Raw genomic sequence first — 57671 nt, forward strand, 5'->3', positions numbered from 1 at the left:
AACCGACGCGAAAGCGAAGTCCCGTCCCACCGACCCGGCGCGCACGGCAGCGGTCAAGGGACTCGACAAGGCGGTGTGGCCCCGGCAGGGCGGCACCGAGGTGAAACTGGGGGCCACCGGGAAGGCGGGCGGCCTCCCGGTCGAGGTGCTCGCACCGAAGACCGGTGCCGCGGCCCGCGCCACCTCCGACTCCGGGTCCAGGGCCACGACCGGGACGGCGAAGGCGCCCGGCAAGGTCCGCGTCGACGTCCTCGACCCGGCGCGTGCCGCGAAGCTCGGCGCCGGCGTACTGCTCGGCGTCCAGCGCGCGGACGGGGAGGAGAAGGCCGCCAAGGTCCGCCTGACCGTGGACTACTCCGACTTCGCCGAGGGCTTCGGCGGCTCCTACGCCTCCCGTCTCCGGCTGGTCCAGCTCCCGGCCTGCGCCGCCGTCGCCGTACCCGGCAGCAAGGTCTGCCCCGGGCAGCCCAAGGCCCTGCCCACGGTCAACGACGTGAAGACGGGCACCGTGTCCGCCGACGTGACCGCCGCCCCCGCGCCCGCCGAGGGCGTCTCCGGCATGGCGGCCACCGCGACCTCCCTCGTGGCCGTGGCCGCGGGCCCGTCGAGCGCGCAGGGCACGTACAAGGCGACCGCACTGTCCCCGTCGGCCAGCTGGAGCGTCGCCACCTCCTCCGGCGGCTTCAACTGGAACTACCCGCTGCGCACGGTGCCGACTCCGGGCGGCCTGATCCCCACGGTGGGGCTCGGCTACTCCTCCCAGTCGGCGGACGGCCGCACCTCGGCCACCAACAACCAGGGTTCCTGGATCGGCGAGGGCTTCTCCTACGACCCCGGTTACATCGAGCGCCGCTACAAGCCGTGCGCCGACGACGGCCACACCGGCTCCGCCGAGCAGTGCTGGGCCTTCGACAACGCCACGATCATGCTCAACGGATCCTCCGGTGAGCTGGTCAAGGACGACACCACCGGCGAGTGGCACATGTCGGCCGACGACGGCACCAAGGTCGAGAAGCTGACCGGTGCCACCAACGGCGACGAGGGCAGTTCGGGCGACAAGGGCGAGCACTGGAAGGTCACCACACCCGAGGGCACGGAGTACTACTTCGGTCTGAACCGGCTGCCGGGCTGGGCCGCCGGCAACGAGGAGACCAACTCCGTCTGGACCGCGCCGGTCTTCGGCGACGACTCCGGTGAGCCGTGCTACAACGCCACCTTCACCAGCGCCTACTGCCAGCAGGCCTGGCGGTGGAGCCTCGACTACGTCAAGGACACCCACGGCAACGTGATGTCCTACTTCTACGAGCGCGAGACCAACTACTACGCGCTCAACGGCAAGACGGACGTCAACGGCACCGCGTACCACCGCGGCGGCTACCTCGAACGCATCGACTACGGCCAGCAGGACGGCAAGGTCTACGCGGCGAAGGCCCCGGCGCGGGTCGTGTTCAACACCGCCGAACGCTGCCTGCCCGACGCGGACTTCGACTGCGCGGAGAGCAAGCGGACCAAGGCGAACGCCGCGCACTGGCCGGACGTCCCGGTCGACCAGGAGTGCAAGTCCGCCACCAAGTGCACCTCGCCCTTCGCGACCTTCTTCACCACCAAGCGGCTGATGTCGGTCGTCACGCAGATGCGCAAGGACACCACGAACTACCAGGACGTGGACGCCTGGGCGTTCACGCACCTGTTCACCGACAACGGCGACGACTCCAAGACGCTGTGGCTGTCGAGGATCGAGAACGAGGGCCGGGTCGGCACGGCGGTCAAACTGCCGACCGTCGATCTCTTCGGCGAGCAGCTCGCCAACCGCGTCGACGCGATCGGCGACAACATCGCGCCGTTCTACCGCTTCCGTCTGTCGATGGTACTCAGCGAGACCGGCGCCCAGCTGGACGTCAACTACGCCCCCACCGACTGCGCCAAGGCCACACTGCCCAAGCCGGGTGAGTCGACCAAGCGCTGCTACCCGGTGAAGTGGGCCCCGCCGGGCTACACCGACCCGATCACGGACTGGTTCCACAAGTACGTGGTGTCGGCGATCATCGAGACCGACCGCACCGGCGGCAGCGACGCGATGGTCACCCGCTACGACTACCAGGGCGACGCGGCCTGGCGTAAGGCCAAGCCGGACGGCATCACCGACGACAAGTACCTGACCTGGGGCGGCTGGCAGGGCTACGGCAAGGTCAGGGTCACCAGCGGCACCGCCGACAAGCAGACCACCCGTGTCGACTACACGTTCCTGCAGGGCATGGACGGCGACAAGGACTCGGCGGGCAACACCCGCTCGGTCGCGGTCAAGGACTCCACGGGCACCTCGTACACCGACGAGGAGGAGTTCACCGGCCAGCAGCTGGAGGTCGCCACCTACGACGGCGACAAGCTGGTCGGCAAGACGATCAACACGCCGTGGAAGCACTACACCGCCACCCAGACCCGCAGCTGGGGCACCACCCGCGCGGCGATCGTGCGCACCCAGACCGGCCGCGGCTTCAGCCTGAAGTCCGACGGCACCTGGAGCGAGACGAAGTCCACGACGACGTACGACACCTCCAACGGCACCGGCCGGGTGCTGAACGTCGACGACCAGGGCGACGTCTCCACCGCCGAGGACGACACCTGCACCCGCACCACGTACGCGGACAACACGGCGAAGAACATCCTGTCGCTCCCCGCGCGCAGCGAGGTCGTCTCGGTCAAGTGCGCCACCACGCCCGACCGCAGGACGCAGATCCTGGCGGACGAGCGCACCTCGTACGACAGCGGCGCGTTCGGCGCGGCGCCCACCAAGGGCGACGCGACCAAGACCGAGCGGCTGACCGCGCACGACGGCACCACCGCGACCTACCAGGTCACGGGCGCCACGACCTACGACACCTACGGCCGCCCGCTGACCCAGAAGGACGCCAAGCAGTACGGGACCTCGGACCAGACGAAGACCGTCTACACCGAGACCAACGGCCTGCTGACGAAGACGACCGTCACCAACGCCCTCGGCCATGTCACCATCACCGACTACGTCCCGGCCTGGGGCATGTCGGCGGGGCAGACGGACCCCAACGGGAAGCGGACCGACCTCGCCTACGACGCGCTGGGCCGGCTGACCTCCGTATGGCTGGCGGACCGGGCCTCGACGCAGACGCCGAGCATCAAGTACTCGTACAACGTCCGCAAGGACAAGGTCACCTCGATCAAGACCGAGAAGATCGAGAACGACGGCTCCTACGGCGCCGAGTACCAGCTCTACGACAGCATGCTGCGCCCCCGCCAGATCCAGACCGAGGGTCCCGGCGGCACCCACATGGCCGCCGACACCTGGTACGACGGCACGGGCAACGTCAGGAAGACCAACGCCACCTACAACGCGACCGGCGCCGCCTCGGACGAGCTGCAGCTCGTGAGCAACGGCCAGGTCGGCCAGCAGAGCCTGTTCGAGTACGACGGCCTGGGCCGCCCCACCGCCCAGGTCTTCGCGGTCAGCGGCGCCGAGCAGTGGCGCACCACGACGGCCTACGACGGCGAGATCACCCGCGTCGACCCGCCCGTCGGCGGCGTGCCCACCACGACGATCACCGACAACCAGGGCAACGTCTCCGAGATCCGCCACCACCGCGGCGCCTCGCCGAACGCGGGCGTGCCCTACGACTCGACGAAGTACACGTACAACACGGCCGGCCTGCTGGAGACGGTCACCGACGCCAAGAACAACGTGTGGCGCTACGAGTACGACCAGCTGGGCCGCAGGACGAAGTCGGTGGATCCGGACGCGGGGACCTCGCGCACGGAGTACGACGAGCTGGACCGGCCGGTCGTCACGTACGACGGACGCGACAAGAAGACCTCGACGGTCTACGACAAGCTCGGCCGCGTCACCACGACCTGGCTGGGTGACGCCAACACCGGCACCAAGCTGACGGAGACGAGGTACGACAAGGCGGGCTGGCTGGGGCAGGCGTACGGAACACTCAGCTACATCTCGCCGACGGAGTACTTCGCCACGGCCGTCCAGTCCATGGACGAGTTCTACCGTCCGTTGAAGACGGGATACCAGGTACCTGCCTCGCAGGGGGCCCTCGCCGGTACCTACGTCTACACCTCCACCTACAACCGGGACGGCACACTCCAGAGTTCGGGACTGCCCGCCCTCGGCGATCTGCCGGCGGAGGCACTGACCTATACCTACGACGCCCTTCAGCGTCCGATGACGATGACGGGCAGCACCCCGTACGTCACCGACACCGTCTACTCCAAGAACAGCCGGCTCCAGCAGCTGGAGCTGTCCACGGGCAGCGGCAAGAAGGTCTGGCAGACCTTCGGCTACGAGACGGGCACCGACCGGCTGACCCGCTCGGTGGTGGACGTCTACGGCGCGACCGCCCCGGCCAAGGAGTCGAACTACTCCTACGACCAGGCCGGCAACGTCCTGTCCATCGCGGACACCGCCAACCCGGCCGCGCCGGACGTGCAGTGCTTCGCCTACGACGGCCGGCAGCGACTCCAGGACGCCTGGACCCCCGCGGCCACCGCGACGGCCGCGGCCGGCTCCGGCACCCGCGGGTCCACCGTGCCGGTGGACGGCTCCGGCCCCACGGCCTGTGACTCCGCGGCCGGTTCGAGCGCGCTCGGCGGTCCGGCCCCGTACTGGAAGTCGTACGAGACGGACGCCATCGGCAACCGCCTCTCGGAGATCAACCACGACACGGGGCTGGACGCGGCGAAGAACATCACCCGCAGCTACGAGTACGGCGGCGCGGGCGCCCTCGGCGACGGACCGCACCAGGTCACCAAGGTCACCGAGAAGACCCCGACCGGGGACCGGCAGTCGACGTACGAGTACGACGACGCGGGCGACACCACCAAGCGCACCCTCGGCGGCAACGCCCAGGTCCTGGCCTGGGACGACTCCGGTGCCTTGACCAAGGTCACCGAGGCGGGTGGTTCGCAGACGAGCTATCTGTACGACGCGACCGGCAACCGGGTACAGCGCAAGGACCCCTCCGGCACCACCGTCTACCTGCCCGGCACCGAACTGAAGCTGTCGGCCGACGGCACCAAGACGGAGGCCACCCGGTACTACGAGTACGCCGGACAGACGGTCGCGGTCCGTACGGCTTCGAAGGTCTCCTTCATCGCCTCGGACCATCACGGCACGGGCGAGCTGGCGATCGACTCCACGACCGGGGCGGTCTCCCAGCGGCGCTACGACCCCTTCGGCGTCGAGCGCGGCGAGAAGACCGGCACCTGGCCGGGGGAGAAGGGCTATGTCGGCGGCACGATCGACGCCTCGACCGGCCTGACCCACCTGGGCGCGCGGGAGTACGACGCGGCCATCGGCAAGTTCATCTCGGTCGACCCGGTCATCGACTACACCCAGCCGCAGCAGATCAACGGCTACGCCTACGCCAACAACTCCCCGGTCACCCACGCCGACCCCAGCGGCATGATCGTCCCGGAGTGCCGGGAGGGCCTGATCGAGTGCCGCGGTGGCATTCCGGTCACCAACACCGATCCGGAGGTCTCGAAGGCGCAGTCGGACGTCAGCAAGGCGTCAGGCGACGTGGCGGCGGCCCAGCAGCAGCAGGCGTCCGCCAAGCAGCGCATCAAGTCGGCGGGCAAGGCACTGGTCAAGATCGCCCGGGACATCCTCGGTGTGGACGCGGCCCTGGACTGCATCTCCACCGGTGACGTCGGCTCCTGCGGCGAGACGCTGCTCAACATCGCCGGCAGCTTCGCGGGCGGCCTGGCGGGCAAGATCCTCGCCAAGTACGGCGCGCCGTGGAAGTGGGCCAAGGGCATCAAGCTCGCCAAGCGGGTGACCGGCCTGGTCGGCGACCTGATCGGCGGCGTCAAGGGCCTGTGGAAGGCCAACAAGGCGGTCGGCAAGGCGAGAGCCGGGCTGACCAAGGCCGCCGAGAAACTGGCTGACGCCAGGAAGAAGGCGGCGGCGGCCGCCAAGAAGGCCAAGAAGTCCGAGCCTGAATGCCACAGCTTCCTGCCCGGCGCGAAGGTGCTGCTAGCGGGTGGCAAGACCAAGCCGATCGAGCGGGTCTCGCTCGGCGACAAGGTCGTCACCACCGATGCGCAGACCGGCAGCACGACGGTCCGCGACGTCGTGGGCACGATCGTCACGGAGGACGACAAGTCGTTCGCCGACCTGACGGTCAAGGGCAAGTCCGGCAAGCCGCAGGCTCTGGTCGCCACGATGACCCACCCGTTCTGGGTCGGGTCGAAGGGCGAGTGGGTCAAGGCGGGCGACCTTAAGCCCGGTATGGAACTGAGGACGCCGTCCGGTGACCAAGTCGAGCTGACGGCAGTCCGGCATTTCGAGAAGCGCCAGCGCACGCATGACCTCACGATCAACGGGATCCACGCGTACTACGTCCTGGCGGGCGCGACTCCGCTGCTCGTCCACAACTGTGACGAGAGTCTGGACTTCGCGCACGGTACGACGGTCGAGCACGCCGACAACATCGAGGCCGGCGGGCTCAGTTCCGACGCCGCGAAGGAGGCGTCGAGCGGCGGCCAAGTGGCACAGCCCGGAAATCTCTTCACCTACGAGCTCACGCGGGGAGGCGGATCCAACATCAACGTCGCCGCGCAGTGGGGGGTGACGAGGAATAGCGGTTCCCGAAGCGGCGCCGCGGTATCCATCTTCCGAATGTGCAAATGCACATATGATCGGCTTGTTCAGGAGGGTCATATCACCACCAGAGTGACAGGCGACGGGATGCCCGAAGAGGTCATCTTCGGGCCAGGCGCCATGGAGCACCTGCGCTTGGTACAGACCATCAAGTTGTAGTCGGACTAACGGGAGCCAGGACGCGATGACGGGTTTGAGCGGCACCGATTACTCCAACATTCGAATCCCCATCGTTTCCTGGCCGCCCGGCCGGCCGCTGCACGGAGAAATGGAGCGTGCCGAGTGGGCGCTTCGAACGCTCGACGTCATTCCCGACAGTGGAATGCGGGCGCTTTCGAACCTCGGCCTCGATGAACTTTCTCGTGAGATGGAATTCGAGCTCGAGGTTTTGGGACCGCGACTGATCGCCATGAAGTGCACCTACCGCAGGACGCTCCCCGAGCCGTTGCGGCTGGGAGCGGCCTCGCTCGCGTGGCGTCGCATTGACGAGGAAGTCGCCCGCCTCTGGACAATCGGCCGGGAGCCGAGGTTTCGGTATCCGGAATTCATGCGGCAGCGGCGGCGCATGGTCGAGCGTCTGGATGCCCCGGCGAGACAGGTGTGGACATGGGTGTGCCTCTACAGGGCCGCACCGGTTCTGGGTGCGCTGCTCGGCTCCGTGGTGCCAGACCCGGGCGCGACCGAGGCGGAAGAGTTCGAGATGTCCCGAACGCTTGCGGCCCTGACCGCGCGGCTCGCGGTCGAACCGTCCGAACACGCCTCTCAGGACCTCGAACTCCGGGACGTCGGCCGCCTGTGGGTGCAGGCCTGGGAAGCGGCGCTCGGGGGGAGCCGGTCAGGATCTGCCGACACCCTGGCGTATGCGACCGAGCGGGTGGCGGACGTCTTCACCGTTCTGGACAACGCCTTCGAGGGGACATCCCTGGAGGGGCTCGCGCACGCGGAGGACATCGCCTGGTTCCTGGACGCTCGGGAACTCGCGGACCGGGGTGACGGCGCCCGTACACAGGTCCTGGACCGGTGCCGAGTCGGCGTCCACCGGAGCGCGGAGTTCTGCGCTCGTCCGGGCGTCCGGGCGGCGTTGCGGGCGGTCAGCGGGACGAGTGGATGACCGTCTCCCCGGCGGCGGCATATCACGGAGCGCAACAGAGTCGGATCCGGTTGTGGCGGACGGGCGGTCGGATCGGCGGCGTCGGGCCGGTTTGACCCGCAGGTGCACGCCCCGTAACCTTGACCGTCGGCGTGTCCACTGACCCGCCACATCCCCGTAAACCTCTTCCTTCCGGGCACGGGCCGTGACCGGAAGAGGCCGTCCGTTCTGTCGGGCGGCTGGACTGCGGGGGTGCCGTTCCCGAGCGAGAGAGTGAGATCCGCGTGTACGCCATCGTGCGCAGCGGTGGTCGCCAGCACAAGGTTGCTGTCGGCGACATCGTTGAGGTTGACAAGATTTCCACTGCCAAGGTTGGCGACGCGGTCGAGCTCTCGACCCTGCTCGTTGTCGACGGCGACGCTGTGACCAGCGACCCGTGGGTGCTGGCCGGCATCAAGGTCCAGGCCGAGGTCGTGGACCACCACAAGGGCCAGAAGATCGACATTCTGCGCTACAAGAACAAGACCGGCTACCGCCGTCGCCAGGGCCACCGCCAGCAGTACACGGCGATCAAGGTCACTGAGATCCCCACGGCTGCGAAGTAAGGGACTGAGGAGAAATGGCACACAAGAAGGGCGCATCGTCCACCCGGAACGGTCGCGACTCCAATGCCCAGCGGCTCGGCGTGAAGCGCTTCGGCGGTCAGGTCGTCAACGCGGGTGAGATCCTGGTCCGCCAGCGCGGCACCCACTTCCACCCGGGCTCCGGCGTCGGCCGTGGCAGCGACGACACGCTGTTCGCGCTGCAGGCCGGTGCGGTGGAGTTCGGTACCCACCGTGGCCGCAAGGTCGTGAACATCGTCTCGGTCGCCTGAATCATCTGATTCACGGCTTTTCGACCGAACTTTTCGCGAGGCGGACCTCACTTCCCGATCGGGAAGGCGGGTCCGCCTTTCGCGTGTTGACCCAAGACATATCCGAATTTTCTGGAGGCACTGCACCATGACCACCTTCGTGGACCGCGTCGAACTCCACGTCGCCGCGGGTAACGGAGGCCACGGCTGCGCCTCCGTGCACCGCGAGAAGTTCAAGCCGCTGGGCGGCCCCGACGGCGGCAACGGCGGTCGCGGCGGCGACGTGATCCTCACCGTCGACCAGTCGGTCACCACACTTCTCGACTACCACCACTCACCGCACCGCAAGGCCACCAACGGCAAGCCCGGCGAGGGCGGCTTCCGCGCCGGCAAGGAGGGCCAGGACCTGGTCCTGCCGGTGCCGGACGGCACGGTCGTGCTCGACAAGGCGGGCAACGTGCTCGCCGACCTGGTCGGGCACGGGACGTCGTACATCGCCGCCCAGGGCGGCCGCGGCGGCCTCGGCAACGCGGCGCTGGCCTCGGCCCGCCGCAAGGCGCCCGGCTTCGCGCTGCTCGGCGAGCCCGGCGACCTGCAGGACGTCGTCCTCGAGCTGAAGACGGTCGCCGACGTGGCCCTCGTCGGCTACCCGAGCGCCGGCAAGTCCTCGCTGATCTCCGTGCTCTCCGCGGCCAAGCCGAAGATCGCCGACTATCCGTTCACCACCCTCGTCCCGAACCTGGGCGTGGTCACCGCGGGCTCGACCGTGTACACCGTCGCCGACGTGCCGGGACTGATCCCGGGCGCCAGCCAGGGCAAGGGCCTCGGCCTCGAGTTCCTGCGGCACGTCGAGCGGTGCAGCGTGCTGGTGCACGTACTGGACACGGCCACCCTGGAGTCCGACCGCGACCCCGTCTCCGACCTCGACGTCATCGAGGAGGAGCTGAAGCAGTACGGCGGCCTCGGCAACCGTCCGCGGATCGTCGTCCTGAACAAGATCGACGTACCGGACGGCAAGGACCTGGCCGATATGGTGCGGCCCGACCTGGAGGCGCGCGGCTACCGCGTCTTCGAGGTGTCGGCGGTCGCCCACCTCGGGCTGAAGGAGCTGTCGTACGCCCTCGGTGACCTGGTCGGGAGGGCGCGGGCCGCCAAGCCGAAGGAGGAGGCGACCCGGATCGTCATCCGGCCGAAGGCCGTCGACGAGGCGGGCTTCACGGTGACGCGCGAGGACGACGGTCTGTTCCGCGTGCGTGGCGAGAAGCCCGAGCGCTGGGTGCGCCAGACCGACTTCAACAACGACGAGGCGGTCGGCTACCTCGCCGACCGGCTCAACCGCCTCGGTGTCGAGGACAAGCTGATGAAGGCGGGCGCGAGGTCCGGCGACGGCGTCGCCATCGGACCCGAGGACAACGCGGTCGTCTTCGACTGGGAGCCCTCGGTGACGGCGGGCGCCGAGATGCTCGGCCGGCGCGGCGAGGACCACCGGCTCGAGGCGCTGCGTCCCGCTGCCCAGCGACGCCGGGAGCACCAGGCCGAACGGGACGAAGCCCAGCAGGACTTCGACGACTTCGAGCCGTTCTGAGCGATCCACCGCGATGTCGTAGCGATGCCGTAGCGACGTTGCAGGGCCCGACGCCCGGGGACGGGACGACCGTCCCCGGGCGTCGGGCCGTGGACGGCCGCGCGCCCGCGCACGGGGCCCATCGGCCTCCGTCGGTCCTCCGCGCATCCGGTCATGCATTTGTCATGCCCGCGCCCCACTCCGTTCAGTGGCCGTGCTGCCACGGTGTGTGATCATCGCCATGTCGAAGAGACTCGCGATGCAAGGGAGTTCGGGGATGGAACGGGCAGTCTCCAGCGATCGACGCCGCTTTCTCACCACGGGTGCCGCGGTGCTCGGAGCCACGGCCGCCGCCCAGCTGGGGCTGCCGCAGGTGGCGCGGGCCATCGAACCGCCCCTGCCCGACCATGTGTTCAGACTCGGCGTGGCCTCCGGCGACCCGCTCCCGGACGGCATCGTGCTGTGGACCCGGCTCGCCCCCGATCCGCTGCACGGCGGCGGCATGCCCGACCGCCCGGTGACCGTGGAGTGGGAGGTCGCCGAGGACGAGCGGTTCCGGCGGACGACGCGGCGCGGTGCCACCCGGGCGCTGCCGGCGCTCGGCCACAGCGTCCACGTCGACGTGCGCGGGCTGCGCCCGGGCCGCGCCTACTGGTACCGCTTCCGGACCCGCGGCCAGATCTCGCCCGTCGGGCGCACCCGTACGGCTCCCGATCCGCGGGGCTCGGGAGGGCGTCTGCGTATCGCGCTGGCCTCCTGCCAGAACTGGCAGCAGGGCTACTTCACCCCGTACGCGGACATGCGCGCCCAGGACCCGGACGTCGTGCTGTTCGTCGGCGACTACATCTACGAGTCCCTGCCCGCCGCCGGCGCCGTGCGCCGGCACGAGGGCAGCGACGAGCCGTACACACTTGTCCAGTACCGCAACCGCTACGCCCAGTACCGCACCGATCCGCAGCTGGCCGCGATGCACGCCGCCGCGCCCTGGGTGGTGACCTTCGACGACCACGAGGTCGACAACGACTACGCGGGACAGGTCCCGCAGGACCCCGCCAAGCAGTCCCACGCCGCGTTCGCGGCCCGGCTGACCGCCGCCTACCAGGCGTACTACGAGCACATGCCGGTACGCGCGAGCGCGATCCCCAAAGGCCCGCACATCCGGATGTACCGGCGGCTGGAGTTCGGGCGGCTGGCCCGGCTGAACGTGCTGGACACCCGGCAGTTCCGCAGCGACCAGGCGACAAGCCGGTCAGGCGCCGAGAGCGCCTCGGCGACCATGCTCGGCGCCCGGCAGAAGCAGTGGCTGCTGGACGGACTGCACCGCTCACCGGCCCGCTGGAACCTGATCGCCTCGCAGATCATGATGGCCGAGACCGACCTCCAGGTGGGTCCGGGCAAGCTCTGGTACTACGACGCCTGGGACGGCTATCAGACCGAACGCAACGCCTTCATGAAGGAGTTCACGAAGGTCCGCAACCCGGTCGTGCTCTCCGGCGACCGCCATCTGACGATGGTGAGCGACCTCAAGCGGGACTTCGCCGACCCGCGCTCGGCCGTGGTCGGCGCCGAGTTCGTCGGCACCTCCGTCTCCAGCGGCGGCGACCAGGACCTGGCGGCCTTCCACCGCGACTGGGACCCGCGCAAGGCCGACAACCCGCACTGGAAGCTGATCGACGCCCATCGCGGCTACCACCTCTTCGACATCCGCTCCGACGGCATCGACGCCCAGGTCAGGGTCGCGGAGACGGTGCTGCGCCCGGAGGCCGCCTCCAGGACCCTCGCCCGGCTGCGGGTCGATGAGGGCAGGCCGGGCGTGCGGTTGGTGTGAGGCGCGGGGGCATGAAGTGCCGCGGCCCGGTGGCTCACGTCCCGGGTATGCGGTTGGTGTGAGGCGCGGGGGCGTGGAGTGGCACGGCCCGGTGGCTCACGTCTCGGGTATGCGGTTGGTGTGAGGCGCGGGTTCGTGGAGTGGCACCGCCCGGTGGCTCACGTCCCGGGTATGCGGTTGGTGTGAGGCGCGGGTTCGTGGCGCGCGGCCGGGGGGCCGCGGCGCGTTCCGCTGTCATGGGCTGCCGGACGAGCTGTATTCCGGCCTCGTGCGCGACGGCGCCGTCCTGCGGGATGAGGAGCACCTGCACACCGGGGCCGGGCGACCACCGGATCCCCACACCACGGTGGCGCCGGAGGAGGCCGCCGCCGTGGGCCGGCGCGCGGATCGGGGCCCTCGGGGTGCGGGTCGTCGGCGCCCTGTCGCTGCCGGCCGAGGCTCCGTCCGGCACGGACGGGCCGCCCGGGCCGCCCGGGCCGCCCGGACCGAGGATCGCGCCCGAAGTGGCGGCGCAGGCCCTGTACGGCGTACCGGTGCCCGCGACCGCCGCGCTCCCGGGCACCGGTACGGTGCGGTCCGTGCACCGGACCCCGTCCCACGAGCCGGCCAGGGCGCTCGGCCACCGAGTGCTACGGCGAATGCGCCGACGGTGAGCGCGTCGCACGCCCGGCCTTCGTGGCTGGAAGGCGGCGCAGGGGATAGTGCAACGAAAACGCGTGAGAAACGTGTGGAGTTACTCACAGCAAATCTGGACAATCCGGGCGGGCACTTCGGAGATCGACGAGGGTGGAAGGTGAATAGCAGGTTGCGCTTACATATGCAGCAGAGGGCGCTCACCTTGCACTTCGCTGACTGAAAGTGGGACCATCCGAAGGTTCCCTGAAGCCCGAGGTAGGTCACTTGTGTCTGAGCGCATAGCCAAGCCCCGCACCACCGCAGTGATCCTGGCTGGTGGCACCGGTCAGCGCGTGGGTCTGTCGATTCCGAAGCAGCTGCTGAAGATCGCCGGCAAGGCGGTGATCGAGCACACGCTGACCACCTTCGAGAAGGCCGACTCCATCGACGACATCATCGTGCTGATGGCGCCGGGCTATGTGCCGGATATCGAGAAGATCGTCGCCAAGGCGGGCTTCACCAAGGTGACGCGGATCATCGAGGGCGGCTCCACACGGAACGAGACCACCGAGCGTGCCATCGCCGCGCTCGGTGAGGGGCTGGCCGAGGGCGAGGACCGCAACGTCCTGTTCCACGACGCCGTCCGCCCCCTGCTGTCGCGGCGTGTGATCGACGACTGCGTCGCGGCCCTGGAGCGCTACCAGGCCGTCGACGTCGCCATCCCGTCGGCGGACACCATCATCGTGACCCGCACGCACGGCGAGGACGGCGAATTCATCACGGAGATCCCGGACCGCTCCCGGCTGCGCCGAGGCCAGACCCCGCAGGCGTTCAAGCTGTCCACGATCCGCCGCGCCTACGAGGTCGCCGCGGGCGACCCCAACTTCCAGGCCACCGACGACTGCACCGTCGTGCTCAGGTATCTGCCGGACGTGCCGATCCACGTCGTCGCGGGCGACGAGTACAACATGAAGGTCACGCAGCCGGTCGACGTGTTCATCGCCGACAAGCTGTTCCAGCTCGCCTCCACCGCCGCGCCGGAGCAGAACGGCGAGGAGGCCTACCGGGAACTCCTCAGCGGCAAGACCGTCGTCGTCTTCGGCGGTTCCTACGGCATCGGCAAGGACATCGCCGCGCTGGCCGAGTCCTACGGCGCCACGGTGTACGCGCTCGGCCGCTCCACCACCGGAACGCACGTGGAGAACCCGGAGGAGGTCGACGACGCGCTGTCCAAGGCCTACGCGGAGACCGGGCGCATCGACTACGTCGTCAACACGGCCGGCGTGCTGCGCATCGGCAAGCTCGCCGAGACCGACAACGCGACCATCGAGGAAGCGCTGAAGGTCAACTACCTGGCCCCGGTGCAGATCGCCCGGTCGTCCTACAAGTACCTCGCCGAGACCCAGGGGCAGTTGCTGCTGTACACCTCCAGCAGCTACACCCGCGGCCGTGCCGAGTACAGCCTGTACTCCTCGACCAAGGCGGCCATGGTGAACCTCACCCAGGCGCTGTCCGACGAATGGGCGGGCGACGGCGTCCGCGTCAACTGCATCAACCCGGAGCGCACCGCCACCCCGATGCGCACCAAGGCCTTCGGCCGGGAGCCCGACGGCTCGTTGCTGTCCTCCGAGGCGGTGGCGCGGACCTCGCTCGACGTCCTCGTCTCCGAACTGACCGGCCATGTCATCGATGTGCGCCAGCAGGATCCGACGGCGGACGCGGGCAGGGCATCCGGTTTCGAGGCGGCTCTGGCCGGCGTCCTGGACCGCCAGGACGGCGTGGCATAATCAAAATTTCCTTGGTTTCCGGAATTCAGGCCTCTGTGATTGCGCGACGAATGCGCGGACGCAGGGGCCTGAATCCATAAAATCCAGATCGTCTACAGGAACTTTCCGATTCCTTTTCGAAGATCTACCGAAGTTTTTCTCCGTACCACCACCGGCACTCCCCCTCCAAGAGCAGGTTCCCCCGTGATTTCCACCGCTATACGCGTTGCCCGGGTGGGCAGTGCGGCCGAGCTGGCCGCGGCGGCCCTCATGATGCTGGGCTTCCCCGTGCTGATGCTGGCCGCACTCCTCCCGAGCGTCGGTGCCTTCGCGGCCGCGGCCGCAGTGACATACCTCGCGGACCACTTTCTGCATCGGCGCGGCAGCTATCTGATCAACCGCCTCGGCAAGGTGCGGGCCGGTCTGTCCATACGGTTCCTGATCAGACAGCTGCTGCTGGTCCTGCTCATGGCCCGGCTCTCGCTCTCCGGCGACGTGGTCTTCTACGCGGCCGTCGGCTGCTTCCTCGCCTTCTACGGCTTCCAGGCCCCGCACGGCGCCCTGGTCACCCTGATCCGCAACCGCCGCAGGATGCCGATCGCCACCCGCAACGTCGACCTCGTCTCGCGGATCCGCATCCCGGACGCCCCGCCGCGTCTGCTGCTCGACCGCGCCGCCGAGAAGATGCTCCACCTCGACCTCGCCGCCGTCGTCGGCCTGCTGGTCACCGCCGCCACCGACCGGGCCGTCTACGGCCTCACGGGCGTGGCCGTCACCCTGGTGCTGGCCTTCCTCTACGTCGCCGCGCTCGCCCCGTACATCCGCGGCCGGAGGATCCCGCCGAAGGCGGACACGGTACTCAAGGCGGTCAGCGGCTGGCTGCGCGAGTACCGCCCGGAGACGGTGCTGTACTTCTCGGGCTCCAAGGACTCGGCCTACCAGGTCAACATGTGGCTGGACACGATGGAGCGGCTTCAGACCCGCCCGCTGATCATCCTCCGCGAGCGCGTCATCCTGGAGAGCCTCCAGCCCACCACGGTCCCCGTCATCTGCGTGCCCGGAGGGGTGCACCTGATGAACCTCGACCTGTCCACGGTGCGCGTCACGCTGTACGCGGCGAACGTCGGCAAGAACATCCACATGCTGCGCGTTCCGACCATGAAGCACGTCTTCATCGGCCACGGCGACAGCGACAAGCTGGCCAGCGTCAACCCGTTCAGCAAGGTCTACGACGAGGTGTGGACGGCCGGCCGTGCGGGCCGTGACCGCTACGCCCTGGCCGATGTCGGCGTCCGCGACGACGACATCGTCGAGGTCGGCCGCCCGCAGCTCGCGCCCATCCAGCCCTGGCGGGGCGTGCCCGAGGGGCGTGTCCCGACCGTCCTGTACGCGCCCACCTGGGAGGGCTGGGACGACAACCCGGGCAACACCTCGCTCCTGCTGGCCGGCGAGAACATCGTGAAGAAGCTGCTCGCCGCCGACCGGCCGGTCCGTGTCCTCTACAAGCCCCACCCCTTCACCGGCACCCGCAGCGCCAAGGCGGGCGCCGCGCACCGGCGGATCACCGCCCTGGTCGAGAAGGCCGCCACCGAGCGCGCCGCCGACCCGCGCTTCACGGCGGACGCCGCGACCCAGACCCGGGCCAAGGCAGAGCTGGTCCGCATCACGGCCCGGCTCGCCGAGCTGAGCGGACCGGCCGACGACAGCCGCGACGAAGCCGAGGCGACCCGCGACGGTCTGGTCGACGTGGCCAAGCACGAGGAGATCGCCCGGCTGCGGGCCGAGTGGAACGACGCCTACTGGCGCTCCTTCGGCTCCTGGCAGCACCGCGTCATCTCGGGCTCCGAGCCGCGTCTGTACGACTGCTTCAACGTCTCCGACGCGATGGTCTCCGACATCTCCAGCGTGGTCTCCGACTTCATCGCGAGCGGCAAGCCGTACGCCGTCACCGACTCCGCGGAGCTGGGCGTCGAGGAGTTCAAGCGGCAGAACACGGCGGTACGCGCCGCCGTGATCCTGTCGAACTCCGCGCGCGAACTGGACGAGCTGCTGGAGGCCGTACGGGATCCCGCGGCGGACCCGCTGACCGCCGAACGCCAGGAACTCAGGCGCTATCTGCTGGGTCCCGACGAGCCGACGTCGATCGAGCAGTTCAACGCCGCGGTGAGCGACCTGGCGCAGAAGGCGGAGGCCCGTAGCCACCGCCTGGAGACCGCCGGCCGGGGGACCGTCGCCGAGCGGGCGGGCGCGGTGCCGGGCCAGCGCCCCACACCCGCCGACGAGACGACCGACGTGGTCAAGGGCTGACACGCGCCACGGCCCAAGGGCCCGGGTGCCGAGGAAGTACTCCTCGGCACCCGGGCCCTTTCCTTGCTCTTACCGTGACGACCTACGCTGGTTTCCTGTCTGTTCACCATGTGACGTGTGTCACGAATCTTTGGGGTGGGGGCAACCTTCGCCCGCCGTCGGCCCTCTTATGGGTAAGTGTTGATGACATGCGGGGAAAGTTCCCGTGACAAGGGGGAAGCGTGACCGTTGCGCAGCCTGATGTATCTGTGATCATCGGGGCGTACGAGGCTATGCCGTACCTGGTCGAGTGCCTGGAGTCCGTGCGGGCGCAGACGCTCGACCCGGCCCGGATCGAGGTCATCGCCGTCGACGACGGTTCGACGGACGGGACGGGCGACCACCTCGAGGAGTTCGCCAAGCGTGCCCCCATGACGGTCACCGTCATCCACCAGGAGAACTCCGGGGGCCCCAGCGGCCCGCGCAACGTGGGTCTGGAAAAGGCCCGCGGACGGTATGTGTTCTTCCTCGACGCGGACGACCGGCTCGGGGCCGAGGCGCTGGAGCGCATGGTCGCCATGGCCGACGAGCAGCGGACCGACGTCGTGCTCGGCAAGGTCGTGGGCGTCAACCGCAACGCCCCCAAGTCGATGTGGGGCAAGACGCTGCCGCGGACCGACGTCTTCTCCTCGAAGATCAAGTTCACGCTGAGCGCGCAGAAGCTCTTCCGGCGCGAGCTGCTCACACGGCACGGGATGCGCTTCGACGAGTCGCTGAGGACCGGCGAGGACGCCCTGTTCACGATGGAGGCGTACCTGCGCGCGGACGGCGTCTCCGTGATCGCCGACTACACCTGCTACTACCTGGTCGGCCGGGCCGACGGCAAGCACGTCACCAAGACCGGCAGCTACACCCTGCGCTTCGACTCGGCCCGCGCCCTCATGAAACTCATCGCCGAGCAGGTGCCCGCAGGCCCGCGCCGGGACTCCCTGATGGTCCGCCCCTTCCTGATCACCCTCCTGCCGCAGTTCGGGCCCGTGTTCCTGAACAACGACGAGGAGGTACGCGCCCACAAGCTGGAGCTCGCCAAGCCGCTGATGGACGCGTACTGGCACGAGGGCGTCGCCGAGCGGGTGAAGGTCAACGAGCGGCTGCGGCTGCACCTGGTGGCGCGGGGGCGCGCGGACCTGCTGTCCGACGTGCTGGAGTTCGTCAAGGCGAACAAGGCGCCCACGATCTTCATGGACCCGGCCGGCGGCAAGGCCTACCTCGGCTACCCGCACTTCCGTGACGGCGCCGCGGGCCTCCCGGACGAGTGGTTCGTGCCGACGACCCGTGAGACGCTCACGATCGAGAACTTCAAGTCGCTGACGACGCCGGTCCACTTCAAGCGGCTGCGCAAGGCGGCCCGGCGGATGCTGAAGGTGCGCCGGGCCGCCTGAGACCCGCTGCCGGGGGTCGCCCGAGAAGGGCGCACCCCCGGCAACCGCTGCGGAACGGCCGTGCGGGACCGCTTACTTGCCCCCGGACTGCAGCGCCTTGCGGAGCGGCCGCCCCACCGCCCGGCGCGCCCGGCGGTAGACCGACGGCGGCGGCACCGCCGCGGCGGCCTTGGCGCTCGCGTTCGCCCGCGCCACGTCGCGCCTCAGCTTCGCGTTGTCCTGGCTCAGTTCGACGATGCGGCTCTGCAGCCAGCCGAACCGCGAGGTGAGCGAGGCGACATCGGTGTCGTTCCAGGGGCGCAGGCCGGCCGGGAAGGAGAGCGACCGCATCCGCTCGTCGAAGGCCGCACCGCCGTCGCCGTGCGTGAAGGTGTTCTCCAGGCCGTTGCTGTCCAGGAACGCCGTGAAACGCTCGAAGCGCTCCTGGTGACCGCCGAGCAGCGCGCTGAAGTCGGCCTCCTCGTAGAGCCGGGCCGGGTCGAGATCCTCGGGCAGGTTGTCGATCCTGCGGTGCGGGATGTCGAAGTACCGGCACAGCTCCAGCGTCCGCGAGTCCGCGCAGAGCACGGTCGCGGGCGTGCCCGCCAGCAGGGCGGCGATGTTGCCGTGGATGCGGGAGCCGAAGGAGAAGTCGACGTCGCGCAGGTCGTCGATCCAGGTGACGGGATCGATGTAGACCCGGACCTTGCCCTCGCGGTACATCGGGTGGTCCGGGTGGGTCGGCATCTCGGTGACCCGGCCGTTCGCGTCCGACACGTCCCGCCAGTGCAACTGCCGTGCGTCGCTGAGGTTCTGGCCGACGAAGCGCAACTGCGGATAGCGCGCATGGGTCCGGGTGATGATCCGGTCGAGCCCCTGCTTCTGCACCGCGCTGTGCGAGCCGTTGACGGCGATCCGGGATTCGGGCGTCAGGGCGGGCACCCGCTTGTCCACGGTGAGTTCCTTGCCGTACAGGAACATCGACGGGCAGCCGATGATCTCGACGTCCCTGAACCCCATGTCCTTGAGGTACTTCTCCGTGAACTCGCCCCGGACGCCGATGGACGCGCTGCGGTCGAGCACCGCCGAGACGAACTCGCGGACGGTGGGCTCCATCGGCTTCAGCCGCGCCGGGTCGTAGCTGAGCCCGGTCTGCGCACCTATGCCCAGCACCACCACGGGGATCCGCAGCTTCCCGATGAGTCGCGTCAGACGCTGCAGCCCGGTCTCGAAGGAGGGCCGGAACGCGTTGGCGAGCGGCACGACGAAGGCGTCGTACTCCTCGTTGATCCTCGCCGCCATGGCGGCATCGGCCCGCATTCCGTTCGAGACCACCTCGGTGTGCGGTGTCTCGAGGATCTTGTGGGCGGCGTCGCTGAAGATCAGGTTGCCCGCGTTGGTGGCGATGACGTCACGATGGAGGGCTTCCTCCACGGGGACGACGTCGTAGGGGCTCTTCCCCGACCTCAGAAGCACGCGCCGTGCGCGGTGAACGTTAGGTGACACGGTGTTCAAATTATGTTTGCATCATCTTTAATTTCTATAGGCAACCAGTGCAACCTTTTTGCCGTACGCGAGGCGTAAGGGTGTGATCACACTCTGCTCGTCCGGGTGCTGGAACGGTGCGCGGCACCTCTGCTCGTTCGCGTAGATTGCCGGGCGGGGGACGGACCGACGCGCGAGGGGAAGCACAGCAGGTGGCTGGGGCAAGGCAGGCCGTGGCAGAGGCTCATCGGATCGTCGTGAAGGTGGGGTCCTCCTCGCTGACCACCGCGGCGGGCGGGCTGGACGCCGATCGGGTCGACGCGCTCGTCGACGTGCTCGCCAAGCACCGCAGCGGGGGCGAGAAGGAGATCGTCCTGGTCTCCTCGGGTGCGATCGCCGCCGGTCTCGCCCCGCTCGGTCTGCGCCGCCGCCCCCGGGACCTGGCCCGGCAGCAGGCCGCGGCCAGCGTCGGACAGGGCCTGCTGGTGGCCCGTTACACCGCCTCCTGCGCCCGCTACGGCATCCGTGTCGGCCAGGTGCTGCTCACCTCCGACGACACCAGCCGCCGCGCCCATCACCGCAACGCCGCCCGCACCCTCGACAAGCTCCTGTCGATGGGCGCGCTCCCGGTCGTCAACGAGAACGACACGGTCGCCACGGACGAGATCCGCTTCGGCGACAACGACCGCCTCGCCGCGCTCGTCGCCCACCTGGTCCACGCCGATCTGCTGGTCCTGCTGTCGGACGTGGACGGTGTGTACGACGGGGACCCCGGCAGGCCCGGCACCTCGCGGATAGCGGAGGTGCGGGGGCCCGAGGACCTCGCCCATGTGGAGATCGGCAGCGCGGGCAAGGCCGGCGTCGGCACCGGCGGCATGGTCACCAAGATCGAGGCGGCCCGGATCGCGGCGGCGGCCGGCATCCCCGTGGTGCTCACCTCCGCGGTCCACGCCGCCGACGCCCTCGCGGGCCGGGACACCGGCACCTGCTTCCACCCCACGGGCAAGCGCTCCGCCGACCGGCTGCTGTGGCTGCAGCACGCCTCCACCCCGCAGGGCGCGCTCACGCTGGACGACGGCGCCGTGCGCGCGGTGGTCGAGCGCCGCACGTCGCTGCTGCCCGCCGGCATCGCCTCGGTCGAGGGCGACTTCACCGCGGGCGACCCCGTCGAACTGCGCGACAGCGCGGGCGTGGCGGTGGCGCGCGGGCTCGTCAACTTCGACGCCAAGGAGATCCCCCGGCTGATCGGCCGCTCGACCCGGGAACTGGCGCGCGAACTGGGTCCCGCCTACGAACGCGAGGTCGTGCACCGGGACGACCTCGTCATCCTGCACCCGTGACCGGCCGAAAGGTCCGCTCTTTGCGGGTCCCCGGTGGGGGACGTTCCGTAAAACCGCCCCATGGAGCCCTGGGGCCTGCTCCACTTTGTCTCGGGGACATGTTCTGCACGAGCACTGCGTAAGGAGGCCGTCGTGAGACGAGTGCGCCCTGAGGTGGCGGCGTTCCGCGGTCGCGGCACCTCCGGTGACTCTCGTGACGGCGGTGCGGCCCGCACGCCGGGGGAGGAGCGCGCACTGACCGGCGTCACGGACGTCACGGAACGGGACACGTACGAGGCGCCCGGTGACGTCCCCCGGCTGTGGCATGTCACCCTCAGCGTGTCGGGGGACCGGGCTCCCGTGATGGAGGTGCGCCGCGCCCTCGAGCAGCTCGCCCACGACCACCCCTTCCTGCTGACCAGCCGCTACGCCGGAGATCACGCGGAGATCCGGTACTGGGAGGAGGCCCGCGACCTGCACGACGCCGCCGCGGTCGCGCTGCGGCTGTGGGGCGAGCACCGTCACACCGCCGGCCTTCCGCCCTGGGAGATCGTCGGCCTCGAGGTCGTCGACCGCGAGACCTATCACCAGCGGGTGGCCGAGGGATACGGGCCGCCCCCGGCGACACCGGTCGGAGTTCACCCGTTTTGAGAATGTCTCGGTGAGTGGAACAAGCCGTGGACGGTTCCCTCCGTAGCACTACCCTTCCCCCATGACCACGCTCTCGCCGTACGACTCGATGTCCCCGGTCGCCCAGGCCGCCTATCGCGCCAAGGCGGCCGCCGACGACCTCGCGCCGATGCCGCGGGTCGAGAAGGACGACGCGCTGCTGGCCGTCGCGGACGCGCTGGAGGTCCGTGCGAGCGAGATCATCGAGGCGAACGCCAAGGACATCGCCCGGGCCCGTGAGGCGGGCACCAGCGAGGCGATCATCGACCGGCTCACGCTCACGCCGGAGCGGATCCGGGCCATCGCCTCCGACGTCAGGGACGTCGCCGCCCTCCCTGATCCGGTCGGCGAGGTCGTCCGCGGCTCCACGCTGCCGAACGGCATCGACCTGCGCCAGGTCCGCGTCCCGCTCGGCGTGGTGGGGATCATCTACGAGGCCCGGCCCAATGTGACGGTCGACGCCGCCGCACTGTGCCTGAAGTCCGGGAACGCCGTGCTGCTGCGCGGCTCGTCCTCGGCGCACGAGTCGAACACCGCACTCGTCCGGGTCCTGCGCGACGCCGTGGGCGGCTCCGGGCTGCCCGCCGACGCCGTGCAGCTCGTGCCCGGCGAGAGCCGGGAGTCCGTGCGCGAGCTGATGCGCGCCCGCGGCCTGGTCGACGTGCTCATCCCGCGCGGTGGTGCGGCACTGATCCGCACGGTGGTCGAGGAGTCCACGGTCCCCGTGATCGAGACCGGCACCGGCAACTGCCACGTCTACGTCGACGCGCAGGCCGACGTCGACATGGCGATCGACATCCTGATCAACTCCAAGGCGCACCGCGTGAGCGTGTGCAACGCCGCCGAGACGCTCCTCGTCCACCAGGACATCGCCCCCGAGTTCCTGCCGCGGGCCCTGGACGCCCTCGCCACGGCCGGGGTCACCGTGCACGGCGACGAGCGCGTGATGGCCCACGCCAAGGGCTCGAAGGCCACGGTGGTGGAGGCCACGCCCGAGGACTGGGACACCGAGTACCTCTCCTACGACATCGCCGCCGCGGTCGTGGACTCCCTGGACCGGGCCGTTCAGCACATCCGGCTGTGGAGTTCCGGGCACACCGAGGCGATCGTCACCACCTCGCAGCAGGCGGCCCGTCGCTTCACTCAATTGGTCGATTCGACGACGGTCGCCGTGAACGCCTCGACGCGCTTCACGGACGGCGGCCAGTTCGGCTTCGGTGCGGAGATCGGCATCTCCACCCAGAAGCTGCACGCCAGGGGCCCCATGGGCCTGCCCGAACTGACGAGCACCAAGTACATCGTGACCGGTGACGGGCACATCCGTCGCTGAGCGGCCGCTCAGGCAAGCACGGGCGGTTGTCCCTGGCAAGCGGCTTTGAAGCCGTCTCGCCAGGCGGATGAATTTCCTTACGGTCTGCCCAAATTGACCCCCCAGGTCTACTCTGGAGCCGTGCCGGAGGACGTGGGGGGCACGCCGTCTGGTGACGGCCGAGAGCCCGACGACGACCGCGACCGCGGAGGTATGGACGAAGAGTTCGCCTCCGTGGTCTTCGACGAGGCCTTCGTACGTGCCGCCGTGGTCCACGAGCCGACGGCGGTCGAGAGACTGCTCGCGGCCGCTCAGGCCCGCGCGGATGCCCAGGAGGCCGAGGCGCGCCGGGCGCACGCCCGGGGTGCACGCGGCGACGACGACCGCTATGAGGAGGGGTTCGACCCTGACGACGGCGGAGAGTTCGGTCCCGGCCGCGATCTGGACGGCCTCGACGACCCGGAGATCCTCGAGGGCCGCTACGGCGCACCGGGCGCGTATGTCGGGGGCGCCCGCTGGCACCGTCCGGTCGCCTGGATGCTCGCCCTCGTGATGGGCATAGGGATGGTCGCACTGGCGTTCACGGCCGTGTACCGGGGTGCGTCCTCGAGTCGCCAGGAGCAGGTCCCGCCGCCCGCCACCACCGGTCTGGAACAGGGGCGGGAGACCGGCGCCGGCACGGGGCCCTCGGCCTCGGCGGACTACTCGCCCCCGGCGTTCTCGGCGGTGCCCAGAACGCCCTGAGGACTCCGACGGGCTTGTTCGACATCCGTTCGAAAGCCTGGTGAGAACCTGTCAGAACTTGTCGCGCAGCAGGGCGTTTACCTGAGCTCGCGGAGACCTACTCTGAAGATATGGGCGGGCCTGGAGACCCACCGGAGGGGACACCCGAGGGCGCTCCCGGTGGTGGTGAGGACGAGTACCGATCCGTCGTGTTCGACGAGTCGTTCGTCAGGGCTGCCCGGCTCCAGGAGTACTCCGCGCGCGAGCGCATGGGGGATCACGCCCCCGCCGTGCGCCGGCGCCCCCCACTGCACCGGGGGCTGACGCGGCAGGCGCTCATCCTGGTCCTGCTGATAGCCGTCGCCTTCGGTACCGCGATCTACATGGGTGTGCGCCACCCGTATCCGGCGCCGGAGACACTGCCGGTCGAGCCGCTGCGCATGACGGTGATACCGCTCGCCCCGCAGTCCGCCGTACCCGGCTCCACCGACCCCGGGACGCTGTACACGCACAGCCCCGCCGCCGAGTTCCGCGTCGGCGCCAAGGGCATCACGTTCCCGGCCACCCGGCGCACCGCCCACTTCTCCGACAGCCAGGTCGTCGCCGCGCTGACCACCGCGAAGGACTACCTCGTCGAGTCCGCGCTGGATCCGGCCGTGCTCACCGGCGGGGCCGTGCGCTCGGTCCGCGTACTGCTCGACCCCCAGCAGCTCGACCAGTTCGATCAGAGCTTCAGCCACCCGGCCGCCGACGGACGGCACGCTCCCACCGGCTGGCTGGTCCGCTTCGACCCGTCCCGGGTCCAGCTGGCCGACCGCAGCATTCGTGTCCAGGGCACGCTCCAGGCGACGGAGGCCGACTCCGACACGCTGGAGGTCACCTCCGACCACACCATGGTGTACGCGCTCAAGCCGACCGGCGCGGACGCCAAGGCCGAGGCCTCGCTGTTCACCGTGCGACGCGAGCTGACCTTCCGCTTCGACCGCGAGGACCTGCGCATGAACCAGGCCCAGCTGGTCGCCTCGTACGTCCAGGCAGGCCCGCTCGCCTGCGCCGACGACTCCGCGGACCATCTGCATCCGCTGCTCGCCGGCCAGACGGCCAAGGCGGGCGGCCCGGCGGGCACCGACCCCTACGCCACGGGCAGTGCGACGGCCCTGTGCGGCACCCTGTCGACGAGCGCACAGCCGAAGCTCTAGCGGGGCAGCCTCCGCGGCGAGCCCGGCCCCGGCAGGCCCGGGCGTCCCCCGCGATACGGAAGACGAGGGCGCCTGCCCTCCCTGGACGGGCCCCGGGCCGGTTGAGGGCCCCCGGGGCCCGAAGAGGCGGGACGGCCCCGGAAACCGGGCCGCAGCCCGGTGAGAGGGGCCAGGGGCGTTCCCGACGGCCCGGTACGCGGCCCGGCCCGGCCGGGAGGAACCCACGGTCGGCCGGACCGCCCGCCGAAGGGGCCCCCTTCGGCGGGGCGGTCGGCCGTAGCGGCTGTGGGTGCCGCTGGTCTCGAGCCGTGTCAGGGGGCTTCGCGGCCGTTCCGGGAGTGCCTGCCGGGGAGAGTCGTAGGTGCGGGGTTCCACTTGCGTCGGCGCCCGTGAGGCAGGGGGCGCCGACGGTCTTGAGCCGGGCGATGGGCTGGCCCTGCCCGGCCTGGGAGGCCTTCAGCCGCCCGGACGAGACGGCCCGCCGGGAGAGCGGTTGTTGCGGGGTTCCGCTGCGGGGGGTGTCGCTGGTCCCGAGCCGGACCAGGGGCCGGCCTTGTCTTGCCGGGAAGCTCCACCGCCGTCCGGACCCTTCGGCCCGGCCCTGAGACCGCCCCGCCGGGAAGAGCGCCCCGCCGAGGTGACCGCGCCGCCGGGAAGAGCGCCCTGCCGGGGAGAGCCGGTGGTGCGGGGGTCCTTTGCGGCGAAGGCCGTAGGGCGGGGAGCCGCTGGTCCCAAGTCGGACCAGGGGCCGGCCTTGTCCTGCCGGGAATCGCCACCGCCGTCCGGACCCTTCGGCCCGGTCCTGAGACCGCCCCGCAGCGGAGACCGACTCGTCGAGGAGAGGGCCCCGCGGGGAAGAGCGCCCCGCCGGGGGGCCCGCCCGCCCGGGAAGAGTGCCTGCCGGAAGTGCGGCCCCGCCGAGGAGACCGTCCCGCCGAGGTGACCGCGCCGCCGGGAAGAGCGCTCTGCCGGGGAGAGTCGGTGGTGCGGGGGTCCTTCGCGGCGAAGGCCGTAGGGCTGGGAGCTGCTGGTCCCGAGCCGGACCAGGGACCGACTCTGCCCTGCCGGGAATCGCCACCGCCGCCTGGCCCCTTCGGCCCGGTCCTGCGACCGCCCCGCCGAGGAGACCGACGCGTTGAGGAGAGGGCCTCGCGGGGAAGAGCGCCCGCCCGGGGAAGAGCACCTGCCGGAAGTGCGGCCCCGCCGAGGTGACCGTCCCGTCGAGGTGACCGCCTCGCCCGGGGAGAGCGCCCCGCCCGGGGAGCCCGCCCCGGAAGAGCGCCTGCCGGAAGTGCGGCCCCGCCCAGGAGACCGCCCCGCCGAGGAGACCTTCCCGCCGAGGAGACCTTCCCGCCGGGGAGACCTTCCCGCCGGGGAGACCTTCCCGCCGGGGAGACCTTCCCGCCGGGGAGACCTTCCCGCCGAGGAGACCTTCCCGCCCAGGTGAGGCCCCGCCGGGAAGAGCGCTCCGCCGGGAAGAGCGCTCCGCCGGGGAGACTGTCCCGCCGAGGTGACCGTCCCGCCGGGAAGAGCGCTCCGCCGGGAAGAGCGCCCCCTCGCAGGGGTGCCCGCAGGGCGGTGGGCGCCCTGGTCCCGAGTCGGGCCAGGGGCGCCGGCCCGGGCGGCGGGCCGTGGCGGGCCCGGTGGTCGATCAGGCGCTGCCGTCGGGGTCCTCGTCGTCGTGCCCGGCGTCCCGCTGGGCGTCGCGCGGCTCGCGGCGCGGGTCGTCCTTGGACGCACCGCCGCCGAAGCCCGAGAAGCCGCGCCGCACCCGGCCGCCGAGGTCGCCCGCCCCGCCCGCGATGTCGCCGACCAGCTTCATCAGCGGGTCCTTGGACTCCTTGACCTCGTTGGCGTAGCTGGCCGCCGACTCGCGGAAGGAGTCCGACACCGAGGTGTGCTTGTCCTCGGTGCGTCGCGGATAGTGGCCGTCCATGATCCGTTGGTAGTCGCGGGACGCGGCCCACTTCTTCAGCTCGGCCGCGCGGACCGTGGTGAAGGGATGGCTCCGCGGCAGCACATTGAGGATCTTCAGCACCGAGTCGCGCAGATCGCCCCCGGCCTCGTACTCCTCCGCCTGCTTCAGGAACGCGTCCACGTTCATCTCGTGCAGATGGTTCCCGCCGGCGATCTTCATCAGCCCCCGCATCGAGGACTGCAGATCCTGCCCGACCAGCAGCCCGGCCCGGTCGGCCGACAGCTCCGACTTGCGGAACCACTCCCGCAGCGCGGTCACGATGGCCATGATCGCGAGGTTGCCCAGCGGGATCCAGGCGACACGGAGCGCCAGGTTGGTCAGGAACAGCAGGACGGTCCGGTAGACCGAGTGCCCGGACAGTGCGTGCCCGACCTCGTGGCCGACGACCGCCCGCATCTCCTCCTCGTCGAGAAGTTCCACCAGTCCGGTCGTCACGACGATGATCGGCTCGTCCAGACCGATGCACATCGCGTTCGGCTGCGGGTCCTGGGTGACGTACATCGGGGGGACCTTCTCCAGGTCCAGGATGTAACAGGCGTCCCGCAGCATGTCGTTGAGATGGGCGAACTGCGCGTCCGAGACCCGTACGGAGTCGGACAGGAACAGCAGCCGCAGGCTGCGTTCGGGCAGCAGACCGCTGAGCGCCTTGAAGACCGTGTCGAAGCCGCTGAGCTTGCGCAGGGCTACCAGGGCCGAACGGTCCGCGGGGTGTTCGTACGCGCGCGAGGAGATCCCCTCGAAGCGCCGGCGCCGCCTGCTCGGCACGCGCTCGTGCCCGTTCTGCTGGTGGCTTTCGTCGGACATGTGTTCCCCCATGTGTCTCATGGCCACTGTGCGATGGATCATCGGCCCCCACCGGCGGGTGGACGCGCGATGCCCGATGTGCCCCCGAAGCGGACTCCAGCCTAGGCGGAGATACGGTGGCAGGGCAGCACACCGTAAGGAGCGATCCCATGGAGCACACTTCCGCCGCCTGGCTCACCGAGGCCGCGACCGCCGCCGCCCGGCAGGGCCCGGGGGACCTGCTCCGCGTCGTGCTGATCGTGATGGTCGTCGGCTGCGTCCTGACCGCCTGGTTCCTGCTGCGGGGATACAAGCGCAGGTGACCGGCACGGCCGTGCCGGCCCGCACGGGCGGTACGGACCGAACGGCGGAGTCGGCGTGATCGGTGTGCAGCCGCACGCTTACGATGAGCCCACGTCTTTGTCCCGCCCACACCGGATAGGTTCTGCCGAAGATGAGCTTCCACAGCACCGCTGCACAGTTGGCCACGCTCGCCGAGGGTGAAGGCGAACGCCACGCGAGCATCAGCCCGTTCATGACGGGCGGAGGCGCCCTCGTCATCCTCCTTCTGCTGCTGTGGATCACCACGCGCTTCAACCGGGACCGCTGAGTCCGCAGAAGTGCCTGGTCCCGGCCGTTCCGGGGGGCCTGTGGGCCGGTGTCCGGCGGCCGGGCCGGTAGTGTCTGCAGGCATGGGAGAGCAGCACATGCCCACCGGTCCGGCGAAGGGCCCGGGACCCGGCCCCGGAAGCGGGCCGTCCAACCCGGGCAAACGCCGTCTCGGCGTCATGGGCGGAACGTTTGACCCGATTCACCACGGGCACCTCGTCGCGGCCAGCGAGGTGGCCGCGCAGTTCCATCTCGACGAGGTGGTGTTCGTGCCGACCGGGCAGCCCTGGCAGAAGACCGATCGCAAGGTGGCCCCGGCCGAGGACCGATATCTGATGACGGTCATCGCCACCGCGGAGAACCCCCAGTTCTCGGTCAGCCGTATCGACATCGACCGCGGTGGCCCCACCTACACCACGGACACCCTGCGCGACCTGAAGGCGCTCAACCCCGACACCGATCTGTTCTTCATCACCGGGGCCGACGCGCTGGGCCAGATCCTCACCTGGCGTTATACGGACGAGTTGTTCTCCCTCGCGCACTTCATCGGCGTCACCCGTCCCGGTCACACCCTGACCGACCCGGGTCTTCCGGAGGGCGGTGTCTCGCTGATCGAGGTTCCCGCTCTGGCCATCTCGTCCACAGACTGTCGTGCGAGAGTCGCCATGGGCGAACCCGTCTGGTACCTGGTGCCGGACGGTGTGGTGCGCTACATCGACAAGCGGCAGCTGTACCGCGGCGAGTGAGCCGAGAGGGGCACCGGTGAACGACCGATACGACGGATACGCGGGGGGCGACCAGTACGAACTCGTCGGTTACGACGAGTTCGGTCAGCCTGTGTACCGGCAGGTGCCCGCGCAGCAGACCCCGCAGGGCTACGACCCCTACGGCACGCAGCAGCACCAGCAACCGCAACAGCCCCAGGGCTACGGCTACGACCCGTACGCGACCGGCACGCAGCAGTCCCACGACACCGGCCGGCAGCCGCCCGTCCCCCCGTACGACCCCTACGCCCCCTACGGCAACGCTCCCGCCGGCGGGTACGACCCCTACGGCCGGACGGCAACGAGCGGGCAGCAGCCGCGCGTTGCCGAGCAGACCGCCTACATCCCGCAGCAGACGGGCCCCGCCGGGAACGGTCCGGGGCGCCCGGCCGGCACCCCCGACCGCGGCCCCGTCGACGCCCACGGGCGCACGGAAGCCCCCGCACAGAGGGAACCGCGCGGCGACGACGACTACGCGACCGGTCAGTTCGCCTTCGTCGAGGAGCCCGACGGCGACTCCGAAGACGTCATCGACTGGCTGCAGTTCACCGAGAACCGCACCGAGCGGCGTGAGGAGGCCAGGCGCCGCGCACGCGGCCGGGTCGTCGCCCTCGTCGTGGTCGTCGCCCTGGTGGCCGTCGGCGGCGTCGGCTACCTCTGGTACGCGGGCAAGCTGCCCGGCACCTCCTCCGGCGGTGGCAAGTCCGGTACGGCGACGGCCGTGGGCGCCCAGAACCGCGATGTGATCGCCGTCCATCTGCACAACACCAAGGGCGGCGGCACCTCGACCGCATTGCTCGTCGACAACACCACCACCAAGCAGGGCGCCACCGTCCTGCTGCCCAACTCCCTTGCCCTGACCTCCGACGACGGCACCACGACCACCGTCGCCAAGTCGGTCGCCGACGACGGCTCCTCCGGCACCGGCGACGCCATCGACTCCGTCCTCGGCACCAAGGTCGAGGGCACCTGGCGGCTCGACACCCCGTACCTGAACAACCTCGTCGAGCTCGTGGGCAACATCGAGGTCACCACGAACGCCGACGTCCCCGACCCCGACGCCAAGAAGAAGGGCGCCCCCCTCGTACACAAGGGGGAGGACCAGACCCTCAGCGGCAAGATGGCCGTCGCCTACGCCACCTACCGCGCCTCCGGCGAGTCCCAGGACGCCCAGCTGGAGCGGTTCGGCCAGGTCATGGTGGGCGTGCTGCGCAAGATGTCCTCGGACCCGCAGGCGGCCACCGTCACCGTGCAGACCCTCGCCCAGATCCTCGACCCCTCCCTGACCGACAAGGACCTCGGCAGCTTCCTCGCCAAGCTGGCCGACCACGCCAAGCAGGGGGCGTACAAGACCGAGCTGCTGCCGGTCCAGTCCGACGGCACCATCAGCGAGAAGGCCACCGACACCGTGGTGAAGAGCCTCCTCGGCGGCACCGTGAAGAGCCCGGAGGCGGGCGACGCCGTCCGGGTCGGGATCAAGAACGCCACCGGTGCCAAGACCACCGCGGAGCAGGCCCGGGTCACGCTGGTCAACGGCGGCTACACCTTCATCGACGCCGGCAGCGGCACCGCGCAGAGCACGTCCCAGGTCCTCTACGCCGACGACGGCGACAAGGAGAACGCGGTCGAGGTGGCCAAGACACTGGGTCTGCCCACCAGCTCCGTGCAGAAGGGCAAGATCGCGAACAGCGCCGATGTCTCGGTCGTGCTCGGCCAGGACTACAAGCCGTCGTCGTGACGTGGACCACACCCCGGGGGCGCCGGGGTGTGGTCCGTTAATCACATGGGGTTCCGTCCGCGGTCCGTGAGACCCTTGGGGTATCACTGACCGCCTAAGGAAAGCCTTGTAGTGACCGCAACGGACCGTTCTCTCGAGCTCATCACCGCCGCCGCCCAGGCGGCCGCCGACAAGCTCGCGCACGACATCATCGCCTACGACGTCAGCGACGTGCTGTCGATCACGGACGCCTTCCTGCTGGCGTCCGCGCCCAACGACCGCCAGGTCAAGTCGATCGTCGACGAGATCGAGGAGCGACTGAACAAGGAACTCGGCGCCAAGCCGGTGCGTCGCGAGGGCGACCGTGAGGCCCGCTGGGTGCTGTTGGACTACGTCGACATCGTGGTGCACGTCCAGCACAGCGAGGAGCGGGTCTTCTACGCGCTGGAGCGGCTCTGGAAGGACTGCCCCGAGCTGGAACTGCCCGCCGACGCCAAGGCCACCCGCGGCAAGGCGGCGGAGCACGCCCGGCTGAAGGCCGCCGAGGACGCCGCCGAACTGAATGCCGAGCTGGGTGGGGAACTGCGGTGACGGCCTCCGGTGCCGACACCTCGAGGAGGGCGCGGGGGCGCCGCCTCATCCTGTGGCGGCACGGCCAGACGTCCTGGAACGTGGAACGCCGCTTCCAGGGTTCCACGGACGTCGAGCTGACCGAGACCGGCATCGGCCAGGCCCGCCGCTCGGCCCGCCTGCTCGCCTCCCTGAAACCCGACGCCATCGTCGCCTCCGACCTCAAGCGCGCCGCCTCCACGGCCGCGGAGCTGGCCGCGCTGACGGGTCTGGAGGTCACTCACGACGAGTCCCTGCGCGAGACGTACGCGGGTGTCTGGCAGGGGCTGACCCACGAGGAGATCATCGCCCGGCACGGGGAGGAGTACGCCGCCTGGAAGCGCGGTGAGCCCGTCCGCCGCGGCGGAGGCGAACTGGAGACCGAGGTCGCCGACCGGGCGGCCCCGGTGGTGCTGCGCCACGCCGAGAAGCTCCCCGAGGACGGCACCCTAGTGGTGGTCAGTCACGGTGGCACGATCCGCACCACCATCGGACGACTGCTCGGCCTCGAGGCCCGCCACTGGGAGAGCCTCGGTGGTCTCTCCAACTGCTGCTGGTCCGTCCTCGGCGAGGGCGTGCGCGGGTGGCGTCTCCTGGAGCACAACGCGGGCACGCTTCCCGAACCGGTCCTCGGCGACGACGACTGACACCTCCTCACCGGGTGTCGGGACACGGATTTCACTTTCCGGCAGGTCGCAGGCTAAAGTTCTTCTTGTTCGCCCGCCGAGCGGGAAGAACGCGCGGGGCTATAGCTCAGTTGGTAGAGCGCCTGCATGGCATGCAGGAGGTCAGGAGTTCAATTCTCCTTAGCTCCACGGATCGACACTTGGAAAGTGTCAGAGATCGGTGATCAGAATCCCGTCCCTCAAGGGGCGGGATTTTCTGTGTCCGGGATCATTTCTCCGTACTCGGCCTGACTCGGCGTCATGTCACCGAGGGGCACGGGTGACGGTGCCTCCCCGGGCGCAGGCGAGACTGACCGGCGCGGTCCCGGCTTCCTCCCGGGCGGTGCGGCCCGCCCGCCGAGCGGCGGTGAGGGGCGGCGACCCGCGGCCGTATGCGGCCCTCGTGCGGGCAGGGGCGGGTCCCGTGCCGTTCCGTGCCCCGTGACCGCGCTCGCGCCGCCGTACGACCGGAGAAGGCCGCTCGACGCCGGCGGCCGCCCCCAGCCGTCGCCCGGCTCGGCCACCGCGATCTGCCGTACGTCCTCGGCCGATTCTTCTGCGGTGGGCTTGAGTCACTCGGGCCTCTGGGGCGTATACCTCTTCGGACGCGCTCCCCATGTGCGTGTACGCGCCGGCCCGCAACGGCCACGTCGGGCGCCGTGTCCGGACTGGTACGAAGGCGTCGCTGACCGTATTGGCTCGGCCGTGGCAGAATCAGACGGCCGGAAGGGGGCGCGGCCCGACGGGAGGGAGAGCGATGCCTGCGAGCATCCGCGGGGAGATCCACGATCTCCTCGCAGTGGCGGTGCCACGTCGGAAGGCCACCCTCCTCGACTGCCCTTCCTGTGGCTCGTCCCATGTGGCCCAGGTCCTCGGCGACAACGGTGGCGTTTCCTACGTGTGCACGGCCTGCGGCCACAGCTGGAGCTGATCGATGGGTGCACACAGGCGAAAGTGCGACTGGTGCGGGAGCGGTACGCCGATCGTCCGGGACATGGAACCGGTCAACCCCGACTACCAGTACTGGTGCGAGGAATGCGCACGGGCGCTGATCATAAAAGGCGACCCGATCGAGACCTATCGGGAACTGGAAGGTGAGCCGATCTACGGCCGTCTCCTGGACGACCACTGCACGCTCAAACGCTTCTACTCCTTCGCCACGGCCTGACCCTCGACCGGGCCGCGGACATGGGCGGAAGCCGGTGCCGGGCCTCGATTCCCCGGGCGCGAGCGGGTCCCGGTGCACGACGGAAACGATTTGGTGTTCCACCCGGGGGACCGTGTAATGTTGGCGTCGCCGCCGGGGAAACCGGGCGACACGGTCCACATGCGGCTCGGCCGGGTGGCCACGAGGGGCTATAGCTCAGTTGGTAGAGCGCCTGCATGGCATGCAGGAGGTCAGGAGTTCAATTCTCCTTAGCTCCACAGGACTTCAAGGCGGTCCATCCCATCGGATGGACCGCCTTCGGCGTATCCGGAGCCATCGGAGCGCCGCCTACGACACACGGGCCACCCCCGGACGGGGCGGCCCGTGATCCGTCGGCTCAGCGGCCGAGAGCGCGGCGCCCCCGGCCCTGCGACAGCACCGGCAGATTGTTGCGCGCCGGCGCGCCGGAACGGGTGTCCTCCTCGATCCGCAGCGCGAGCGCGGGACACCGGCGTACGGCCCGCAGTGCCTTCGCCTCCGCGTACCTCGGCACCTGCGCCTGGGCGACCGTCGGGAAGCCGTCGGCGCCCAGTTCGAAGACCTCGGGGAGGATGTCCGCGCACAGGCCGTGGCCGCGGCACAGCGTCCAGTCGACGAAGATCTTCTGACGGCTGGCACCGTCCTCGGGCTCGGCCTGACCGCCGCCCGGGATGCCCGTGGGGGCCCGGCCGCCCTCGAAGAGCGGCAGCACGCCCTCCACGGGCCTGCCGCAGCCGTTGCCGAGGACGTGTGCCGCCAGGTCGTCCGTGAAGGCCTTGATGGTCGATTCCAGGAACATCGCCGAGCCGTCCGGGTGCGAGCACGCACCGCGCTTCTTCACGGCCTTGGCGACCTGCTTCAGGGCCTCGAGGGCGGCGGGGCCACCGCCGTTGAGGATGTCCTCCAGACCGCGGGCCGCGGCGGGCAGACCGAGATAGCAGGGACCGCACTGACCGGCGCTCTCCTCGGCCAGCCACTTGGCCACCTGAAGGGACTCGCCCAGCGGGCAGGTCTCCTGGCTGATGGGCAGGATCGCGCCGGCGCCGAGCGAGCCGCCGACGGCGTCGAGGTTGTTGCGCGAGACGATCGCCTCGTCGACCGTCGCCGCGTCGATCCACTTGCCGTGGTAGCCGCCGGTCAGCACGCCCTGCGGGAGCGGCGGGGCGCCCGCCAGCTGGAGCACGTACCGCAGCGGCACACCGGTGGGGACCTCGATCACCATCGGGCGGCTGACCGCGCCGGACACGGTGAGCATGACGGTGCCGGGCTCGTCGTACAGGCCGGTGTTGCAGTAGCGCTCGGCGCCGATGCGGGCGGCGATCGCCAGCTGGGCGAACGTTTCGGCGTTCGACAGCAGCGTGGGCGCGCCGCCCACGCCGCTCTGCGAGGCGCTCGTCTTGCGGCCCGGGGGGATCGCGGGACCGCCGTCGATGGAGCGGACCAGGGACGCGGCGGCTCCGGTGACCATGCGCACGGGGTTGCGCTGCACGCGCGCGCGTATGGGCGCGCCGCGCCGGTCGCTCAGGCCGCGCTCGGCCAGTGCCTGCTCCATCGACCGCTCCGTGGAGGCCCGGGTCACGCCGATCACGAGCGTCCGCGCGCCGAGGGCCTCGGCGACCAGGAGGGCGCCGTCCAGGATGAGGTGCGGGGCCCGGTTGATCAGCACCGTGTCCTTGCGGCACGCCGGCTCGTCCTCACTGCCGTTGACGACGACCACCGGCCGGATGCCACGGCGGATCGCCGACTCGGCGACCGACCGCAGCTTCTTGTGGAAGGGGAAGCCCGCGCCACCGCGCCCCTTCAGGGAGATCTGCTCGGCCAGCTGCGCGAGCTGTTCGCCGCCCATCGGTTCGAGGGGGCCGTGCACCTTGAGGTGCATGGGGAGGTCGAGTCTCTCGACAAGGTCGAAGCCCGACGTGAGCTGCGGAAGTCCGACCACGCGGACTTCTGGGACGTCGGGCAGGGCCTCGTTCACTAAAAGCCTCCGGAAGGCGCGTTCCAGGGTTCGCCGGCACCCGGGGTGCCGTAGGCGCCGGGGGCCGTCTCAGTCGCGGGACCGCTGTTGTACGTGTTGTTCGCGTTGTACGTGCCGTAGGGGCCGTTCGTCTCACTCGTGTCGTACATCTCACCCCCGCCGTACCCGTCGTATCCGGAACTGCCGTAGGTCGGGATGTTGTATCCGGTGTCCTGAAGCGGGTCGTACGCGGAGGGGGGCGCCTCGCCGACGGGCGGCGGGGAGGGGATGGGCCAGCTGCCGGAGGTGCTGCCCGGACCGTCGACGCGCGGCATCGCCTCCGTCTGCTGCATGGCCACCGGGTTCATGCGCTGCGTCGCGTCGGGAGTCATCGGGCCCTGGGCGCGAGGCGTGGCCGAGACGGCGCGGTAGGCGGCGGCGAAGCCGTTGCCGGACTCGGGGGTCATCGTGCGGGCCGGAGGGGCGTCGTACAGGGACGTGGAGGGCTGGGAGGGGATGAGCCCCTCGGTGGCGGCGCCGCGGTCCGCCGCCCGCGTGCCGAAGCCCGCCATGGTGGCCGCGGCCTCCGCGTTGCGGGCCCGGCTGGCGTCCAGATCGTCGCGCCCGAACCGGTCGCCGGAGCCGACGATCGCGAAGATCCGGTCGGCCACCTTGCGCTTGAACGGGCGCGGCGCGGCACGCAGGGCGAGCGCCGCCATGACCCCGAGCAGGCAGAGCTCGTACGAGATCGTGAAGAACGGCTTGGCGGCGCGGCCCGCGTACAGGCCGTGGATCAGGGCGGCGCACCAGGACGGGTAGGCGAGCATGTGCATCGCCCGCCAGCGCGCCGCGACCGGCGCCGGGGAGGCGAAGTTGCCGCGCAGGGCGCCGGTGACACCGACGAAGATCATGAGCAGGGCGGCCAGGGATCCGAGGCCGATGAGTCCCGCCGAGCCGCTCACGCCGAGGCTGAACGGGATCAGCGCGGCGATCAGAACCGTGTGGTCGAGCGCGAGCTTGACCGTGACGTGCACCAGGAGGAAGGCGATCGAGGCGACCGCCGTCGTCCGGTGGACGGCCTGCGCCACGATCCGCTGCCGGATGTTGAGGAAGATCCGGTCCTGGGCGACGAGACCCCAGATCACCGAGCAGCTCAGGGAGACGAGCGAGAGCACGCCCGCTCCGAAGTTGAGGAAGTCCCGGACTGCGTTTCCGCCCGCGAGCACGACGACGGGTATCAGCAGCAGTACGACAGCCGACACCACGCCGTAGGCCGAGCGGCCGGGCTTGGGGATCGAGCTGTTACTACGTGGAGGGTTCATGGGGGCAACTCCGAACAGTTTCGGGAAGGCGGTCCCGCTGCCGCACTCTAAGGGGCTCCAAACCGAGCAGTACGAGGTTTGAGTTATTGCGTTGTTATCAAAGGGCAACGGGTTGGTAGTGATGTCCGACTAGCTGCTGTTACGCGAAGTAACATTTGAACCTTGTTCAGCTTTTCGAGGCCTTCACCACTTGACCGTCGGTGTCTGAGTACGTTTGCGCCCTCTCTTGGGTTCACCCGGACCGGCTCCTGGTGTGCGGACCGGAAGCCCGTCGCGGCGCCGTCGGGCGCTGCGGTACTCTGACGCCATGCGTGCCGTACGCCTTCTGCTTAGCGAGCCGCGCTGATCAGTCCCGACCACCCGGGCGAATCGGATGGTGGGAATCGGCGCGGCGTCCCCTCCTGTGCGAGGGGCTTTTTCATTTCCGCAGGCAGAGACGATCGATGGAGCTTTGAGGATCATGAGCGAGACGAACCCCGCTGCCGCCGCTGTCTCGGCGGAGGCCGCGCCGCACCGCTACACGGCCGCCATGGCGGCCGAGATCGAGGCACGCTGGCAGGACTTCTGGGACGCCGACGGCACGTACGCGGCGCCGAACCCCACGGGTGACCTGGCCGGCGACCCGGCCCAGGTCGCCCGGCCCAAGAAGTTCATCATGGACATGTTCCCGTATCCCTCCGGTGCGGGTCTGCACGTCGGTCACCCCCTGGGCTACATCGCCACCGATGTCTTCGCCCGGTTCCAGCGCATGACCGGCCACAACGTCCTGCACACCCTGGGCTTCGACGCCTTCGGCCTGCCCGCCGAGCAGTACGCGGTGCAGACCGGCACGCACCCGCGCGTGTCCACCGAGGCCAACATGGAGAACATGAAGGTCCAGCTGCGCCGGCTGGGCCTGGGCCACGACAAGCGCCGGTCGTTCGCCACGATCGACCCGGACTACTACAAGTGGACCCAGTGGATCTTCGTGCAGATCTTCGAGTCCTGGTACGACGAGGAGTCGCGGAAGGCTCGTCCGATCTCCGAGCTGATCGCCCAGTTCGAGTCCGGTGAGCGCGGGATCCCGGGCACCACGCGCGCGTGGAACGAACTGAGCGCCGCCGAGCGGGCCGACGTCCTGGGCGAGTACCGCCTGGCGTACGCCTCCGACGCGCCGGTGAACTGGTGCCCCGGCCTGGGCACCGTCCTGGCGAACGAGGAGGTCACGGCCGACGGCCGCTCCGAGCGCGGGAACTTCCCCGTCTTCAAGGCCAAGCTGCGCCAGTGGAACATGCGTATCACCGCGTACGCGGACCGGCTGCTGGGGGACCTGGAGGAGCTGGACTGGCCCGAGGCCATCAAGCTGCAGCAGCGCAACTGGATCGGCCGCTCCGAGGGCGCCCGCGTCGACTTCCCGATCGACGGCGAGGCCGTCACCATCTTCACCACGCGTCAGGACACGCTGTTCGGCGCCACCTACATGGTGCTGGCCCCCGAGCACCCGCTGGTCGAGAAGTTCACCCCCGGCGCCTGGCCCGAGGGCACCCGCGAGGTGTGGACCGGCGGCCACGCCACGCCCGCCGAGGCCGTCGCCGCCTACCGCGCCCAGGCCGCCTCCAAGTCCGATGTCGAACGGCAGGCCGAGGCCAAGGACAAGACCGGCGTCTTCACGGGCGCGTACGCGATCAACCCCGTCACCGGGGACAGGATCCCGGTGTTCATCGCCGACTACGTACTGATGGGCTACGGCACGGGCGCGATCATGGCCGTCCCGGCCCACGACAGCCGGGACTTCGCCTTCGCGCGCGCCTTCGAGCTGCCGATCCGCTGTGTCGTCGAGCCGACCGACGGCCGCGACACCGACCCCGCCACGTGGGACGACGCCTTCGTCTCGTACGACGCGACGATCGTCAACTCCTCCGGTGAGACCGTCACGCTGGACGGCCTGAACGTCGTCGAGGCCAAGGCGCGCATCACCGAGTGGCTGGCACGCAAGGGCATCGGTGAGGGCACCGTCAACTTCCGCCTGCGGGACTGGCTGTTCAGCCGCCAGCGCTACTGGGGCGAGCCCTTCCCGATCGTCTACGACGAGGACGGCATCGCACACGCGCTGCCCGAGTCGATGCTGCCGCTGGAACTGCCCGAGGTCGAGGACTACTCGCCGCGCACGTTCGACCCGGACGACGCCGACACCCGGCCCGAGACCCCGCTGTCGCGCAACTCCGAGTGGGTCGACGTCACGCTGGACCTGGGCGACGGCCCGAAGAAGTACCGCCGCGAGACCAACACGATGCCCAACTGGGCCGGTTCGTGCTGGTACGAGCTGCGTTACCTGGACCCGCACAACGACCGCAAGCTGGTCGACCCGGAGATCGAGCGCTACTGGATGGGGCCGCGCGAGGGCATGCCGCACGGCGGCGTCGACCTGTACGTCGGCGGTGCCGAGCACGCGGTGCTGCACCTGCTGTACGCGCGCTTCTGGTCGAAGGTCCTGTACGACCTGGGGCACGTCTCGTCGGCCGAGCCGTTCCACAAGCTGTTCAACCAGGGCATGATCCAGGCCTACGTCTACCGCGACAGCCGCGGTATCGCGGTGCCGGCCGCCGAGGTGGAGGAGCGCGACGGTGCGTACCACTACCAGGGCGAGCAGGTCAGCCGGCTGCTGGGCAAGATGGGCAAGTCCCTGAAGAACGCGGTCACGCCGGACGAGATCTGTGCCGAGTACGGGGCGGACACTCTGCGCCTGTACGAGATGGCGATGGGCCCGCTGGACGTGTCGCGCCCGTGGGACACGCGCGCGGTGGTGGGCCAGTTCCGGCTGCTGCAGCGGCTGTGGCGCAACGTGGTCGACGAGACGACCGGCGAGGTCACCGTCGTCGACGCCGCGCCCGACGAGGACACCCTGCGCGCTCTGCACAAGGCGATCGACGGTGTGCGTCAGGACCTGGAGGGCCTGCGGTTCAACACCGCCATCGCCAAGATCACGGAACTGAACAACCATCTGACCAAGACCGGCGCAGCCGTACCGCACTCCGTCGCCGAGTCGCTGGTGCTGCTGATCGCCCCGCTGGCCCCGCACGTCGCCGAGGAGCTGTGGCGCAGGCTGGGCCACACCGACTCGGTCGTCCACCGGGACTTCCCGGTCGCCGACCCGGCCTACGTCGTGGACGAGACCGTGACCTGTGTGGTCCAGATCAAGGGCAAGGTCAGGGCGCGGCTGGAGGTTCCCCCCTCGATCTCCGAGGGGGAACTGGAGAAGGCGGCGCTGGCGGACGAGAAGGTCGTCGCCGCACTGGACGGTGCCGGGATCCGCAAGGTGATCGTGCGCGCGCCCAAGCTGGTCAACATCGTCACGGCCTAGCGGTCCGCACCCGTCGGCCGGCCCGGGCGGCACGGCAAGGTCGGGGTGGTCCCCTACGGGCGGGTTCGGGGTTCCGCCGGAACCCCGAACCCGCCCGTTACGTTTACCGTGGAAGTGGTGCAACAGCCGCCACCGCCGGTCGGAGGAGGAGCGTCGTGGAAGCCGTGTTGACCGTCATCGTCCTCCTTTTCGTGTTGTGCGTCGTACTCGGGGCGTATGCGACGGTGAAGGCGATCGGAGCGGCCAAACGCGGTGTGGACCGCACCATTGCGCAGGCCCGCCGCACGGTCGAGGAGACCACCCTGCGCGCCAGGACCCTCGCCCAGCCGGGCCCGGCGGGCGAGATCGCCGCGCTCCGTCTGACGCTGCGCACCTCGATGCGGGCCACGCAGGACGCGCTGCATGCGGGTGTCGCCGAGGACGAGTCGCTGAAGGAGTCGCTGGGCCTCTTCAACCGCCTCAGCGCGCACGGCTACGAGCTGGACGCCGAGCTCAAGCGCCTGGAGATCGAGCCGGACCGCGGGACGGTCGCCTCCCGGCTGCCCGAACTGCGCGAGCGCACCGAGCGGATCACACACTCGGCGGACTCGCTGCGCTGGGCGGCGCACGACAGGGCACGCCGGTTCGCGGACGACGACCTGGACATCCTCAGCGCGCAGATCGACGTGGAGGCGGGCGCGTTGCGCCACTGGACCACGGAGGAGCCGACCGCCCCCTCCTGGCCGGAGGCGCCGGCGTCTGAGGCCGCCGACGGCCCGACCGGGCCGGAGACCCCCCGCTCCCGTGCGTCCCGGGAGCAGCCGACCCGGCCCGCCATCGGGCCCCGGGGACAGCGCCCGGCATACTCGTGGCAGAAGAAGCCCCGCCCCGAGAGCACCCCCTGATCCCGCCACGGCGAACCCGGGTCGGAGGGGCCGGGCTGCCACACGCACGTTCCGGCAGGTAACCTCCAGCTCATGTCCCGCCATGTCGCGATCGTCACCGATTCAACGGCCTACCTGCCGCCGCGGACGATGGAGCGCCACGGCATCACCGCGGTGCCGCTGACCGTGGTCCTGGGCAACCGGGCGTTCGAGGAGGGCACGGAGATCTCGGCCCGGTCGCTGGCCCAGGCCCTGCAGAAGCGACAGTCCGTCACCACATCGCGGCCGAGCCCCCAACTCTTCGCCGAGACCTACCGCAAGGCCGCCGAGTCGGGCGCGACCGACATCGTGTCGCTGCATCTGTCCTCCGAGTTCTCGGGCACCTACGACGCCGCGGTACTCGCGAGCAGAGAGGCCCCCGTGCCGGTGCGTGTGGTCGACACGGGGATGGTGGCGATGGCCCTCGGCTTCTGCGCGGTGGCCGCGGCGGAGGCCGCGGAGGCCGGCGGCACCGTGGACGAGGCGGTCACGGCGGCGGAGAAGCGGGCGGCCGGCACCTCGACCTACTTCTACGTCGACACGCTCGACTATCTGCGGCGGGGCGGCCGGATCGGGGCCGCGCAGGCGCTGCTGGGTTCGGCGCTCGCCGTGAAGCCGCTGCTCCGGCTGAACGACGGACGCATCGAGTTGCTGGAGAAGGTGCGCACGGCGTCCAGGGCGATCGCCCGGCTCGAGGAGATCGTGTCCGAACGCGCGGGCAACGCGCAGGTCGACATCGCGGTCCACCACCTCGCCGCTCCCGAACGGGCGTCGGCGCTCGCGGACCGTCTGCGGGTACGGGTGCCGGGGCTGGCCGCCCTGCATGTGAGCGAGGTCGGCGCGGTGATCGGGGCGCACACGGGTCCCGGGCTGCTGGGAGCCGTGGTGTCCCCGGTGTCGGGATGACGTCGCCCTCGCCCCGCGGGTGCCGGATGCTCCGGGCCGTGTGCTCCGCAGCCGGGTGGCGGGACATGCGTCCGCATCGACGAAGCGGTGTCCCTTACTCGTGCGGGTGACCGAGTTGTCCACAACCGGGCAGTAGTCCCCGGGAATTGACCAAGATCATCGCGAGGTCGGTGAGGTGCCCGATGCTCGGCGCATGGCACTTCGATCACGTTCACGCACAGCGACGCCCACGAGCGGGCCCGGCCGTGGCCGGGGTTCCGACGGCCGTACGCGCCATCGCCTGCGTCATGCACAGGGGCCCGTCCGAGGGCATCACCGGACCCGGGCCGCCGACGCGCTGCGTCTGCGTGCGGGGGCGCTCTTCACGGAAGGGAACGGAGCGCGGCCGGAGTTGGGGCACGGGCCGCCGCGAGCGGACGGGGGCGCAGAGCAGCCGTGTGCGCGTACGGCGGCGGGCAGCGGGATCGGCCCTCCGTATGGACGGGCCATGGAGCCGCCCGCGGCCGACCGCTCCGCGGGAGCCGTCGGCGCCCCCACGATCCGCAGTGCCGGTGCCCCCGGGAGCGCGGCGGCGGAGGGTGGTTGGCGGGAGCGGGCGGGTCTCGCCGTGCGGGAGCGGATGCCGCTGTGGCTGCAGTCGAGGTGCGGGCTGGAGAAGAGGAGCGTGGCCGCCCTGAGCGTGCTGCTCGTCGCGGCGGTGGCCTTCGCTGCACAGCATTTCTGGACCGGCCGCACGCAGCAGGTGCGGGCACCTCAGGTGGTGCGGGCGGCGGCGTCCTACGGCGAGCCCGGCGGCCCGGACATGAACCGGTTCGCGCAGCCCGGCGTTTCGGACGGGCCTGAGTCCCCGGGCGCGGCCGGGACACCGGCGGGCGTGGCGGTCGTCGTGGACGTCGGCGGCAAGGTGCGCAGGCCGGGGCTGCAGCGGCTGCCGGCCGGATCGCGGGTCGTGGACGCTCTGCGCGCGGCGGGCGGAGTGCGCCCGGGCACCGACACCGACGGACTCAACCGTGCCCGTCTCCTGGTGGACGGCGAGCAGATCGTGGTCGGCGCCCCCGCACCCGTGCCCGGCGTGGGTGGCGGAGCGGGAGCGGCGGGCCCGGTCACCGGGGGATCCGCGGCCCCCGGCGCCCCGGTGTCCCTCAGCACGGCGACCGTCGACCAGCTCGACGCGCTGCCCGGGGTGGGCCCCGTCCTCGCACAGCACATCGTCGACTACCGCACCCGGCACGGGGGATTCCGCTCGGTGGACGAACTCCGCGAGGTCAACGGCATCGGCGAGCGTCGCTTCGCCGATCTGCGGAACCTCGTACGACCATGAGCGTGCCGCGGACCGGCCCCGAGCACACGGCCGCACGGGCCCGTTCCGGCCGCCCGGCCGTGCGGATCCCGGCCCGCGGCCGGCTGGGGGATCCGCACCCCCGGCAGGAGGGCCCGACGGACCTGCGCATGGTGGCGCCCGCGCTCGCCGCCTGGGCCGCGGCCGCCTGGGCCCTGGACGCGCCGACCGCGTGGGTCAGCGGGGTTGTGGTCGCCTGCCTGGTGACGGCGGGTGGGCTGTGGGCGGCGCGGCGACCGGTGGCGCGGGGTGCCGGCCCGGTGCGGGTCCCGTGGAGGGCGGTGTCCGTGGCGGCCGTGCTGCTCTGCGTCGCGTCGGCCGCGGCATCCGCCGGGCTTCAGGGCGCGGACCTGCGAAGGGGACCCGTTCCCGCCCTCGCGCGTCAGTACGCCGAGGTGACCGCGGAGATCGAGGTCTCCTCCGATCCGCGGCTGACCCGGTCCAGGATCAGCGGCGATCACGCGATGCCGCCGGCTGTGCTGATCGACGCCCGGGTCAGCCGTGTGACACAGGCGGACGGGACCACGACCGCGACGCGGGCGCCGGTGCGGGTGATCGTCGACACACACACCCGCGTCGCATCCGCGAAGAGCCCGAGCGACATCGCGAAGGGGCCCGCGCGGTCACCGTGGCTCGCCCTGCTGCCCTCCACGCGAGTACGGGTGACCGCACGCCTGGTGCCCCCGGTGTCCGGTGGCGACCCCGTCGCCGCGGTGCTGCGGGTGCGGGGTGCCGCGCCGCCCGACGTGGTGGGCGGGCCGTCCGGGACACAGCGCTGGGCGGGCGGGTTGCGTGCCGGGCTGCGCGAGGCCACCGAAGGGCTCGGCCCTGACGCACGGGCGCTGCTGCCGGGACTGGTCGTCGGGGACACCTCCCGGGTGACGCCCGAGTTGGACGACGCCTTCAAGAAGACGGACCTCGCGCACCTGCTGGCCGTCAGCGGAGGCAACTTCACCATCCTGCTGGCCCTGTTCATCGGCCCGGTCGGACTGGCACAGCGTGCCGAGCGCCGAGGGCTCGCGGCCCGGCTCGGCATCCCCCTGCGCGGGACGGCACTGCTGTGCGGTGCGCTCGCGCTCGGGTTCGTGGTCGTGTGCCGACCGGATCCGAGCGTGCTGCGCGCCGCGGTCTGCGGAGCGATCGCCCTGCTGGCCCTCGCGACCGGGCGCCGCAGATCCCTGATCCCCGCGCTCGCCACGGCCGTGCTGCTGCTGGTGCTCTACGATCCCTGGCTCGCCCGGGGCTACGGCTTTCTGCTCTCCGTACTGGCCACCGGCGCCCTGCTCACCGTGGCACCGCGCTGGAGCGCGGCGTTGCGAAGGCGCCGCGTCCCGCCGCGGGCAGCCGAGGCACTGGCCGCCGCGGCCGCGGCCCAGGCGCTGTGCGCGCCGGTCGTCGCGATGCTGTCCGCGCGAGTGAGCCTGGTCGCGGTCCCGTGCAATCTGCTCGCCGAGCTCGCCGTCGCTCCTGCCACCGTGCTGGGGTTCGCCGCGCTGGCCACCGCACCGCTCGTGATGCCGCTCGCCGAGGGGCTGGCCCGGTGCGCGGGCTGGCCGGCCCGGTGGATCGCCGGCATCGCACGGACCGGGGCGTCGCTGCCGGGCAGCGGGGTGGACTGGCCGGACAGCTGGGCGGGGGCGCTGCTGCTGGCGATGGTGACGGCGGTGGTCGTGCTCGTCGGCCGGCGGCTGCTGAGGCACCCGTTGCTGATCTGCGCCTGCGCCGTGGGCCTGCTGCTCGTGGTGGTGCAGCCTTCTCCCCTGACCCGAGTGATCACGGGATGGCCGCCGCCGGGCTGGCGGTTCGCGATGTGCGACGTGGGACAAGGGGACGCGACGGTGCTCGCGGCGGGCGGCGGCACGGCGGTGGTCGTGGACGCGGGCCCCGATCCGGTGCTGGTCGACCGGTGTTTGACGGCGCTCGGCATCGTGCGCATCCCCCTCCTGGTGCTCACCCACTTCCACGCCGACCATGTGGCGGGGCTCGCGGGAGTGCTGCGGGGGCGCTCGGTGGGGGCGATCGAGACGACCGGGTTCGAAGAGCCGGTGGAGCAGGCCGTGTTCGTCCGCGCTCAGGCGGCGGCCCGGCACATTCCGCTGACGCGCGCCGTGGCCGGTGAACACCGCCGCACCGGAACGCTCGACTGGCGGGTGCTGTGGCCGCCCGCGGCCCCCGCCCCCTCCCCGGACGGTCCGAACGACGCGAGCGTCGCTCTGTCCGTGCGGTCCGCGGGACTGAGCCTGCTGCTGCTCGGAGACCTCGAACCCGCGGCCCAGCAGGCATTGGCGAGGTCCCCGGCGGGCGCCGGACTGGGGCCCGTGGACGTTCTCAAGGTCGCCCACCACGGCTCGGCGTACCAGGATCCGGAGCTCATACGCAGGGTGGCGCCGCGGATCGCGCTGATCTCGTGCGGGAAGGGCAATCCGTACGGTCATCCGGCTCCCCGTACGGTCGCGGCGCTGCGGGGCGAGGGCGCGCTCGTGCTGCGCACGGACGAGGACGGGGCGATCGCCGTGGTCGGTGCGGGCGAGGGGCTGAGGGTGGCGGGAGACTGAGGTCATGAATTCCGCACAGATCGATGCCTACCTCCGCAGGATCGGGGTGGAGCATCCCGCCTGGCCCACCGTCGACGTGCTGCGCGAACTGCATCAGCGCCATCTTCGGACCGTGCCGTTCGAGAACCTGTCGATCCACCTCGGTGAGGGAGTCGTGCTGGACCAGAAGCAGCTGGTCGACAAGGTGGTGGGCAGGCACAGGGGCGGCATCTGCTACGAACTCAACGGCGCGTTCGGGGCGTTGCTCAAGGCGCTGGGCTTCGACGTCACACTGCTCGCCGCCCGGGTGTACGGGGACGAGAGGCGGCTCGAGGTGCCGTACGGGCATCTGGCGCTTCGTGTGCGGACGGTGGACGGTGGCGACTGGCTGGCGGACGTCGGTTTCGGGGCGCACAGCCACTATCCGCTGGCGATCGGGGAGCGGGGTGAGCAGCGTGATCCGGCCGGTGACTTCCGGGTGATCGAGTCGGGGGCGGACGAGGCGGGCGTGCGGGGCGGTGGCGGGGAGCGGGCCGACGATCTCGACGTGCTGTGGGACGACAAGCCGCAGTACCGGCTGGAGCTGCGGCCGAGGTCGCTCGGGGACTTCACCGTCGGAGCCTGGTGGAGCAGCACGTCGCCCGGCTCGCACTTCCTGCGGTCGCTGGTGTGCTCGAGGGTCACGGAGGACGCGGGACGGATCACGCTCAGCGGCAGCCGTCTGACGGTGACGTCACCGCGAGGGGAGAAGGAGGTGACGGACCTGGCGAGCGACGCGGAGGTGCTCCGGACCTACCGGGAGCGGTTCGGGATCGAGTTGGACCGGGTGCCCACGGTCCGCAGCGCGGCACCCGAACCGCGGTGACCTGCACATGCCGAGGTGGGCGCGGGGCGGGGCGGGGCGGAACGAACGTGGCGGAAGATGGCTTCGTGAGCGATGTGAGACATGTGCTGGTGCTGCCCGACCGCGATGCCGCGGAAGAGGTGGTGGAGGCGCTCGGGGAACGCTTCGGTCTCGCCGAGGAGCCGCGGATCGTCCGTGACGCGCTGGCCGGCGAGGACGACGCGGAGGACGCGCAGTGGCTGGTGGTGCTGCGGGACGAGGAAGGGCGTCTGGAACCGGACGAGCTGGACACGTTCGCGGGGGAGTGGGACGGCTGGCGGGAGGAGCCGTAGGCCCGCCGCGCCGCGCCCCGCGCACGGCTGTGGCCCACGGGCGCCGGGACCGTGTTGTCGGTGCCGCGTGCGATGCTGTCCGTGATGGCCAAGAAGACGAATGACGACGTTCTCGCCCCGGTCACCCTCGCCGTGGGCCAGGAGGACCTCCTGCTGGACCGAGCCGTGCAGGAGGTGGTGGCCGCCGCCCGGGCCGCCGACGCCGACACGGACGTACGGGATCTGTCCTCCGACCAGTTGCAGCCCGGCACGCTCGCGGAGCTGACCAGTCCGTCGCTGTTCGCCGAGCGCAAGGTCGTGGTCGTGCGCAACGCGCAGGACCTGTCGGCCGACACGATCAAGGAGCTGAAGGGGTATTTCGGCTCTCCGGCCGAGGAGATCACGCTGGTGCTGCTGCACGCGGGCGGCGCCAAGGGCAAGGGACTGCTCGACGCCGCGCGCAAGGCGGGGGCGCGGGAGGTGGCGTGCCCCAAGATGACGAAGCCGGCCGACCGGCTGTCGTTCGTGCGGGGGGAGTTCCGGGCGCAGGGGCGCGCCGCGACCCCGGAGGCGTGCCAGTCCCTCGTCGACGCGATCGGCAGCGATCTGCGGGAGCTGGCCTCGGCGGTGTCGCAGCTCACCGCGGACGTCGAGGGGACCATCGACGAGGCGGTGGTCGGGCGGTACTACACGGGGCGGGCCGAGGCGTCCAGCTTCACCGTCGCGGACCGGGCGGTCGAGGGACGGGCGGCGGAGGCGCTGGAGGCCCTCAGATGGTCATTGGCCACCGGGGTCGCGCCGGTCCTGATCACGAGCGCCCTCGCACAGGGGGTGCGGGCCATCGGGAAGCTGTCGTCGGCGCGCGGCGGACGTCCGGCGGACCTCGCCCGGGAGCTGGGCATGCCGCCGTGGAAGATCGACCGGGTGCGGCAGCAGATGCGGGGATGGACGCCGGACGGAGTGGCGGTCGCCCTGCGGGCGGTGGCCGAGGCCGACGAAGGAGTCAAGGGCGGCGGGGACGATCCGGAGTACGCCCTGGAGAAGGCCGTCGTCATCATCGCGCGGGCGGCGCGGTCGAGGGGGCGGGCGTGAGCCGGGAGCCGCGGCGTCGCGCGCAAGCCGGACGGGCGTGAACCGAGAGCCCCGCCGCCGCCCTGGGGAAGGGCGGCGGCGGGGCTCTCGGATCTCAAGCTGGTGGGTTCGTACCCGCGTGGCGAACGCAGGCCGCGTACGAACCCGGAGTGCCAGAGGGGAGCGGATGAGAGAGGGCCCGCTCGGTTCCCTCCGGCGTCAAATCAAGTGTCAGCCCTTGAGGGACGCGACCTTCGAAGCAAGCGCCGACTTCTTGTTGGCGGCCTGGTTCTTGTGGATGACGCCCTTCGAGACGGCCTTGTCGAGCTGACGCGCGGCGGCGCGCTGGTACTCGGTGGCCTTCTCGGCGTCGCCCGCGGCAGCGGCCTCGCGAGCCTTGCGGATCGCGGTCTTGAGCGAGGACTTGACGGCCTTGTTGCGCAGGCGCGCCTTCTCGTTCGTCTTGTTCCGCTTGATCTGGGACTTGATGTTCGCCACGAATGAGCCTTTACAGGTTCAGGCACGTGGGGCTGACCGCCTCACGCGCCGGTGATTTCTTGAAGAGGTACCTCGCGCTGAGAGGGCATGAGGCACAGCCACCCAGGCTACCAGCCGGGCTCAGGGCCGCCCAAACCGGTCGCCCGCACCGCCGAGCCGCCCCCGGATCCGGCCTCCCGTTCCGGTCCGACATGGCCCAAACCGGTCGCAGTGTCCCGCGCATGGGACGATGGAGGCTACGTATCGTTCCGACCCGAGACCGCAGACGCTGCGGACGCCTCAAGAATCAGGACCCTGCGTGCCCGCGACCCCTACCCATGCGCCCGAGCCGAGCCGTACCGACCCGGCCAGGATCCGCAATTTCTGCATCATCGCGCACATCGACCACGGCAAGTCCACGCTCGCCGACCGGATGCTCCAGCTCACCGGCGTCGTCGAGCAGCGGCAGATGCGCGCTCAGTACCTCGACCGCATGGACATCGAGCGCGAGCGCGGCATCACGATCAAGTCCCAGGCGGTGCGTCTGCCGTGGGCCCCGACCCACGACCCGGGCAGTACCCACATCCTCAACATGATCGACACCCCTGGGCACGTCGACTTCACCTACGAGGTCTCGCGGTCGCTCGCCGCCTGCGAGGGCACGATCCTCCTCGTCGACGCCGCCCAGGGCATCGAGGCGCAGACCCTCGCCAACCTCTATCTGGCGATGGAGAACGACCTCACGATCATCCCCGTGCTCAACAAGATCGACCTGCCGGCGGCGCAGCCGGAGAAGTTCTCCGAGGAGCTCGCCAACCTCGTCGGCTGCGAGCCCGACGACGTCCTGAAGGTGTCCGCCAAGACGGGCCTGGGCGTCGAGGCGCTGCTGGACAAGGTCGTCGAGCAGATCCCGGCGCCGGTGGGCGTCGTGGACGCGCCCGCCCGCGCGATGATCTTCGACTCGGTCTACGACTCCTACCGCGGCGTCGTCACCTACGTGCGTGTCGTCGACGGACAGCTCAACAGGCGCGAGCGCATCAGGATGATGTCCACCGGCGCGACCCACGAGCTGCTGGAGATCGGCGTCAGCTCGCCCGAGATGCTCCCCTCCGACGGCCTCGGTGTCGGCGAGGTGGGCTACCTCATCACCGGTGTGAAGGACGTCCGCCAGTCCAAGGTCGGTGACACCATCACCAGCCAGGCCAAGGGCGCCACGGAGGCCCTCGGCGGCTACAAGGACCCGAAGCCGATGGTCTTCTCGGGTCTGTATCCGCTCGACGGCTCCGACTACCCGGACCTGCGCGAGGCGCTCGACAAGCTCCAGCTCAACGATGCCGCGCTCGTCTACGAGCCCGAGACCTCCGCCGCCCTCGGCTTCGGTTTCCGTGTCGGCTTCCTCGGTCTGCTCCACCTCGACGTGGTCCGCGAGCGACTGGAGCGCGAGTTCGGGCTCGATCTGATCGCCACCGCGCCCAACGTGGTCTACCGCGTGATCATGGAGGACGGCGAGGAGCACACGGTCACCAACCCGAGCGAGTTCCCCGAGGGCAAGCTGGCCGAGGTGTACGAGCCGGTCGTACGGGCCACGATTCTCGCGCCCACCGAGTTCATCGGCGCGATCATGGAGCTGTGCCAGACCCGCCGCGGCACCCTGCTCGGCATGGACTACCTGTCCGAGGACCGCGTCGAGATCCGCTACACACTGCCCCTGGCGGAGATCGTCTTCGACTTCTTCGATCAGCTGAAGTCCAAGACCCGGGGCTACGCCTCCCTCGACTACGAGCCCACCGGCGAGCAGGACAGCTCCCTGGTGAAGGTCGACATCCTGCTGCACGGCGACAAGGTGGACGCCTTCTCGGCGATCACCCACAAGGACCAGGCGTACGCATACGGTGTCCGGCTGGTCGCCAAGCTGAAGGAGCTCATCCCGCGGCAGAACTTCGAGGTGCCGGTGCAGGCCGCCGTCGGCTCCCGGGTGATCGCCCGCGAGACCATCCGTGCCATCCGCAAGGACGTCCTCGCCAAGTGCTACGGCGGTGACATCTCCCGTAAGCGGAAGCTGCTGGAGAAGCAGAAGGAGGGCAAGAAGCGGATGAAGATGGTGGGTTCCGTGGAGGTTCCCCAGGAGGCCTTCATCGCGGTGCTGTCCAGCGATGACAGTGCGGGGTCGGCCAAGGGCAAGAAGTAACCGGGGAGCTCCGGAAAATCGGCCGAACAGGGGCCCGTCGTACGAAAGTGCGGCGGGCCCCTGTGCGTGCTCCCCGTCGCTCTCTGTAGGAAGTGACAGGCCACCGCCTCTTACGCACCGGGCGGTCGGGCTCTACTCTGATCTCTGCTCGGTAGTTACTGGTGAGTTAAACAACTGCGCCGGAGTGACAGCAGGCGCAGACCGGCCAGCCGCATCGAGCCAGTCGCAATGAGCCAGCCAGCATGAGTCAGCCGCATCGTCGCGGGCCCGGAGGATGTCGTGAGCGACACACAGACCTTGATCGAGAACCGTCCGCCGTCCGTGGCGGCCCTCTTTCTGGAGCGCGTGGCGGCCACGCCCGACGCCGAGGCCTACCGGTACCCGGTACCGGTCGCCTCCGGCGAGGGCCCGGACGAATGGAAGTCGCTGAGCTGGGCCGAGGCGGCCGGGCAGGTCTTCTCGATCGCGGCCGGACTGATCGAGCTGGGCGTGCAGCCGGAGCAGCGGGTGGCGCTCGCCTCCTCGACGCGGGTCGAGTGGATCCTCGCCGACCTGGGCATCCTCTGCGCCGGAGCGGCCACCACCACGGTCTACCCGCAGACGAACGCCGATGAGTCGGCCTTCATCCTCTCCGACTCCGAGAGCAGGGTGCTCATCGCGGAGAACGCGGAGCAACTGGCGAAGGTGCGGGAGAAGCGTGCGGAGCTGCCCGCGCTCACCCATGTCGTGGTGATCGACCCCGAGGGTGTCGAGACGGGCGGCTGGGTGCTCTCCCTGGCCGAGCTGGAGTCGCGCGGTGCCGCCTACCTCGAGCAGCACCCCGAGCTCATCAAGGAGCGGGTGGGCGCGATCACCAAGGACCAGCTCGCCACCCTGATCTACACCTCCGGCACCACCGGCCGTCCCAAGGGCGTGCGCCTGCCGCACGACAACTGGGCGTACATGGCCAAGGCGATCGCGGCGACCGGGCTGGTCGGCGCCGACGACGTGCAGTACCTGTGGCTGCCGCTCGCGCATGTCTTCGGCAAGGTGCTCACCTCCGGTCAGATCGAGGTCGGCCACGTCACGGCCGTCGACGGCCGCGTGGACAAGATCATCGAGAATCTGCCGGTCGTGCAGCCGACCTACATGGCGGCCGTACCGCGCATCTTCGAGAAGGTCTACAACGGGGTCGCGGCCAAGGCACGGGCGGGCGGCGCCGCGAAGTACAAGATCTTCCTGTGGGCGGCCGGGGTCGCCCGGGAGTACGCCAAGGTCTCCCAGGACACCTTCCGCCGTACCGGTACGCATGCAGTGCCGTTCGGACTCGCCGCCAAGCACAAGGTCGCGGACGCGCTGGTCTTCGCCAAGATCCGGGAGGCGTTCGGCGGCAACCTGCGCGCCTGCGTCTCCGGCTCCGCCGCCCTCGCCCCCGAGATCGGGTACTTCTTCGCCGGCGCCGGCATCCACATCCTGGAGGGCTACGGCCTCACCGAGTCCTCCGCCGCCTCCTTCGTGAACCCGGGTGAGGCGTACCGCACGGGCACCGTCGGCAAGCCGCTGGCCGGCACCGAGGTGCGTATCGCGGACGACGGCGAGATCCTGATGCGCGGCCCCGGCATCATGGAGGGCTACCACGGGCTGCCGGAGAAGACCGCCGAGGTGCTGGAGGCGGACGGCTGGTTCCACACCGGTGACATCGGAGAGCTGTCGCCCGACGGCTATCTGCGGATCACCGACCGCAAGAAGGACCTCATCAAGACGTCCGGCGGCAAGTACATCGCGCCCGCCGAGGTCGAGGGCCAGTTCAAGGCGGTGTGCCCGTACGTCTCCAACATCCTTGTGCACGGCGCCGACCGGAACTACTGCACCGCGCTCATCGCCCTCGACGAGGTGTCCGTCCTGGAGTGGGCGAAGGAGAACGGGCTGGGAGGCAGGTCGTACGCCGAGATCGTGGCCGCGCCGGCCACGGTCGAGATGGTCGACGGGTACGTCAAGCAGCTCAACGAGGGGCTCCAGAAGTGGCAGACCGTCAAGAAGTTCCGTCTGCTGCCGCGGGACCTCGACGTGGAGCACGGCGAGATCACGCCGAGCCTGAAGCTGAAGCGGCCCGTCGTCGAGCGGGAGTACAAGCACCTGATCGACGAGATGTACGCCGGCGCGCGCGAGGCCTAGGACGACGGCCGGGGGCACGGGCCGAACATCCGGTCCCCGGTCACCAGTCGCCGTGACTCCCGGACCAGCGCACGCAGTTCGACGAGGTCCGGGGGACCGTCCCCGGTCAGTGACTGTTCCAGCGCCGCCAGTCGGCCGCCCAGCTCCGCGCAGTGCGTCCGTTCCCGGGTCGGCATCCGCTCCAGCTGCCGGTTCTTGCGGTGCAGGTCCAGGAACACGGACACCTTCGCGCTCAGCACCCACGGGTCGAAGGGCTTGGCGAGGCAGTCGGCGGCCCCGGTCGTACAGCCGCGGAAGGCTTAGCCCGCGTCGGCGTCGGAGCCGGTCAGGAATATGATCGGGACGTCCTTGGTCTGGTCGAGCCGCTTGATGTGCGCCACGGTCTCGAATCCGTCCATGCCGGTCATCCGTATGTCCAGCAGGACGAGGGCGAAGCGCCGCCGCAGCAGCGCCTTCATCGCCTCCTCGCCCGAACGCGCATGCACCAGCGGCTCGTTGAGCGGCCGCAGGACCGCTCGAGCGCCGTCAGGTTGTCCTCAATGTCGTCGACGAGGAGGATGCTCGCGCTGTCCTCGGACGCTTCCTCAGCGGGCATGTGACGGTCCCTCACTCGTCGAACGGGAGGACGGCGGACCGTTCGGGGGCGCTCGCTCCCTCGGCCCCGGCGCTTTGCTCCGGCCCCGTGTCGCAGCCGATCGCGCCCCGGCCGCGGGACTCCGCTCCGTCCGGGTCCAGGAGGGCGCAGACGACGGTCAGCAGCCGGTCGACGTCGACGGGTTTGGGTACGTAGTCGTTGGCGCCGCGCGCGATGGACTTCTCGCGGTCGCCGGGCATCGCCTTCGCGGTCAGCGCGACGATGGGCAGGTCCGCCCAGTGGGGCGTGCGGCGGACGGCGGAGATCGTCTCGTAGCCGTCCATCTCCGGCATCATGATGTCCATCAGGACGAGTTCGACGTCCGGATGGCGCTCCAGCGCCTCGATGCCCTCACGGCCGTTCTCCGCGTACAGCACCGGCATGCCGACACGGCCGAGGACATGCGTGAGCGCGAAGACGTTGCGGATGTCGTCGTCCACGATCAGCACCCGCCGGCCCGGGAGCACCTGCCCCGCCCGGCCGGACTTCCACGCCTCCAGCTTGGTCGGCGCGGGCCAGGCGTCGTCGGTGTCGGGCCCTGCGCAGTGCTCGGCGGACAGCTGCTCGGGCACGGGCGCCTGCTGCTCCTGCGGTGTCGGGCCGGTCGCCGTGTGCCCGGGGCCGACCACGGGCACGTACAGCGTGAACGTCGACCCCTGGCCGGGAGCGCTCTCCGCGATGATCTTCCCGCCCAGCAGGCCGGCGATCTCCCGGCTGATGGACAGGCCCAGTCCCGTGCCGCCGTACTTGCGGTTGGTCGTGCCGTCGGCCTGCTGGAACGCCTCGAAGATCACCGGGAGTTTCTCGGGTGCGATACCGATGCCCGTGTCGGAGACGGCGAACGCGATCGCCGTGTCGGTGTTCTCGCCGGTGTGGCGGTGGTCGGGGTCCTTGACGAGGTCGACCGTGAGCTCGACCTTGCCGGTGGCGGTGAACTTGATCGCGTTGGAGAGCAGATTGCGCAGGATCTGCTGGAGCCGCTGCTCGTCCGAGTGCATCTCCCGCGGCACGTCGGGCCCCACGGTGACCTCGAAGGCGAGTCCCCGGTCGAGGGTGAGCGGGCGGAAGGTGGCGTGGACGTAGTCCAGCAGTTTGATGAGCGGAAGCCGCTTGGGACGTACGTCCATCCGGCCGGCCTCGATCTTCGACAGGTCGAGGATGTCGTTGATCAGTTGCAGCAGGTCCGAGCCCGAGCGGTGGATCGTCGTCGCGAACTGCACGTCCTGGTCGGAGAGATGGCCGTCCGGGTTGTCGGAGAGCAGGCGGGCCAGGATCAGCAGGGAGTTCAGGGGTGTGCGCAGCTCGTGCGACATGTTCGCCAGGAATTCCGACTTGTACTGCGACGACGTCGCCAGCAGCGCCGCCTTCTCCTCCAGTTCGGCGTTCGAGCGCTGAAGCTCCGCCTGCTGCTTCTGCAGTTCGTCGGAGCGCTCCTGGAGCTGCATGGCCAGCCGCTGGGACTCGCCGAGCAGGGACTCGGTGCGGGAGTTGGCGATGATGGTGTTGATCGCGACGCCGATCGTGTTCACGAACTGGTCGAAGAACGCGAGATGGACGTCGGAGAAGCGGGAGAAGGAGGCCAGCTCGATGACGCCGAGCAGCTTGTCCTCGAAGAGGATCGGGATGATCACCACGCTGGTCGGGGCCGCTTCACCGAGCCCGCTGTTGATCTTGATGTAGTCCGGCGGGGCCTCCTCGACGAGGATCCGCTGCTTCTCCCGCGCCGCCTGACGGACCAGACCGTGCACCGGCAGGCCGCCGGTCTCGACCGTCGTCTCCTGCGCGGCACCGTAACCGGCGATGAACGCGAGCCCCTTCGCGGGCACCGTGGTGCGCACCGAGGCGCCGTCCTCGTCGGGGTCGGCCAGGTAGAAGGCGCCGTACTGCGCTTTCACCAGCGGGGTCAGCTCCCGCAGGATCAGGTCGGCGACCTCCATCAGATCGCGGTGGCCCTGCATCAGCGCCGCGAGCCGGGCGAGGTTCGACTCCAGCCAGTCCTTGGCCCGGGTGGTCTCGCGGAGGTTGGCCACCATCAGGTTGATGTCGTCCTTGAGCTCGGCGACCTCGCCGCGCGCCTCCACCGTGATCGACCGGGACATGTCGCCCTGGGCCACCGCGGAGGCCACCTCGGCGATCGCGCGGACCTGGGTCGTCAGGTTGAGGGCCAGTTCGTTGACGTTGGTCGTCAGGCGCTTCCAGGTGCCGTAGACGCCCTCGACGCGTGCCTGGCCGCCGAGCTGGCCCTCGCTGCCGACCTCCCGGGCCACGCGGGTGACCTCGGAGGAGAAGGACGAGAGGGTGTCGACCATCGTGTTGATGGTGGTCTTCAGCTCCAGGATCTCGCCGCGGGCGTCCACGTCGATCTTCTTCGACAGGTCGCCCTGGGCGACGGCGGTGGCGACCTGGGCGATGTTGCGCACCTGGGAGGTCAGGTTGTCCGCCATGTAGTTGACGTTGTCCGTGAGGTCCTTCCAGACTCCGCTGACGCCCCGCACCTGGGCCCGGCCGCCCAGTCTGCCGTCCGTGCCGACCTCGCGGGCCACGCGTGTGACCTCGTCCGCGAAGGCCCGCAGCTGTTCCACCATCGTGTTGACGGTGTCCTTGAGCTCGAGGATCTCGCCGCGGGCGTCGACGGTGATCTTCTTGGAGAGGTCGCCGTTGGCGACGGCGGTCGTCACCTGGGCGATGTTGCGGACCTGCGAAGTGAGGTTGAGCGCCATGAAGTTGACGTTGTCGGTGAGGTCCTTCCAGACCCCGCTCACCCCGCGCACCTGGGCCTGACCGCCGAGGTTGCCCTCGGTGCCGACCTCTCGGGCCACCCGGGTCACCTCGTCGGCGAACGCGGAGAGCTGGTCGACCATCGTGTTGATGGGCGACTTCAGTTCCAGGATCTCGCCCTTCGCCTCGACCGTGATCTTCTTTCCGAGGTCGCCCTGGGCGACCGCCGTGGACACGAGCGCGATGTTGCGCACCTGGGAGGTCAGGTTGTCCGCCATGAAGTTGACGTTGTCGGTGAGGTCCTTCCAGACCCCGGAGACGCCCCGGACCTGGGCCCGACCGCCGAGGTTGCCCTCGGTGCCGACCTCGCGGGCGACCCGGGTCACCTCGTCGGCGAACGCGGAGAGCTGGTCGACCATCGTGTTGATCGTGGACTTCAGCTCCAGGATCTCGCCCTGGGCGTCCACCGTGATCTTCTGGCTGAGGTCGCCGTTGGCGACCGCCGTGGTGACCTGCGCGATGTTGCGGACCTGCGAGGTCAGGTTCGAGGCCATGAAGTTGACGTTGTCGGTGAGGTCCTTCCAGACCCCGCTGACGCCCCGCACCTGGGCGCGTCCGCCCAACTGGCCCTCGGTGCCGACCTCGCGGGCCACCCGGGTCACCTCGTCGGCGAACGCCGAGAGCTGGTCCACCATCGTGTTCACGGTGAGCTTCAGCTCCAGCAGCTCACCCGTCGCCTCGACCGTCACCGTGCGGGTCAGGTCGCCGCGCGCCACCGCCGTCGTCACCAGGGCGATGTCCCGGACCTGGGCCGTCAGGCGGGAGGCCATCGTGTTGACCGCCTCGGTCACGTCCCGCCAACTGCCCGAAAGACCCCGCACCTTGGCCCGGCCGCCGAGCCGCCCCTCGGTGCCGACCTCACGGGCGACCCGTGTCACCTCGCCGGTGAACAGCGACAGCTGGTCGACCATCCTGTTGACCGCGCGGCCGAGACGACGCAGATCACCGCGCAGCTGGCGGCTGCCGTCGTGCAGATCGACCCGCTGCGTCAGATCGCCGCCGGCCACCGCGTCGAGCACCCGCGTCGCGTTGGCCGCCGGCGCCACCAGGGCGTCGAGCACCTGGTTGACGGCGTCGACGCGGGAGGTCCAGGATCCCTGGCCCGGGCTCGCCGAGACCCGCTCGTCGAGCCGGCCGTGCCGCACCAGCTCCCGCTTGACCCGCTGGACCTCCGAGTTGAAGTGCGTGCTCCGGTCGACGATCTGATTGAAGACGGCGCCCAGTTCGGCGACCAGGCCGTGGCCCGCCTCCGGCACCTTGGTGAAGTCGCCGTCCCGGGCAGCCGTCATCGCAGCGAGCAGGGGACGGAGATCCGATGCTCGAATCTGTCCGTCTTCGAACACATCTGTAGCACTGTTCTCACTCATGCCGGCCCACTTCGGTAACTCGGTGCTTATGGGCGCGGCCAGTCTGTCACTCTGTCCGCATCGTCAGAGGCGTATTCGTCCCAACTGCTCGGGGAGCTGTCCATGGGGGCCATTCCCACGCAAAGGGAGACCATCTCCCGAGCCCCTGATGTGCCTGTGCCCGAAGGCGCGGACCTGCGCGCGGTGGTGCGTACGACGCTGCCCGGGGGCCCGCTCGCGGCCGGTGCCGCGCGCCGGTTCGTCCGCGCGGCCCTGGAGGATTGGGCCCGGGCCGCCGAACCGGACACGTTCACCGAGCGGTTGATCGACGACACGCTGGTCGTCGTCAGCGAACTGGTCACCAACGCCGTCGTGCACGCCGGCACGGACGTCGACGTGGCCTGCCGGCTGAAGGAGGCGGAGGACGAACCGGCCGGCCTGGTCGTCGAGGTCTCCGACCACCACCCCTCCCGGGCGGTACGGGACGACG

The 57671-nt window shown here is 70.4% G+C and carries 39 protein-coding genes, 2 tRNA genes and 1 pseudogene (2 of these 42 cut by a window edge); 35 read left to right on the forward strand and 7 right to left on the reverse strand.

Going from position 1 to position 57671, the window contains the following annotated elements:
* From ACSHXN_RS26930 to ACSHXN_RS26970, 9 genes are all read left to right on the forward strand, one after another.
* Nucleotides 1-6802, forward strand: partial view of an RHS repeat-associated core domain-containing protein gene (locus ACSHXN_RS26930; RefSeq protein WP_438303872.1) — the 3' portion only. It extends 179 nt beyond the left edge of the window; the window shows 6802 of its 6981 coding nt (coding positions 180-6981); its start codon lies off the left edge, out of view; the stop codon is at nt 6800-6802.
* A gap of 208 nt (nt 6803-7010) precedes the next feature.
* Complete coding sequence (locus ACSHXN_RS26935) at nt 7011-7754, forward strand: hypothetical protein (protein ID WP_355137624.1); 744 nt, start codon at nt 7011-7013, stop codon at nt 7752-7754.
* A 263-nt stretch (nt 7755-8017) separates the two neighbouring features.
* Nucleotides 8018-8338, forward strand: coding sequence for a 50S ribosomal protein L21 (gene rplU, locus ACSHXN_RS26940; protein ID WP_059131566.1), 321 nt, complete (start codon nt 8018-8020; stop codon nt 8336-8338).
* A gap of 14 nt (nt 8339-8352) precedes the next feature.
* Nucleotides 8353-8607 carry a 50S ribosomal protein L27 gene (gene rpmA, locus ACSHXN_RS26945; RefSeq protein ID WP_059131565.1) on the forward strand — a complete coding sequence of 85 codons (255 nt, stop codon included), beginning with the start codon at nt 8353-8355 and terminating at the stop codon, nt 8605-8607.
* 127 nt (nt 8608-8734) lie between these two features.
* Nucleotides 8735-10171: a GTPase ObgE gene (gene obgE, locus ACSHXN_RS26950; protein WP_356111422.1), complete on the forward strand. Its 1437-nt coding sequence runs from the start codon at nt 8735-8737 to the stop codon at nt 10169-10171.
* A gap of 256 nt (nt 10172-10427) precedes the next feature.
* Nucleotides 10428-11978, forward strand: a complete 1551-nt coding sequence (locus ACSHXN_RS26955) for an alkaline phosphatase D family protein (RefSeq protein WP_438303873.1) — start codon at nt 10428-10430, stop codon at nt 11976-11978.
* A 902-nt stretch (nt 11979-12880) separates the two neighbouring features.
* Complete coding sequence (locus tag ACSHXN_RS26960; RefSeq protein ID WP_355137630.1) at nt 12881-14380, forward strand: bifunctional cytidylyltransferase/SDR family oxidoreductase; 1500 nt, start codon at nt 12881-12883, stop codon at nt 14378-14380.
* Between the two features lie 213 nt (nt 14381-14593).
* Complete coding sequence (locus tag ACSHXN_RS26965) at nt 14594-16666, forward strand: hypothetical protein (RefSeq protein ID WP_355137691.1); 2073 nt, start codon at nt 14594-14596, stop codon at nt 16664-16666.
* Nucleotides 16667-16887: 221 nt separating this feature from the next.
* On the forward strand, nt 16888-18087 hold the full coding sequence (locus ACSHXN_RS26970; protein WP_355801406.1) for a glycosyltransferase family 2 protein: 1200 nt from the start codon (nt 16888-16890) through the stop codon (nt 18085-18087).
* Nucleotides 18088-18159: 72 nt separating this feature from the next.
* Here ACSHXN_RS26970 and ACSHXN_RS26975 read toward each other — a convergent pair whose 3' ends face one another.
* Entirely contained in the window at nt 18160-19542 is a 1383-nt protein-coding gene (locus ACSHXN_RS26975) for a polysaccharide pyruvyl transferase family protein (RefSeq protein ID WP_438303874.1), read from the reverse strand.
* A gap of 242 nt (nt 19543-19784) precedes the next feature.
* Here ACSHXN_RS26975 and proB point away from each other — a divergent pair, with 242 nt between their 5' ends.
* The 5 genes from proB (at nt 19785) to ACSHXN_RS27000 (ending at nt 24770) form a co-directional block, all read left to right on the forward strand.
* The gene (proB, locus tag ACSHXN_RS26980) at nt 19785-20891 is read left to right on the forward strand and encodes a glutamate 5-kinase (protein ID WP_355137636.1); all 1107 of its coding nucleotides are present in this window, start codon (nt 19785-19787) and stop codon (nt 20889-20891) included.
* A 132-nt stretch (nt 20892-21023) separates the two neighbouring features.
* On the forward strand, nt 21024-21521 hold the full coding sequence (locus tag ACSHXN_RS26985; protein WP_355137638.1) for a hypothetical protein: 498 nt from the start codon (nt 21024-21026) through the stop codon (nt 21519-21521).
* A 61-nt stretch (nt 21522-21582) separates the two neighbouring features.
* Nucleotides 21583-22869 (forward strand): glutamate-5-semialdehyde dehydrogenase, encoded by a 1287-nt coding sequence (locus ACSHXN_RS26990; protein WP_356111418.1) that lies wholly within the window; start codon nt 21583-21585, stop codon nt 22867-22869.
* A gap of 93 nt (nt 22870-22962) precedes the next feature.
* Complete coding sequence (locus tag ACSHXN_RS26995) at nt 22963-23592, forward strand: hypothetical protein (protein ID WP_355137642.1); 630 nt, start codon at nt 22963-22965, stop codon at nt 23590-23592.
* A 110-nt stretch (nt 23593-23702) separates the two neighbouring features.
* A complete protein-coding gene (locus ACSHXN_RS27000) occupies nt 23703-24770 on the forward strand; it encodes a hypothetical protein (RefSeq protein WP_355801415.1) in 1068 nt (355 codons plus the stop codon).
* 1651 nt (nt 24771-26421) lie between these two features.
* On the opposite strand, the gene ACSHXN_RS27005 is transcribed toward ACSHXN_RS27000, so the two are convergent.
* Nucleotides 26422-27552, reverse strand: a complete 1131-nt coding sequence (locus ACSHXN_RS27005) for a M48 family metallopeptidase (RefSeq protein WP_355137646.1) — start codon at nt 27550-27552, stop codon at nt 26422-26424.
* A gap of 149 nt (nt 27553-27701) precedes the next feature.
* Between ACSHXN_RS27005 and ACSHXN_RS27010 the strand changes: the two genes are divergently transcribed.
* From ACSHXN_RS27010 to ACSHXN_RS27055, 10 genes are all read left to right on the forward strand, one after another.
* Nucleotides 27702-27854 carry a hypothetical protein gene (locus ACSHXN_RS27010; RefSeq protein ID WP_355137648.1) on the forward strand — a complete coding sequence of 51 codons (153 nt, stop codon included), beginning with the start codon at nt 27702-27704 and terminating at the stop codon, nt 27852-27854.
* Between the two features lie 131 nt (nt 27855-27985).
* Nucleotides 27986-28141 (forward strand): hypothetical protein, encoded by a 156-nt coding sequence (locus ACSHXN_RS27015; protein WP_181923042.1) that lies wholly within the window; start codon nt 27986-27988, stop codon nt 28139-28141.
* An 82-nt stretch (nt 28142-28223) separates the two neighbouring features.
* Nucleotides 28224-28886, forward strand: coding sequence for a nicotinate-nucleotide adenylyltransferase (gene nadD, locus ACSHXN_RS27020; protein WP_355137651.1), 663 nt, complete (start codon nt 28224-28226; stop codon nt 28884-28886).
* A 16-nt stretch (nt 28887-28902) separates the two neighbouring features.
* Nucleotides 28903-30642: a LytR C-terminal domain-containing protein gene (locus tag ACSHXN_RS27025; protein ID WP_355137653.1), complete on the forward strand. Its 1740-nt coding sequence runs from the start codon at nt 28903-28905 to the stop codon at nt 30640-30642.
* Between the two features lie 111 nt (nt 30643-30753).
* Nucleotides 30754-31212 carry a ribosome silencing factor gene (rsfS, locus tag ACSHXN_RS27030; RefSeq protein ID WP_059131552.1) on the forward strand — a complete coding sequence of 153 codons (459 nt, stop codon included), beginning with the start codon at nt 30754-30756 and terminating at the stop codon, nt 31210-31212.
* Entirely contained in the window at nt 31209-31877 is a 669-nt protein-coding gene (locus tag ACSHXN_RS27035; RefSeq protein WP_355801421.1) for a histidine phosphatase family protein, read from the forward strand. The genes rsfS and ACSHXN_RS27035 overlap by 4 nt, the downstream gene beginning before the upstream one ends.
* Nucleotides 31878-31972: 95 nt before the next feature.
* Nucleotides 31973-32045: transfer RNA gene (locus ACSHXN_RS27040), tRNA-Ala, on the forward strand.
* A gap of 607 nt (nt 32046-32652) precedes the next feature.
* Nucleotides 32653-32826, forward strand: a complete 174-nt coding sequence (locus ACSHXN_RS27045) for a hypothetical protein (RefSeq protein WP_355137657.1) — start codon at nt 32653-32655, stop codon at nt 32824-32826.
* A gap of 3 nt (nt 32827-32829) precedes the next feature.
* Entirely contained in the window at nt 32830-33063 is a 234-nt protein-coding gene (locus tag ACSHXN_RS27050; protein WP_059131550.1) for a hypothetical protein, read from the forward strand.
* Between the two features lie 184 nt (nt 33064-33247).
* A tRNA-Ala gene (locus ACSHXN_RS27055) sits at nt 33248-33320 on the forward strand.
* Between the two features lie 119 nt (nt 33321-33439).
* On the opposite strand, the gene ACSHXN_RS27060 is transcribed toward ACSHXN_RS27055, so the two are convergent.
* A complete protein-coding gene (locus tag ACSHXN_RS27060; protein WP_355137659.1) occupies nt 33440-35056 on the reverse strand; it encodes an NADH-ubiquinone oxidoreductase-F iron-sulfur binding region domain-containing protein in 1617 nt (538 codons plus the stop codon).
* Complete coding sequence (locus ACSHXN_RS27065; RefSeq protein ID WP_355137661.1) at nt 35056-36357, reverse strand: ferric reductase-like transmembrane domain-containing protein; 1302 nt, start codon at nt 36355-36357, stop codon at nt 35056-35058. Before ACSHXN_RS27065 ends, ACSHXN_RS27060 begins: the two co-directional genes overlap by 1 nt.
* Nucleotides 36358-36817: 460 nt before the next feature.
* Here ACSHXN_RS27065 and leuS point away from each other — a divergent pair, with 460 nt between their 5' ends.
* The 8 genes from leuS (at nt 36818) to holA (ending at nt 47625) form a co-directional block, all read left to right on the forward strand.
* Nucleotides 36818-39697, forward strand: coding sequence for a leucine--tRNA ligase (gene leuS, locus ACSHXN_RS27070; protein ID WP_438303878.1), 2880 nt, complete (start codon nt 36818-36820; stop codon nt 39695-39697).
* Between the two features lie 155 nt (nt 39698-39852).
* Nucleotides 39853-40581 (forward strand): hypothetical protein, encoded by a 729-nt coding sequence (locus tag ACSHXN_RS27075; protein WP_355137665.1) that lies wholly within the window; start codon nt 39853-39855, stop codon nt 40579-40581.
* A 72-nt stretch (nt 40582-40653) separates the two neighbouring features.
* A complete protein-coding gene (locus tag ACSHXN_RS27080) occupies nt 40654-41505 on the forward strand; it encodes a DegV family protein (protein ID WP_355137667.1) in 852 nt (283 codons plus the stop codon).
* 193 nt (nt 41506-41698) lie between these two features.
* Nucleotides 41699-42826, forward strand: a complete 1128-nt coding sequence (locus ACSHXN_RS27085) for a ComEA family DNA-binding protein (RefSeq protein ID WP_356111411.1) — start codon at nt 41699-41701, stop codon at nt 42824-42826.
* Complete coding sequence (locus ACSHXN_RS27090) at nt 42823-45399, forward strand: ComEC/Rec2 family competence protein (protein WP_438303881.1); 2577 nt, start codon at nt 42823-42825, stop codon at nt 45397-45399. Before ACSHXN_RS27085 ends, ACSHXN_RS27090 begins: the two co-directional genes overlap by 4 nt.
* Before the next feature lie 4 nt (nt 45400-45403).
* The gene (locus tag ACSHXN_RS27095; RefSeq protein ID WP_356111407.1) at nt 45404-46243 is read left to right on the forward strand and encodes an arylamine N-acetyltransferase family protein; all 840 of its coding nucleotides are present in this window, start codon (nt 45404-45406) and stop codon (nt 46241-46243) included.
* Nucleotides 46244-46308: 65 nt separating this feature from the next.
* The gene (locus ACSHXN_RS27100; protein WP_355137675.1) at nt 46309-46554 is read left to right on the forward strand and encodes a hypothetical protein; all 246 of its coding nucleotides are present in this window, start codon (nt 46309-46311) and stop codon (nt 46552-46554) included.
* A gap of 84 nt (nt 46555-46638) precedes the next feature.
* On the forward strand, nt 46639-47625 hold the full coding sequence (holA, locus tag ACSHXN_RS27105; protein ID WP_356294030.1) for a DNA polymerase III subunit delta: 987 nt from the start codon (nt 46639-46641) through the stop codon (nt 47623-47625).
* Nucleotides 47626-47835: 210 nt separating this feature from the next.
* Here holA and rpsT read toward each other — a convergent pair whose 3' ends face one another.
* The gene (gene rpsT / locus ACSHXN_RS27110) at nt 47836-48102 is read right to left on the reverse strand and encodes a 30S ribosomal protein S20 (RefSeq protein ID WP_055515178.1); all 267 of its coding nucleotides are present in this window, start codon (nt 48100-48102) and stop codon (nt 47836-47838) included.
* Nucleotides 48103-48400: 298 nt separating this feature from the next.
* On the opposite strand from rpsT, the gene lepA reads away from it, so the two are divergent.
* Both lepA and ACSHXN_RS27120 read left to right on the forward strand, forming a co-directional pair.
* Entirely contained in the window at nt 48401-50269 is a 1869-nt protein-coding gene (gene lepA / locus ACSHXN_RS27115; RefSeq protein ID WP_355137679.1) for a translation elongation factor 4, read from the forward strand.
* Nucleotides 50270-50548: 279 nt separating this feature from the next.
* Nucleotides 50549-52423, forward strand: a complete 1875-nt coding sequence (locus ACSHXN_RS27120) for an AMP-dependent synthetase/ligase (RefSeq protein WP_355137681.1) — start codon at nt 50549-50551, stop codon at nt 52421-52423.
* Here ACSHXN_RS27120 and ACSHXN_RS27125 read toward each other — a convergent pair.
* Nucleotides 52420-53018 (reverse strand): annotated as a pseudogene (locus ACSHXN_RS27125) (response regulator). The gene ACSHXN_RS27120 and the pseudogene ACSHXN_RS27125 sit on opposite strands and share 4 nt — an antisense overlap.
* A gap of 11 nt (nt 53019-53029) precedes the next feature.
* On the reverse strand, nt 53030-57202 hold the full coding sequence (locus ACSHXN_RS27130; RefSeq protein ID WP_438303886.1) for a HAMP domain-containing protein: 4173 nt from the start codon (nt 57200-57202) through the stop codon (nt 53030-53032).
* 102 nt (nt 57203-57304) lie between these two features.
* Here ACSHXN_RS27130 and ACSHXN_RS27135 point away from each other — a divergent pair, with 102 nt between their 5' ends.
* Nucleotides 57305-57671, forward strand: the 5' portion of a protein-coding gene (locus ACSHXN_RS27135) for a SpoIIE family protein phosphatase (RefSeq protein ID WP_355139350.1). The gene runs 1559 nt beyond the window's last position; 367 of the gene's 1926 nt are visible here — the first part of the coding sequence; the start codon lies at nt 57305-57307; the stop codon falls past the right edge of the window.

The organism is Streptomyces sp. HUAS TT11, from assembly GCF_051553595.1.
Taxonomy (GTDB): domain Bacteria; phylum Actinomycetota; class Actinomycetes; order Streptomycetales; family Streptomycetaceae; genus Streptomyces.

What these genes read in the sequence shown, in the direction of transcription:
- ACSHXN_RS27010 (WP_355137648.1), top strand. Translation starts at nt 27,702, where the DNA reads ATGGAGCACACTTCCGCCGCCTGGCTCACCGAGGCCGCGACCGCCGCC.
- nadD (WP_355137651.1), top strand. Translation starts at nt 28,224, where the DNA reads ATGGGAGAGCAGCACATGCCCACCGGTCCGGCGAAGGGCCCGGGACCC.
- leuS (WP_438303878.1), top strand. Translation starts at nt 36,818, where the DNA reads ATGAGCGAGACGAACCCCGCTGCCGCCGCTGTCTCGGCGGAGGCCGCG.
- ACSHXN_RS27090 (WP_438303881.1), top strand. Translation starts at nt 42,823, where the DNA reads ATGAGCGTGCCGCGGACCGGCCCCGAGCACACGGCCGCACGGGCCCGT.
- ACSHXN_RS26935 (WP_355137624.1), top strand. Translation starts at nt 7,011, where the DNA reads ATGGAATTCGAGCTCGAGGTTTTGGGACCGCGACTGATCGCCATGAAG.
- ACSHXN_RS27080 (WP_355137667.1), top strand. Translation starts at nt 40,654, where the DNA reads ATGTCCCGCCATGTCGCGATCGTCACCGATTCAACGGCCTACCTGCCG.
- ACSHXN_RS26955 (WP_438303873.1), top strand. Translation starts at nt 10,428, where the DNA reads ATGGAACGGGCAGTCTCCAGCGATCGACGCCGCTTTCTCACCACGGGT.
- ACSHXN_RS27005 (WP_355137646.1), bottom strand. Translation starts at nt 27,552, where the DNA reads ATGTCCGACGAAAGCCACCAGCAGAACGGGCACGAGCGCGTGCCGAGC.
- ACSHXN_RS27015 (WP_181923042.1), top strand. Translation starts at nt 27,986, where the DNA reads ATGAGCTTCCACAGCACCGCTGCACAGTTGGCCACGCTCGCCGAGGGT.
- holA (WP_356294030.1), top strand. Translation starts at nt 46,639, where the DNA reads ATGGCCAAGAAGACGAATGACGACGTTCTCGCCCCGGTCACCCTCGCC.
- ACSHXN_RS27000 (WP_355801415.1), top strand. Translation starts at nt 23,703, where the DNA reads ATGGGCGGGCCTGGAGACCCACCGGAGGGGACACCCGAGGGCGCTCCC.
- ACSHXN_RS27050 (WP_059131550.1), top strand. Translation starts at nt 32,830, where the DNA reads ATGGGTGCACACAGGCGAAAGTGCGACTGGTGCGGGAGCGGTACGCCG.
- rpmA (WP_059131565.1), top strand. Translation starts at nt 8,353, where the DNA reads ATGGCACACAAGAAGGGCGCATCGTCCACCCGGAACGGTCGCGACTCC.
- ACSHXN_RS26990 (WP_356111418.1), top strand. Translation starts at nt 21,583, where the DNA reads ATGACCACGCTCTCGCCGTACGACTCGATGTCCCCGGTCGCCCAGGCC.
- ACSHXN_RS27085 (WP_356111411.1), top strand. Translation starts at nt 41,699, where the DNA reads ATGGCACTTCGATCACGTTCACGCACAGCGACGCCCACGAGCGGGCCC.
- ACSHXN_RS27045 (WP_355137657.1), top strand. Translation starts at nt 32,653, where the DNA reads ATGCCTGCGAGCATCCGCGGGGAGATCCACGATCTCCTCGCAGTGGCG.
- ACSHXN_RS27130 (WP_438303886.1), bottom strand. Translation starts at nt 57,202, where the DNA reads ATGAGTGAGAACAGTGCTACAGATGTGTTCGAAGACGGACAGATTCGA.
- ACSHXN_RS27095 (WP_356111407.1), top strand. Translation starts at nt 45,404, where the DNA reads ATGAATTCCGCACAGATCGATGCCTACCTCCGCAGGATCGGGGTGGAG.
- ACSHXN_RS27065 (WP_355137661.1), bottom strand. Translation starts at nt 36,357, where the DNA reads ATGAACCCTCCACGTAGTAACAGCTCGATCCCCAAGCCCGGCCGCTCG.
- obgE (WP_356111422.1), top strand. Translation starts at nt 8,735, where the DNA reads ATGACCACCTTCGTGGACCGCGTCGAACTCCACGTCGCCGCGGGTAAC.